Annotated in this window: 42 protein-coding genes, 2 pseudogenes and 1 riboswitch (1 of these 45 running past the window's edge); of the genes and pseudogenes, 33 read left to right on the top strand and 11 right to left on the bottom strand. The window is 38.1% G+C overall.

Annotation, left to right across the window (positions count from 1 at the left end; all coding sequences use genetic code 11):
* Together BLL40_RS00205 and fabF are read right to left on the bottom strand one after the other, a co-directional pair.
* Positions 1–394, bottom strand: the 5' portion of a protein-coding gene (locus BLL40_RS00205; protein ID WP_245797866.1) for a hypothetical protein. The gene continues 239 nt to the left of window position 1, outside the view; only the first 394 of its 633 coding nucleotides appear in the window; its start codon is at positions 392–394; its stop codon lies beyond the left edge, outside the window.
* Between the two features lie 100 nt (positions 395–494).
* The gene (gene fabF / locus BLL40_RS00200; RefSeq protein ID WP_073709903.1) at positions 495–1,730 is read right to left on the bottom strand and encodes a beta-ketoacyl-ACP synthase II; all 1,236 of its coding nucleotides are present in this window, start codon (positions 1,728–1,730) and stop codon (positions 495–497) included.
* Positions 1,731–2,045: 315 nt separating this feature from the next.
* Here fabF and BLL40_RS17270 point away from each other — a divergent pair, with 315 nt between their 5' ends.
* The 4 genes from BLL40_RS17270 (at position 2,046) to BLL40_RS00185 (ending at position 6,981) form a co-directional block, all read left to right on the top strand.
* Entirely contained in the window at positions 2,046–2,192 is a 147-nt protein-coding gene (locus tag BLL40_RS17270; RefSeq protein WP_159434161.1) for a hypothetical protein, read from the top strand.
* Between the two features lie 62 nt (positions 2,193–2,254).
* Entirely contained in the window at positions 2,255–2,581 is a 327-nt protein-coding gene (locus tag BLL40_RS00195; RefSeq protein ID WP_073709902.1) for a nucleoside triphosphate pyrophosphohydrolase, read from the top strand.
* Positions 2,574–4,994, top strand: coding sequence for a DEAD/DEAH box helicase family protein (locus BLL40_RS00190; protein WP_073709901.1), 2,421 nt, complete (start codon positions 2,574–2,576; stop codon positions 4,992–4,994). Before BLL40_RS00195 ends, BLL40_RS00190 begins: the two co-directional genes overlap by 8 nt.
* 154 nt (positions 4,995–5,148) lie before the next feature.
* Positions 5,149–6,981 (top strand): DUF262 domain-containing protein, encoded by a 1,833-nt coding sequence (locus tag BLL40_RS00185; protein WP_073709900.1) that lies wholly within the window; start codon positions 5,149–5,151, stop codon positions 6,979–6,981.
* Positions 6,982–7,127: 146 nt separating this feature from the next.
* Here the strand turns inward: BLL40_RS00185 and BLL40_RS00180 are convergent, their stop codons facing one another.
* Positions 7,128–8,276, bottom strand: coding sequence for a hypothetical protein (locus BLL40_RS00180; RefSeq protein ID WP_073709899.1), 1,149 nt, complete (start codon positions 8,274–8,276; stop codon positions 7,128–7,130).
* A 330-nt stretch (positions 8,277–8,606) separates the two neighbouring features.
* Here BLL40_RS00180 and BLL40_RS00175 point away from each other — a divergent pair, with 330 nt between their 5' ends.
* From BLL40_RS00175 to BLL40_RS00160, 4 genes are read left to right on the top strand one after another with little or no spacing between them, the layout of a single operon-like run.
* On the top strand, positions 8,607–9,653 hold the full coding sequence (locus BLL40_RS00175) for a hypothetical protein (RefSeq protein WP_073709898.1): 1,047 nt from the start codon (positions 8,607–8,609) through the stop codon (positions 9,651–9,653).
* 12 nt (positions 9,654–9,665) lie between these two features.
* Positions 9,666–10,226: a hypothetical protein gene (locus BLL40_RS00170; protein WP_073709897.1), complete on the top strand. Its 561-nt coding sequence runs from the start codon at positions 9,666–9,668 to the stop codon at positions 10,224–10,226.
* A gap of 12 nt (positions 10,227–10,238) precedes the next feature.
* The gene (locus tag BLL40_RS00165; protein WP_073709896.1) at positions 10,239–10,859 is read left to right on the top strand and encodes a hypothetical protein; all 621 of its coding nucleotides are present in this window, start codon (positions 10,239–10,241) and stop codon (positions 10,857–10,859) included.
* A gap of 12 nt (positions 10,860–10,871) precedes the next feature.
* Positions 10,872–14,180 (top strand): AAA domain-containing protein, encoded by a 3,309-nt coding sequence (locus tag BLL40_RS00160; protein ID WP_073709895.1) that lies wholly within the window; start codon positions 10,872–10,874, stop codon positions 14,178–14,180.
* Positions 14,181–14,676: 496 nt separating this feature from the next.
* Here BLL40_RS00160 and BLL40_RS00155 read toward each other — a convergent pair whose 3' ends face one another.
* Positions 14,677–15,159, bottom strand: a complete 483-nt coding sequence (locus BLL40_RS00155; protein WP_073710357.1) for a ribonuclease H-like YkuK family protein — start codon at positions 15,157–15,159, stop codon at positions 14,677–14,679.
* Between the two features lie 27 nt (positions 15,160–15,186).
* Between BLL40_RS00155 and BLL40_RS17610 the strand changes: the two genes are divergently transcribed.
* The 6 genes and pseudogenes from BLL40_RS17610 (at position 15,187) to BLL40_RS16720 (ending at position 22,891) form a co-directional block, all read left to right on the top strand.
* The gene (locus BLL40_RS17610; RefSeq protein WP_073709894.1) at positions 15,187–15,390 is read left to right on the top strand and encodes a hypothetical protein; all 204 of its coding nucleotides are present in this window, start codon (positions 15,187–15,189) and stop codon (positions 15,388–15,390) included.
* A gap of 460 nt (positions 15,391–15,850) precedes the next feature.
* A complete protein-coding gene (locus BLL40_RS00145; protein ID WP_073709893.1) occupies positions 15,851–16,381 on the top strand; it encodes a hypothetical protein in 531 nt (176 codons plus the stop codon).
* Positions 16,382–16,658: 277 nt separating this feature from the next.
* Positions 16,659–16,979, top strand: coding sequence for a hypothetical protein (locus BLL40_RS00140; RefSeq protein WP_073709892.1), 321 nt, complete (start codon positions 16,659–16,661; stop codon positions 16,977–16,979).
* A gap of 828 nt (positions 16,980–17,807) precedes the next feature.
* The gene (locus BLL40_RS00135; protein ID WP_073710356.1) at positions 17,808–20,111 is read left to right on the top strand and encodes a family 10 glycosylhydrolase; all 2,304 of its coding nucleotides are present in this window, start codon (positions 17,808–17,810) and stop codon (positions 20,109–20,111) included.
* Between the two features lie 1,230 nt (positions 20,112–21,341).
* Positions 21,342–21,449, top strand: a pseudogene (locus BLL40_RS18175) (amino acid transporter); the annotation flags it as partial.
* Between the two features lie 1,209 nt (positions 21,450–22,658).
* A riboswitch (cyclic di-GMP riboswitch) is annotated at positions 22,659–22,744 on the top strand.
* Between the two features lie 21 nt (positions 22,745–22,765).
* A complete protein-coding gene (locus BLL40_RS16720; RefSeq protein ID WP_083566140.1) occupies positions 22,766–22,891 on the top strand; it encodes an anti-repressor SinI family protein in 126 nt (41 codons plus the stop codon).
* 258 nt (positions 22,892–23,149) lie between these two features.
* Here BLL40_RS16720 and BLL40_RS00120 read toward each other — a convergent pair whose 3' ends face one another.
* Complete coding sequence (locus BLL40_RS00120; protein WP_073709890.1) at positions 23,150–23,491, bottom strand: helix-turn-helix domain-containing protein; 342 nt, start codon at positions 23,489–23,491, stop codon at positions 23,150–23,152.
* A gap of 613 nt (positions 23,492–24,104) precedes the next feature.
* The gene (locus BLL40_RS00115; protein ID WP_073709889.1) at positions 24,105–24,410 is read right to left on the bottom strand and encodes a hypothetical protein; all 306 of its coding nucleotides are present in this window, start codon (positions 24,408–24,410) and stop codon (positions 24,105–24,107) included.
* A gap of 241 nt (positions 24,411–24,651) precedes the next feature.
* Here BLL40_RS00115 and BLL40_RS00110 point away from each other — a divergent pair, with 241 nt between their 5' ends.
* Complete coding sequence (locus tag BLL40_RS00110) at positions 24,652–25,065, top strand: hypothetical protein (protein WP_073709888.1); 414 nt, start codon at positions 24,652–24,654, stop codon at positions 25,063–25,065.
* Positions 25,066–25,187: 122 nt separating this feature from the next.
* On the opposite strand, the gene BLL40_RS00105 is transcribed toward BLL40_RS00110, so the two are convergent.
* Positions 25,188–26,105: a LysR family transcriptional regulator gene (locus tag BLL40_RS00105; RefSeq protein ID WP_073709887.1), complete on the bottom strand. Its 918-nt coding sequence runs from the start codon at positions 26,103–26,105 to the stop codon at positions 25,188–25,190.
* Between the two features lie 221 nt (positions 26,106–26,326).
* On the opposite strand from BLL40_RS00105, the gene BLL40_RS00100 reads away from it, so the two are divergent.
* The 9 genes from BLL40_RS00100 to BLL40_RS00060 all read left to right on the top strand — a co-directional run bounded on the left by BLL40_RS00100 (position 26,327) and on the right by BLL40_RS00060 (position 36,446).
* Positions 26,327–27,328: a tripartite tricarboxylate transporter substrate binding protein gene (locus BLL40_RS00100; protein WP_083566137.1), complete on the top strand. Its 1,002-nt coding sequence runs from the start codon at positions 26,327–26,329 to the stop codon at positions 27,326–27,328.
* Positions 27,329–27,356: 28 nt separating this feature from the next.
* On the top strand, positions 27,357–27,806 hold the full coding sequence (locus tag BLL40_RS00095) for a tripartite tricarboxylate transporter TctB family protein (protein WP_073709885.1): 450 nt from the start codon (positions 27,357–27,359) through the stop codon (positions 27,804–27,806).
* A 22-nt stretch (positions 27,807–27,828) separates the two neighbouring features.
* Positions 27,829–29,319 (top strand): tripartite tricarboxylate transporter permease, encoded by a 1,491-nt coding sequence (locus BLL40_RS00090; protein ID WP_073709884.1) that lies wholly within the window; start codon positions 27,829–27,831, stop codon positions 29,317–29,319.
* Between the two features lie 19 nt (positions 29,320–29,338).
* Positions 29,339–30,523 (top strand): M20 family metallopeptidase, encoded by a 1,185-nt coding sequence (locus BLL40_RS00085; protein ID WP_073709883.1) that lies wholly within the window; start codon positions 29,339–29,341, stop codon positions 30,521–30,523.
* Between the two features lie 118 nt (positions 30,524–30,641).
* Positions 30,642–31,580 carry an AEC family transporter gene (locus BLL40_RS00080; RefSeq protein WP_073709882.1) on the top strand — a complete coding sequence of 313 codons (939 nt, stop codon included), beginning with the start codon at positions 30,642–30,644 and terminating at the stop codon, positions 31,578–31,580.
* 644 nt (positions 31,581–32,224) lie between these two features.
* Entirely contained in the window at positions 32,225–33,673 is a 1,449-nt protein-coding gene (locus BLL40_RS00075; protein WP_073709881.1) for a sensor histidine kinase, read from the top strand.
* Complete coding sequence (locus tag BLL40_RS00070; protein ID WP_073709880.1) at positions 33,670–34,356, top strand: response regulator transcription factor; 687 nt, start codon at positions 33,670–33,672, stop codon at positions 34,354–34,356. The genes BLL40_RS00075 and BLL40_RS00070 overlap by 4 nt, the downstream gene beginning before the upstream one ends.
* A gap of 239 nt (positions 34,357–34,595) precedes the next feature.
* The gene (locus BLL40_RS00065) at positions 34,596–35,297 is read left to right on the top strand and encodes an ankyrin repeat domain-containing protein (RefSeq protein ID WP_073709879.1); all 702 of its coding nucleotides are present in this window, start codon (positions 34,596–34,598) and stop codon (positions 35,295–35,297) included.
* Between the two features lie 66 nt (positions 35,298–35,363).
* On the top strand, positions 35,364–36,446 hold the full coding sequence (locus BLL40_RS00060; RefSeq protein ID WP_073709878.1) for a hypothetical protein: 1,083 nt from the start codon (positions 35,364–35,366) through the stop codon (positions 36,444–36,446).
* A 551-nt stretch (positions 36,447–36,997) separates the two neighbouring features.
* On the opposite strand, the gene BLL40_RS00055 is transcribed toward BLL40_RS00060, so the two are convergent.
* A complete protein-coding gene (locus BLL40_RS00055; RefSeq protein ID WP_073709877.1) occupies positions 36,998–37,264 on the bottom strand; it encodes a hypothetical protein in 267 nt (88 codons plus the stop codon).
* 333 nt (positions 37,265–37,597) lie between these two features.
* Here BLL40_RS00055 and BLL40_RS00050 point away from each other — a divergent pair, with 333 nt between their 5' ends.
* Both BLL40_RS00050 and BLL40_RS17265 read left to right on the top strand, forming a co-directional pair.
* A complete protein-coding gene (locus BLL40_RS00050; RefSeq protein ID WP_159434160.1) occupies positions 37,598–38,785 on the top strand; it encodes a DUF2325 domain-containing protein in 1,188 nt (395 codons plus the stop codon).
* Positions 38,786–38,803: 18 nt separating this feature from the next.
* Complete coding sequence (locus BLL40_RS17265) at positions 38,804–38,959, top strand: hypothetical protein (RefSeq protein WP_159434159.1); 156 nt, start codon at positions 38,804–38,806, stop codon at positions 38,957–38,959.
* Between the two features lie 419 nt (positions 38,960–39,378).
* Here BLL40_RS17265 and BLL40_RS00045 read toward each other — a convergent pair whose 3' ends face one another.
* On the bottom strand, positions 39,379–40,944 hold the full coding sequence (locus tag BLL40_RS00045) for an alkaline phosphatase family protein (RefSeq protein ID WP_083566135.1): 1,566 nt from the start codon (positions 40,942–40,944) through the stop codon (positions 39,379–39,381).
* Between the two features lie 731 nt (positions 40,945–41,675).
* Positions 41,676–44,729 (bottom strand): ATP-binding protein, encoded by a 3,054-nt coding sequence (locus tag BLL40_RS00040; RefSeq protein WP_159434158.1) that lies wholly within the window; start codon positions 44,727–44,729, stop codon positions 41,676–41,678.
* Positions 44,730–44,978: 249 nt separating this feature from the next.
* On the opposite strand from BLL40_RS00040, the gene BLL40_RS00035 reads away from it, so the two are divergent.
* Entirely contained in the window at positions 44,979–45,893 is a 915-nt protein-coding gene (locus BLL40_RS00035) for a sensor domain-containing diguanylate cyclase (protein WP_073709875.1), read from the top strand.
* Positions 45,894–45,978: 85 nt separating this feature from the next.
* On the opposite strand, the gene BLL40_RS00030 is transcribed toward BLL40_RS00035, so the two are convergent.
* Positions 45,979–47,109 (bottom strand): response regulator, encoded by a 1,131-nt coding sequence (locus BLL40_RS00030; RefSeq protein WP_073709874.1) that lies wholly within the window; start codon positions 47,107–47,109, stop codon positions 45,979–45,981.
* A 322-nt stretch (positions 47,110–47,431) separates the two neighbouring features.
* On the opposite strand from BLL40_RS00030, the gene BLL40_RS00025 reads away from it, so the two are divergent.
* The 6 genes and pseudogenes from BLL40_RS00025 to BLL40_RS16910 form a co-directional block, all read left to right on the top strand.
* Positions 47,432–48,370, top strand: coding sequence for a response regulator (locus BLL40_RS00025; protein ID WP_073709873.1), 939 nt, complete (start codon positions 47,432–47,434; stop codon positions 48,368–48,370).
* Complete coding sequence (locus tag BLL40_RS00020; RefSeq protein WP_073709872.1) at positions 48,367–49,410, top strand: HEAT repeat domain-containing protein; 1,044 nt, start codon at positions 48,367–48,369, stop codon at positions 49,408–49,410. Before BLL40_RS00025 ends, BLL40_RS00020 begins: the two co-directional genes overlap by 4 nt.
* Positions 49,411–49,420: 10 nt before the next feature.
* The gene (locus tag BLL40_RS00015) at positions 49,421–50,845 is read left to right on the top strand and encodes a glycosyltransferase family 2 protein (protein ID WP_073710352.1); all 1,425 of its coding nucleotides are present in this window, start codon (positions 49,421–49,423) and stop codon (positions 50,843–50,845) included.
* A complete protein-coding gene (locus BLL40_RS00010; RefSeq protein ID WP_073709871.1) occupies positions 50,842–54,057 on the top strand; it encodes a hypothetical protein in 3,216 nt (1,071 codons plus the stop codon). The genes BLL40_RS00015 and BLL40_RS00010 overlap by 4 nt, the downstream gene beginning before the upstream one ends.
* A 1,475-nt stretch (positions 54,058–55,532) precedes the next feature.
* Positions 55,533–57,386 carry a PAS domain-containing protein gene (locus BLL40_RS00005; RefSeq protein ID WP_073709870.1) on the top strand — a complete coding sequence of 618 codons (1,854 nt, stop codon included), beginning with the start codon at positions 55,533–55,535 and terminating at the stop codon, positions 57,384–57,386.
* A gap of 205 nt (positions 57,387–57,591) precedes the next feature.
* Positions 57,592–57,671: pseudogene (locus tag BLL40_RS16910) on the top strand (3-hexulose-6-phosphate synthase); the annotation flags it as partial.

Here is a 57,671-nt window from a genome sequence, read left to right as displayed (position 1 = left end):
GCAAGTACGTATAAAGTGGCTTAAGGCTTTCAAGCTCTCCATCTGACGGTACATAGTTCTCATATTGCTCGCCTTCCTCGCGCACGACGACAATCCGTTCATCCTCCACACGAAACGTCCGCGCCATCACCGTCCCGCCATTATCTTCATACACCGATACATGACGATCATCATGCCATACCGTCCGCGCCTTATACGACGCAAACTCATTTCCTTCGCCCACAAAATGCGCTATTTGACCATCTTTCAAGAAATAAGACGAAAGATCCACTTTTGACGGAACATCCGCTACCTCTTCGATCACCGGCTCTTCCACCGGCGGAACACCTTTATCCCCACAGCCAGCCGCAAGCACAACACCCGCAAACAAAAACGGTCTCCATTTCACCAGCATCCACTCCTTTTAAAAAGGATTCAGTCTTATTTGAAACAAAGCGCCCGCTTCAAATGTCATCTGTCTTTCTCTATACCCCAATCAAAAGAAAAAGAACAAATTATTGTTGAATCTTTTTAAATGCTAAAACAGCATTATGACCGCCAAAACCAAACCCATTTGAAAGAGCATATGTGATCGGTGCTGAAACCGCATGATTCGGAACATAATCAAGATCGCATTCCGCATCCGGATTGTCCAAATTGATTGTCGGCGGGAGGATGCCATCCATTAAACTATTCAGTGTAATAATCGCTTCAATGCCGCCAGCTGCGCCAAATAGGTGACCAGTCATCGATTTGGTTGAACTCACTTTCAACTTATAAGCGTGCGCGCCAAACGTATGTTTAATTGCATTCGTCTCCGATTTATCTCCTTCAGGTGTGCTCGTTCCATGTGCATTAATATACCCAACGGAAGCAGGGTCAACCTGTCCCATTTCAAGCGCTAATTTCATCGCATGAGCGGCCCCTGTATGATCAGGAGACGTAATATGGTAGGCATCTGTCGTCGATCCATATCCAACAATCTCCCCTAAAATCGTCGCGCCTCTTTCTTTCGCATGTTCGTACTCTTCTAAAAATAAAATGCCGGACCCTTCCGACATGACGAAACCATCTCTCTTTTCATCGAACGGACGACTCGCTTGCTCTGGCGTTTCATTTTGCGTCGACATTGCTCTCATCCGTGAAAAACCGGCAAACGCGAGCGGATTAATCGGTGCCTCCGCACCACCGGCTAAAATCGCATCCGAATAGCCATGCTTAATATTCAAAAACGCTTCGCCAATCGCCTGATTTCCAGTCGCACAGGCAGAAACAGGGGAGAAGCTCGGTCCACGAAACCCGTACTTAATGGCAATGATCCCGCCTGCCATATTGCTGATCATCATCGGAATCATAAAAGGAGAAACCCGTCTCGGTCCACTGTCCCGCAGGCGCGTATGGTTTTCTAAAATCGTATCAATTCCGCCAATCCCAGAGCCAATGTACACGCCGACCCGGTCTTTATTGATCGTTTCAATGTCAATATTCGCTTGATCAAGCGCTTGTTTAGCCGCCGCATACGCATATTGAGTAAACAAATCGTACCTTCCTGCATCCTTTTTATCGATATACTGTTCAACAGGAAAATCCGTCATATACCCGCCAATCCGGGTCGCCATCTTACTGTATTCTTCTGACTCCAACTGCCGGATACCTGACTTACCGTTTTTAATGTTCTCCCAAAACGTATTCACATCATGTCCTAACGAAGAAATGACCCCCGTACCAGTGACAACAACTCTGCGTTCCATTTAAAAAACTCCTTTTTCCTTCAATTTTACCATAACGTTCATATAATTTAAAAAAGCACAGCTCCTTAAAAGATGCTTTGGCTTGCTTGAATACTAACTTTCTAGTCCGTCACTGTCAATGGCACTGTGCTGTTAAAAGGACAAAACGACAAAACAAGACAAGCGTGCGATTCAAACACGGTCTGTCATGTGGAAAATGGGGAATAAACGATCCCGTTAGAAAGTGACCATCATGTTTTAAACAAAGCATGATGGGGATCAATCATCATACATATAAAAGGAATGAAGTAGAAGGAGGAAGGGAAATGGAAAAAGATGAACGAATCGATTGAATCAAGATTTTTCATGGGGTGTGGAGGCCAAAATTGGCTCTTTTTTTCTGCCTTCAACAAAGGGACGAAGCGAACGACTGAAACAAAGCAGGTGGTTCAAATGCAGTCTGTTTTAGTAAAAGGGGAATAACCAGACAAAATTACTTACAATTCTGGTAAAATAGTAGGATAAAGGAAGAAGGAGCGATCACGATGCCAGTCCATAACAAACTTGTCCGGGATCGGATTTTAGAGGTTATTGAAAAAACAGGGAAAAATTATACGTCACGCATATTATCGGAAGAAGAATATAAGCAGGAAGTACGGAAAAAAATGCATGAAGAACTAGCTGAATATGAAGAAGCGGCAACGAACGAAGAAGCCGTTGAAGAACTGGCAGATCTGCTTGAACTCATTCACGCAGCGGCATCGATCCATGGCGCAAGTGTTGAACAACTAGAAGACATCCGCCAACAAAAAGCGGAAAAACGCGGTGGATTTAACGAGCGTATTTATTTAATTGAGGTGGAAGATGAGTAAGCTGCAACTCATTACAACTAACTTGATAGACACGATTGAACGGGTGGCAGAAGAAGCGAGCGAGATTTATATATTGACGTCATTTGTCATGAAATCTGGTGTCAAAAAACTGTTACCGGCTTTGCAAAAAGCAGCGATTCGAGGGGCAGATATTTACATTGGTACTGGCGATTACTTACATATTACGCAGCCAGATGCTCTCCAACTTTTAGTTGATGAATTGCCGGAAGCAAACGTACGCATGTGGCAAAGCGGCGGGCGCTCATTTCACCCGAAAGCATATTTGTTCCGGCTAAACGATGGAGGCCACATCATTGTTGGTTCGTCCAACATGTCAGCATCCGCTTTGACCAGCGGCATTGAATGGAACGTGTCAGCTGGTGACAGGGAGTTGTTTGAAATCGCACTAGCTGAATTTGAAGCGATTTTTTATCATGATCACACGATTCCGATGAATATGGAAACGGTGAAAAAATATCGTGAACGATATGATGAGTTTCACCGGAGTCATTCCATTGCCGCCCAATGGACAGAAGCGGAAGAAGAATCGATGATGCTGGAAGGGCCGTCCGATCAGGCAGAACTCATCGTCGAAATGAAAGAACTGTATACATATAAATTAACACCACGTCCGGCACAGGAAGAAGCATTGGCCGCATTGCATGCGACGATGGATGAACAATATGAACGAGCACTTGTCGTTATGGCAACAGGACTTGGCAAAACATATCTTGCTGCTTTTTTTACGAAGCGATTTAAACGTGTTTTATTTATCGCTCATCGAGAAGAAATTCTTGAACAGGCGAAAAAATCATTTTTACACGTTCATCGAGACCGGACAGCGGGTATATTAAATGGCACTTATAAAGAAAAAGACGCGGATATGATTTTCGCTTCCATTTTTACATTGAACTCAAACCATCATTTACATAGTTTTCAACCGGACGATTTTGATCTTATCGTCGTTGATGAATTTCACCATGCTGCAAGCAAGTCCTATGAAAAAATCCGTCACTATTTTACACCACAATTCTTTCTTGGCATTACGGCAACACCGGACCGGATGGATAACAAAGATGTATACAGTATTTGCGATGGCAATGTTGCGTATCGTATTCATTTTCTTGAAGCTATCCAAAAGCAGTGGCTTGCGCCATTTCATTATTATGGCGTGTATGATGATACCGATTATTCCAGTGTTACATGGCTTGGCACGCGCTACGATGAAGAGGAATTGCTCGCTGTTCAAATGCGGACGGAAATGGCGGATAACATTCTCCAAGCGTGGCTCGAACATAAGCAAACAAGAACAATTGGTTTTTGCTCATCTATTAAACAAGCCGACTTTTTAACCCGTTATTTCAATGGAAAAGGCTATAAAACGGTCGCACTTCATTCACAAGCGACGGCGATGACACGACCAACAGCGATTGAAGCACTTGATAAAGGACAACTGGACATTATTTTCACGGTTGATTTGTTTAATGAAGGCGTCGATATTCCATCTGTTGACACGATTCTTTTCGTGCGGCCAACTGAATCATTGACCGTATTCACCCAGCAAATCGGCCGTGGACTGCGCATCGCTGATGGGAAAACACATTGCGTGATGATCGACTTGATTGGGAACTACCGGAACGCCGATGTGAAAATGAGTGTATTTGATACAGATCCAAGCCAAAAGAAAAAAGGCACCATCCCGACTGTTCCAGAAAACTGTCTTATCAACTTTGAACTAAAAGCCATTGAACTATTAACTGAAATGAGCCGGAAACGAAACCCGAGAAAAGAACAACTTCACTTTGCATACGAAGACTTAAAACTTGAACTAGGAAGAAGACCAACGTATCTCGAATTTCATTTGAAAGCAAATGCCGACAGCAAAGCGATCAAAGAATTTCATCAATCATACCCGGAATTTCTACACAACATTGGTGAACTGAATGAGCAGGAAGAAGAGGTATTCAAGAAGCACGCAAATTGGTTCAACGAAGTCGAAAAAACCGCTATGAATAAAAGCTATAAAATGGTCGTTCTGAAATACATGCTTGAACGAGGATTTGATCACTGGACGAAACCTATCACACCGATCGAAACCGCCCCATTTTTTCACGACTATTTAACGTCAAAAGAATACCGGAAACGGATCGATTTTTCCGATAAGCAAGGAAAGAAGCTGTGGCAGTATGATGAGAAAGCTGTTACCAAGCTGATTGTCGATATGCCGATGACGAAGTGGAGCGGCAGCGGCAATGGGCTTGTTACGTTTGACGGTGAGAGGTTTAAAGTGGGGGTGAATATTGAAGAAAAGGAAAAAGAGATTATATTTAAATGGACGAAGGAGATTTGCATGTATAGGCTGCATCGATATTTTGAGAGAAAAGTGGAGAAAACAGAGCAGTCAAACGAATGAAAATTCTTTTTTAGCTGTTTAACGGCTACACGAGACCACATTGAATAGATATGCGTCAGACCTGTGCAGTCTATTATAAATCACGATTAAATTAGACTGTTATGAAAAAAGACTTATATAATGTTTTCATGTTTAAGAGAGGAGCCAGTACGAAGTGAGCAAAATTGATGCACGAGCGAAAAGCATTCAAGAAACACTTCACAACGCCAAATATGGCATTGACTATTATCAGAGAGAATACAAATGGGAAACGAAAAATATTAAAGAGCTGCTGGAAGATCTTGAAACAAAGTTCAGCGATAATTACGATGTTGGCCATGAACCAAGGGAAGTTGAAAATTACGATAATTATTTTTTAGGTTCCGTCGTTATCAGTAACAAAGAAGGGAAGAAATCAATCATCGATGGTCAACAAAGGCTAACATCTCTCACTTTATTACTCATTTATCTTCACAATATACAAAAGGATAGAATGGGGAGAACAGTGAACGTAAGTGAGTTGATTTTCTCGGAAAAGTATGGGAACAAGGACTTCAATCTGTTTGTAGAAGAAAGAATGGAAGGGATGGAAGTACTTTTTAATGAAATTCCATTTGAATTTGAAAATCATGAAGTAGAGTCTGTTCGAAACATAGGCGCACGATTTGAAGATATTAAAGCTTATTTTCCAGAAGAGTTAAAAGGAGATGCTCTCCCTTATTTTATCGATTGGCTGCTACATAAAGTGACGTTGGTTCATATTGAAGCGAACAATCAAGACGACGCTTACACGATATTTGAAACAATGAATGACCGTGGATTAAGTTTAAGTCCTACTGATATGTTAAAAGGCTATCTTCTTGCCAATATTAAAAATGACGATCAAAAATTGAAAGCGAACGATCTTTGGAAAAAAAGAATTCTGGAGCTCGTTGAATTTGATAAAGCGGAAGAGATTGATTTCTTTAAGCATTGGTTCCGGGCTAAATATGCTGAAACTTTGAGAGAAAGAAGTAAAGGAAAAGAGAATAAAGATTTCGAGAAAGTCGCCACCTCGTTCCATAAGTGGGTTAGGGATAATAAGAAAAATCTCCAATTGAACACGAGCAACGATTATTATGAATTCGTTGCTAAGCATTTTGATTTCTATGCGAAACAGTATGGCCGTATTTTAGACGCTACATGGGATTATACCGAGGGTTTGGAACACATTTATTACAATGCCCACAATAATTTTACGCACCAATATCACCTGCTGCTGTCTCCTTTGAAAGTAACGGATTCAGAAGAGATTGTTGATCGTAAAATGAATATGGTTGCCTATTTTATTGATATGTGGATCGTGAACCGTTTTATTTCTTATAGCACGTTGAATTACTCAGCCATTTCTTATACGATGTACAATTTGACAAAAGAAATACGAAACAAAGACTTAGACGAGTTGATCGATATTTTGAAAAAGCATTTAAAGAGCAGTAACATCGATGCTATTAAGGACTTCAAAATGCATCAACAAAACAAGAAATACGTGCATTATTTATTAGCCCGCCTCACGCACCATATCGAGGTCGAGAGCGGAATTGATTCAAAATTTGAAACGTATGTAACGAAAGAGTCAAAGAATCCATTCCAGATCGAACATATTTGGGCAAATAAATACGAGCGGTACAGCGAACTATTTGATCATGAAAGTGAGTTTACGGAATACCGCAACCGAGTCGGTGGCCTATTGCTGCTGCCTAAACGAATCAATCAGAGTTATGGAGATGCCGAGTATCAGGTAAAGCTCAAACAATACTTCGGTCAAAACCTTTTGGCTAAATCACTCCACAAAGACTGTTATGAAAGCAATCCGAGTTTCAATCGTTATAGAAGAGAGAAAAATTTGTCATTCAAACCACACAGCGAATTTGGTAAAGAGGATTTGGACGAACGGCAAAAATTATACGCGGACATTGCGAAAGATATTTGGAACTTAGATAAATTAGATGTTTTAAAAACAAATTAATTTCTGTTAATTGTGTCATTTTTCATTTGTTTTGTCACAATTGTTCATTAAAAAAGACGTGTAAACGCACGCCACACCGTCCAATTATTTGGACGGTGTTTAACTATCATTACGGATAATTTTAATGCGAATGTTTATTCCGCATTTCACTCCTCTAACATGATACACATCTCCCCATTCTTTTTAATCCATACTCGCCGATGAGCATCCGTGTATTTGAACATCCACATTTGCCGATACCATTGCATTTCTTTTGCCTGCACAGGCAATCCGATTTTCACGCGGTTAAAGCCAGTACCCATTTGAATGTTTTGATAAGGTGATTGGTTCGCCCAGTGGAATAAAAGATCAAGGATATCTTCCGGTTTTCGGCAATCTGCTAGTTCGATGTTATCCATCACAAGACATGTCAGGTCTTCAGTAAGCCAGATCCATGATTGTGCCAAAACTTTAGGCCCTCTTTCAAATACGAGAAATCCGCTGTCAGGATTGATAAGTCCTTCAATCATGCAAGCTTCCCCCATACCGTCCAGCCGCTGGCAGCAAGCGGTCAATACACCGAGCATTATTTGCCGTTCATCATTCGCGTCGAGAATTCGGACTTGTTCATTTTCATTTTTATAGGGATTGTCTTGAATTCTGCATTTAAATGGCCGAATGAATATTTCCGGGTATTTTCGTTTAGCCAGTTCCCATTCGGTGACGGCTCTGTGATCGAGAATATAAGCTTTCATTTCAGCTAATGACTTGCCTCTTGGGAAGTTAGGATGGCTCCATAAGCGGGCGACCGAATGAATAGCCAGGTTATCCGTCGCCCCTGCATGACGAACAATCCATTGCTTTAAAGCTTCATCTTGAAACGGAATCGCTGGCAGGCCTCCGACAAAATTATAAAGATCTTTCCCATGTTTTCTTAATTTAGCTTCTACATCGTAAATTTGAGTGCCAAAAGCCAGGCTGATGAAGACCTGGTATTGAGGATCCAGCTCTTTTATCGTCAAAGCATATTTCATGCTTTTCACATTGAAATTTGAAACAACAAGATCTGTGTTCAATGCTTCTGTTGCTGAGATAATGATCGGGAACACTTTAGGGACTCTGCTAAAACGGCTAATAAATTGCTTATATAATTTCTTTACTTTTTTCATCGTCTCAACGTCCGTTATTTTTGCGGTATCCATTTTATTCTCTTTAATCAAATTATCCAGTATATGGATGAGTTCGAAAGGGACGTTATGGTTAAATAGAGATTGCAGAACGAACCAATCATTACCTGACCCTTTTTTGTTCCTCACGAATAAACCACTCCTTGCATCGTTGTATTTTTGTTCATATGTATTGTTTTCCAGCATATCTACCTTATTTGTTTCATCTTATGTGCTGCCATTTTGGTCGCAACGGCACTTGTCTATTACCAGGTATAAATTTATAAAGCTTTCGAAATCTAATTTAAACTAATTGGGATAATTTCAATTACTCAAAGTATGTCGCGCAAAGGTAACTGTTTGGACAATGCAGTGATTGAGAATTTCTTTAGGCTATTAAAATCAGTTTATGAGCATCTTCTGGGTAAAATAGTCTGTTAAAATAAAGGGGATAGTGTATAAAGAGCTAGAGGTGACAACGTGGATTACATACAAACAGTTGAAAAGTTTCCGGTGTTTTTTCCTGTATTTGAAGCAACAATGCGGATTACATCAGAAAGATTGGTCGATTTTGAGCCGTTTACACGATTCGTTTTTCAAATGATTGGGAACGGTGAACAGCTTGCGGCGATTGAACAAATAACAGAGTTAAAGCAGCACGTCATTTTAGAAGAAATACATAGACTACAAGGATGGAGCTTTTTTGAAGAACGAGACGGTAATTATTATTTAACAGCGCTTGGGCAGCGTTATTTAAAACTTATGGCGATTGTAGATGAGCTAAATGAAGAAGCACCGAAAGTACTTGTCAATGCATTTAACGGTAAAATTATGAAAACGCGCCCGCGCTTATTTAAAGCAAATGAATGCATGCCGAAACTGAAAGTAAATGTCGTAAAAGAACTTTTACAAAATAAAAATTTTAGTAATAGCCAATCGTTTTTTATGGAACATATTTGCTTTACTCATCCATATAGTCATGACTTATTGAAAGAAGAACTTGAGAGCATACAAGTATGGCTTGACTGCGATCCACGCACACAGTATTATCGTGCGTTTATAAAAGAAATACCAGCTGAGACGCTTGAAAAAGGGTTTGCGGAGCCATTCGATTTAGCGATTCAAACAGGGGTAGTGCCGATTATGATTGAGCTTCATCATTCATTGTTAGAGGAATACCGCCATGTGTTGCCAACATTAAAGCAATTGAAACAATTCGACCCGTCGCTTCTGTCTGCAAAAGCAGAAGAAATAATCCAATTACAAAAACGGCAAGCTGAGGCTAAAGCGAAGCTGCCAACGTTTTATTATGAGCAGTTGACAGGGAAATTCGTGTTATCGTACGCGGATTATGATGTGCGCGGTCCAGTATATAAGCTGAAATTAGAGCAAACGAACAGGCCGGATCAGCTAGCAATTCAACAATTATTCGAGCATGTTGATATTCCATATGAATTCGATATTGAGCTAAAGCTAGGGGATATAGTGATGCGTACAACGCCATTATCCTCATGGTTGCTTGCGTAAGGAGGACTGAAAATGAGTGATATAGCGTTTCGATTTTTAGGACATATGGCAACACGAAGCGTGAGAATTGTGCAAGCAGCAGGACAAAAAAACATACGAAAGCTCGCTTTAGAAACGGGACTCAATGTCATAGAACTGATTGGTAGCATTGTTTCTTATAGTGAGGCTAAACAACAAACGGGTTATTTACATCAGAAAACGGAAACCGTTAAGTCGCATAATGAGGAAGTAACTGCCATTCATGAGCAAATGTATGCACAAAAACTCACGCTCCTGCAACAGCAATTAGAGGACGAGCTGCGTGTTGAACAAAAGCAATTGAAGTTCGAATTACAAGCGTATGCAGAACAGCTCGAAACACAATACGCAGGCGATGCATCATCTTATGAACAAAATAAAAAGTTACACGGAATCGTTGCGGAAAACTTGTGCAACTTCCAACGTATTTTAGAGAAAGCAGAGCAATATTTAGACACATTGACAGATGAAGATAATGTGAAGAAACAAGCATTATTTGAAGAGTATCGCAAGATTCAACGGCAAGTGAATCAGCTTGTGAAAACATTATATTAAGGAGACAAAACAATGGGCTTAAATATGAAAAAGATGAAAAAAGTGGTTGAACAAACGTCGAAACAGGCGACAAAAAAAGGAACGAGTAAAAAAGAGCATACACAGCGCATGGATTATATTCATTCAGGTATTCGTGTCATCGAAAGTACATCCGGCTTAATTAATACTATTGTGACAGCACGGAAAGATACGCGCTTAGCGAAAATCGAGCTAGACAGTAAACAAATTCAGCTTGAGCGGGACTTATGGGAATTCCAAACGACGCTTGAAAAAGAGATGAAGAACATGGAAGTGGAAGTCAAAAAGTATAAAGCAGATACAGAAGTAAAGTTAAAAGAATTAGATGTACGTATGCATGAGTTAAGTGAATCGGAGGAAACGAAGCGTCTGCAAATTCGCAATGAGCACGAATCCAAAATGCGTATGTTGGATATGCAGCAGTCCATGCTTGAAACCGTTATGGGGATGTACAAAAAATATTACGATGCCATGTTTGCGGGCGTTGTGCTGCCAGTTACACCTGCGAATATAACGAATGATATGCAAAATTGTATTCAATCGTTAAACACGTCAATTCAATATTTAAATCAATCTCAGCCGCAAATTAACATGGAAAAGCCACTAGACGATTAATGAGGTGAAAATATGTTACCACTCATTCCAGTTGCCGTAGGTGTACTTGCTACGATCGGTATAGGATCAGCCGTTGCATCATTCGTATACGGTGAATTAACAGCAGAGCAAAAAAAGCTACAAGAGGAAATGCACAATGATTTGGCGCGACTTAAGCGAGCACAACAAAACAAGCTGCAAAAGCTACTGGAGCAATTTCAAATTGATGAAGCGACATTTATGGCATCAAGGGACGAGCGTATTGCGGCAACGCGCAAGCAATACTTTGCTGACCGTCAAGCACAATCTGACAAGCATATTACGCGCTATATTGCGCTAGCACGTGAGCAAATAAGCGTGACAGAAAACATTCGCAAAGAAATCGAAGACGGCATTATGCGCCTGCGCACGCTGACAAAAATACAAAAAACGATGTTGCGCAAAGAAGCGATGGAACATTTAGAGCGCGAATTAAACGAAGCAAAAAATAAAGCGTATGCGTACGTGCAATATTTAAAGCAATATGAAAAGCAGCTAAAATATCGACGCCATCAAATTGAAGCAGAGCAGTTATTGTTTTCCTTAAAGCTGCCGGAAGATTATCCGTATGTTGGAAAACTATTGTTTTTCAAAAAATCGATGTTAGACGAGCCGCTCTTTCAGCAGCAATCGATGCATCAAATCACGCTAAAATACGATGCGACTGATAAGGAACTTTTGCAGTCGCTTGATGATGAGGCGATGATACCAGTCATTGTCACAAACTTTAATTTGACAACGTATTCGTATGACCTTAGCATCGGCAAAGGTTTTTTAAAACATATTGCGATCAATCAGTCGAAAATTGGCATTGAAGCGACGGTTGTACAGCATACGGAGAAGAAGCTCATTCTGCTCGATTATAATGGTGTAGCGCTAAAGCTGCATCGTAAAAATTTAGAAAACCCCCGCAAAGTACCACCAATTGGCGCAAAACTACGTGTTTATCCTACAGGATGGGATTTTGCGCTGTATCACCCCGTCTTTGTGAGCGAAAAATATCAAGATAGCTTAAAGTCATTTCAATTTGAAACATTGCCAGTCGTATTCTCATCTCAAGGAGCCGAGGAGTTTATTACGTATCTTGAAGAAAACGGCTGTACGAATGAAGCGGATGAATGGAAAATTGGACCGCTCGATGCATCGTCAACACTCATTAAATTACAGCTAGGAGAAAAGCTCGTATTTGCGGTGCGCTTTATGGACGGCGTGCAAAGCTATTTTTATTTTGAATGCATATTGCCTCTAGAGGAGAGTTTTCAGCCTGAAGATATTTTCGTTGTCATGGATGCAGAATTTGAAATGGTGGAAGAACAGGATTTCGAGCTGCTATCAGAAAAAACGTATGAGCACATGCTTGACTTAAGTGTCATGCTGTTTAAAGAATTTAAAATTCAGCAGCAGCTCAATGCAAGTATGGAAGGGCTTAGCTTTTTTACGAAATGGACGGAAGTAACAGAAAAGCTGATCCAATATTTATATAAAGGGAAAGAAGTGATATGTGATTTAAGTGAAACAGCACGTGTTTATAAATTGCCAAATGCGATGCTGTATGCGCACGAATATGAATTGTTAAACGCAGAAGATGTACGCCAGCGATTAGTGCAGCTTGAATTAACTGGTATTGTGGAGTTTATTATAGAGGTGGAAAAGGAGCAATATGTGCTGGCCGATTTTGATGAAGTCGTACATCATCTGCGCGTTTATAGTGAATCACCGATGCTTTCAATACCAATATTTCAGCTAAAAGTGTATGTGAAAAATTTTTGCTATCCAGAAATACAGCAGCGCAATGCATTGAATGCGTTTCGCAGCGGACAGCTCGTCAATGGGCAGCTTCAGTCATATATTTTGAACAGTAAAAATATCGAGCCACAAACAGTGTCACTTGGAGAGCTCATGTTTCAAAATAAGCAGCTTGCTGAAAACCGGGCGCAAAAGGAAGCAGTTGAGCAAGCGTTAGCGGAGGAAAATATTTATTTAGTACAAGGACCACCGGGAACAGGTAAAACGACAGTGATTCGCGAGATAATGGCGCAATATTTGCAAAGGCATCCGTCTGCGCGCATTTTAATTGTATCGCAGGCGAATGTCGCGATTGATAATGTACTAAAAGGATTTGGGGCACAATACGAGGACCAAATGATCCGCTGCGGTAATATAGACAAAATTGACAACCAGCTCACACCAATTAGCTTCGACACAAAATATAAAGCCTACGTGGAAAAAATTGCGCAAAAAGAGGAACACGGCGCTCAAGCACTGTTTTTAACACGCTGGAAATCTTTAATCGGATGTGGACAAGACCGAGCGAACCCGATTATGGGGGAGCTACTCGTTAAAAATCATCAAATTATCGGTGCGACCTGCTTAGGGCTCATGCAACGACAAATTGGGCTAGACCGTGTTGAATTTGATTTAGTAATAATTGATGAAGCGGGAAAAGCATTGCCTGCTGAGCTGCTTATCCCGCTGAATAAAGCGAAAAAGGTTGTACTAATTGGGGATCATAAGCAGCTGCCGCCTGTCGTAAATCCATCTCTTTATGATACAGAAAAAATCGAGCTCGAAAACCATTCATATTGTGTGAACGATTTATTCGTCACGAGCTTATTTAAACGTTTATATGAAAATTGTCCGGATACGAATAAGCAAATGCTTCATACACAATACCGTATGCCGGCAGTCATTGGCTCGATGATTAGTCAATTTTTCTATGAAGGGAAGCTGTTAAACGGACGAGGAACAGCAGAGCGCCCAACGAAATATTTTGATCACCATTTAAATTTATTAGATTTATCGGATGAGGTGCAATACCGTGAAAGCACAAAAAATGCAACAGTAACGAATGAATATGAGGCTCGGCTCGTGGCAAAGCTCGTAAAACGGATTCGTGCGAAACGTCCAGTAGAGGAAAAAATTGCGGTTATTTGCCCGTATCGTGGCCAAATGCGTTGTATTCGTGAAGCTCTGCGCAAAGAAGGGATTCATTGGACGGAGGATCACATTGCGGTGAATACGATTGATGCTTATCAAGGAGATGAGGCGGAACTTGTGATTTACTGCATGACGAGATCGCGGCGTAAAACGCTTTATTTTTCAGATGAAGCGCGATTAAACGTTGCTTTCTCTCGTGTGAAGAATGATTTGCTGATCATCGGTTCGCTACGTTATTTACAGTCATATGGCGAATCGCATATTTTATATAAAATTGCGCAATACATCGCTGCTCACGGAGCCATTTTAAAAGAAGAAGATGTACTTGAACGTAAGCCGGTATTAGTACAAGCATATACGAAATAAAAAAAGGTACTAGCTGTTATGAATGACTAAGCTAGCGCCTTCCATAGTTTATTATTTTTATTAAATATTTACTATATTTAACTACTAAACGCATTTAAAGGATCAAAGCGTCTCATATACTTGTGTTACAAAAGATTAACGCTGTTAAAATCCTCAGAACTTTCAAAAGGAAAAATCTTAATAATGGATAGGCTCGTTACAGATGATATGGAAGGCGACCTGTAACAGCCGTGAGCCACTATAAGCCGGTATAGTTTTACAGATCCAAAAAAGATCTGTAACGCTCTTCATCCCTTGTCCTATATAGGTTTATTCTTTTTTATATAAGAAGGTTACAGATAAAAGAATACATATCTATAGAAAAAATAAACTCATGTAGAAAATGAAAACGGAAAAAGTGTCGGCGGGGGACATGTGTAACGGTGATGAAGAGATTTTATCTTGGGTAGAGATTAAGAAATGAATCATATCCTGTAAACAGAGGACATGGCTTCTCTTATTTTGTATACCGATTGGCATAGCTTGAAGCAACGAACGCATTTGGTTTAATCTTGGGTTCAACCCCCATGGATTCCATCCTAGCGACCATTTCTTTGACAAACTCACTTGTTTTGTTCCGTTTACCGGCTCCGATATCAATATGGCCTTCCATCGTGAAAGTTGCCCCTTCGTATACGGCAGGAAGAACGATATTGATTAACTGATTTTTTCGGTCTTCCGTAAACATGGAAACAATCTCCTCTGTTAAAGATAATTCATAGGAAATCCGTTCGTGTAATTGCGTCATTCTTCTTGGGATGATCACTTTACTTATACATGCCCATACACCATGTCCTTCTTGTTGAATCACAATACCCGTAATAAAAACGGTATGTGCAGTATGAATTTGGGAATCTGTCCCGATCATTAATCGATACTTGCCCCTTGGATGGATGGTCATGAACTTGACAATATGATTGAAAACCTCTTCAAATGACATATTATTTTTCTGGAGGTTTTGAAAGGAATGAGTATAAATTGGATAATCGTTCACCTTGTAGCACCACAGCTTTCCTTGCTTATTGAGAATATATTAAAATATATATGCGCTATCTATACATCATATGGCAATTGTTTTGCTGGCGTGCAGAGAAAAGGAAGACCATTGATTCTTTTTTGTCTAGTTCAATACGGATTGTTGCATGGGGAAGTGAAAAAACGATTCGAATGATAGGAATCATATTTGCGCTAGTCACGGTGATCATCGCTCTCCGTGAACACAGAATCCATAACAAGGCGCTTACCTCTTACGTCATGGATGATGGTATCTATGTGTCTGCTTCTACTATTCAATGATTTTTATTTTCATCTCGAGAAAAACAAGAAAGGGAGGGATTAATAACGCTTTTCGTGATAGGATTCATAATTCTTTCGCTCGTTTTAATGGCTGTTTATCGTGTACTCTCATACGGGTTCAGTATGTTTTTGGTTTTGTAAAGGTAAAGTTGGTCATAGGCTATGACTGCTTTATAGACAAGGAAAAGTTTTTCATCAGTTGATTAAAAAGCAAGTTTGCTTGAAGAATTTATCAAGATCATAATCTATTTGCACTAGAACTCTTTCTTTACTACTTCATATCTTAGTAATAAGAGAAAATATCTCTCATTATTATGATAGGAAGGTGTGTTACAGTGGGGAAATATTGTTATAAATGTAAAAAAAAGAATATTCATCGCAATCATTGTGATTGTAAATGTAAGTGCCCTAATGGAAAACCAAAGTGTGAACCGAAAGAATGCGAGGCGCTTCGAGAGTCATTATCTCAAGGGCCCATATTTGACGGTCAGTCAGAAATTTTTTTCTGGTACATGCAAAACAATGCGGACTTCGATGAAGCGGTAGCAGCGTGTAATGAACAGGGCATGAGGATCGCAACTGTTGAAGAAGCAGCACGCCTTGCTCATGTATTCACTTTTCAAGACAACGCTGACTTAACTGCTAGATGTCCTACGTTAGTATGGGTAACAGATCAAGGGTTTCCTAGTATGGCTCGAATGGTTCCATGTAAAGGAGGAGCACTGCGTAAATTTAGATTTCCAGGAATTGAAAATTGTAAAGCTGATACCCTATGTGTTTTAGATTTTAGCCTTGCATCAGAAAATGAAGTCGTTAAGTTTAAAGAAAAAGTAGCACATATTGAAAAGTTGAAAGAGAACTTTTGATCAGATGTAATCCTATATTCTACTTTACTTACTGTACAGGAAGCATTTGTTTTTTCTTCAATAAAATAAGGGCATTCCCCCGTATGAAAAAAGCCAACGGGGTAACCGTTTTATCCTTGTGAAGACACCTCCGAATCCTACACGTATCTTCCTTATAATGAATCGAATAACAACTAAATCCCCATACAAAAACCCGATCTGCTTCTTGTTTCGTATAAACCTTTACTTTTTCTCATATATGAACATAAGAGAGGAAATTGGAGGTGCTTGCTGGAGTATGGTATCAAGAAGTTTAAAATGGATAACAGGCGGACTTGAGGCTCTTTTAGGCATACCTTACATCAGTCTTGCGTTTGTCGTATCATGGGATTGGCGTCCGCTTGTGATCATGTTATTTTTACACATGTTCGCCTTGTTTTACAGCGCAAAAGAAAAAACGAATAAAACAGCTTCTATCTTAGGGATTGTCATATCCATCGTCGGATGGATTCCTGTTGTTGGCGTGGGTATGCATCTTGTCACCGCGTTCTTGTTGCTAAAAAGTGCTGCCAAACATCAATCGGTCACAGAAAAAGAGACATCGACAACGTCTATTTGACATGCATAAAATGCAACAGCACGTAACTTGAATGAAAATAATTCTCTTGACGAGTTCACCTCACTGAATTCAATGATCCGCAGCTGAAGAGTACAGGGAAACATTAAAAACGGAGATGCCTCAAAAAAATAATTTGAGGCATCTCCGTTTTATAGTTAAAAAGGAACATTTAGTGGCAGGTTTACGCCTTATTTTTATAGGCCCTAATAAATTACAAATTAATCCATTCGCTCTTCTTTTCGGACAACCACGCTATACAATATTATAGTAGATTAGTTGATAAAGAAGAAACTGTAACGGGCAAAAAGAAGCGTTTCCCGTCCGGATCATGTGTGAGGTGCTGGACATGCTTAAGAGGCACTGATTATCAGTCTTTGATGAAAAAAGAATCGGCATGCGGCCGGCAAAATCACTCGTTTCTGGAACAGGAGAATAAGAAGATAGACCTAATTTATACTAATGGGTTCAGGTGAATCAGAAAGATAATAATAACAAATATGGGTATATTTCTCGACTAATCCTTCTCTTTGCCCTATAATAGGCATAGGTAGCATTTCTGTAGCCTGTTAATTATGTGCCTAAATACTCATTATACAAGAATTGGGGAGGAGCTTTATTTTCTTGTTGTTTTACGCTTGGGGACGAAAGGGCTCATAATGATGAAAGTGATTCTAGTAAAAATAAAGTGAAACTTCATTCAGTGGTGGGAGGGGGGCTTCATCCCCTACCTACCCTTCTTTTCTTTTCGAAGTCTTGAAGCAGGGGTCTTACTGCCCGTTAATGCGGGATAAATGAATCCATTTTAAAGCAAGGAGTGTATATTTGCATATGAAGAAAGAAGATACATATAGATTGATGATATCTGCAGTTATGACACTCGTTTTATTTATTTCTATCTTTCCTTTGCCGACGAAAGGAGCAAGCAATCCGTCTCCTAAACATGAAATGCGGGCAGCTTGGATTGCGACCGTTCAAAACATTGATATGAAAGCCGGAATGAATAAAGTTCAATATACAACGTGGGTACGTCAAACATTGGATCAATTGAAGGCCAATAAATTCAATGCGGTCATTTATCAAGTGAAACCAACAAATGATGCTTTGTATCCTTCACAGCTGGCTCCATGGTCATCGTATATAACAGGGGGAAAACAAGGAACAAACCCAGGGTACGATCCTTTATTCATCATGACGGAAGAAGCGCATAATCGCGGCATGGAGCTGCATGCATGGGTTAACCCTTACCGAGTAACAATGCCAGGGCAAACATTAACAAGTCTTGCACTTGATAATGTGGCTCGTACAAATCCTAACTGGGTAGTGAAATACGGGCAACAATATTATTTGAATCCGGGTCTTCCTGAAGTGCAAAACTATTTAATTTCTACAGTCAAAGAGTTAGTTTCGAATTATGATATTGATGCTGTTCATATGGATGATTACTTTTATCCTTATAAAATAAAGAATGAGGTTTTCCCAGATCAAGCGGCATTCAAAACATACGGAACGTCTTTTAAAAAAATTGAAGATTGGCGTCGAAATAATGTAAATCAACTTGTTGAAAATTTGTATTCAACGATTAAAACGACTAAATCGCATGTTCAATTTGGAATTTCACCATTCGGTGTTTGGCGCAATAAATCGCTTGATCCGACTGGAAGTGATACACAAGCAGGTGTAAATAATTACGATGATTTATATGCAGATACAAGACAATGGATAAAAGACGGGAACATAGATTACATTACTCCACAAATTTACTGGTCTAAAAATTTGTCGGCTGCGAAGTATCATACTCTATTAAACTGGTGGAGCTATGAAGTACAAACGTATGCGAAGGTACATCCTGTCAATCTTTATATTGGTTTAGCAGATTACAAAGTCGGTAATGACTCAGATGCAACATGGAATAATAAAATGGAGCTGCCGAATCAAGTAATCGCTAACAGGACGGACAAAACAGCGAAAGGTCAAATGCACTTTTCCTTAAAAAGCATCCAACATAATTCACTAGGATATGCAACGATTTTGAAGCAACAACTGTATCATTATACAGCTGTAACTCCAGCGATTTCTTGGAAAAACGATGCTCAGCCTTTAAAGCCAACATCCGTACAGGTGAATAAGGGTGCGGCTGGTATGAAGCTCGAAATCAAAGATCAAAATAGTAAACAGCCAAGAAAATATGTAATTTATCGTTTTGAAGGAAACAAAGAAGGATCGTATCAAGATCCGGAAAACATCGTGGATGTTGTCTATAATACGAAAGGAAATACGGTATTTTTAGACAAGACAGTAAATTCAAACAACGTATATACGTATGGCATTACATCTGTGTCAGCAACGGGTGTTGAAAGTAAAGATGCATATGTTGTGAAAGAAGGAAGTCATTCAGGAGAAGGAAGCAACCTGGGAGAAGCAATTATATTTAATGATATTAGTTCCTCCTATCGTGCGTATAAGGAAATCACATACTTAGCGCAAGGAGCGATTACGAACGGTGATCTCAAAGGTAATTTTAATCCAAGTCAACAAGTAACACGTGCTGAAGCTGCAGCCATGATTGGCCGTGCTTTAAACCTTGATGGCACAAAACGAGAGAACTCTTTTAATGATGTCAGTGCTAGCATGTTTGCATCAGGGTATATTCAAGCTGCTGCAGACAAGAAGATTCTATCGGGCTATAAAGACGGGACATTTAAGCCTTATGAAAATGTAACACGCGGCGAAATGGCTCTTATGATCAGCAGAGCGTTTGACTATAGTTATGGAAATACAACGTCGGGGGCTGAAAAAGCGCTGACCTCAAGAGGGATTGCCCAAGGTATAGGCAATGGTACTTTTGGAACGAATTTAAGTATTATCCGAGCAGACTTTGCGATATTCTTAGCAAGAGCGATTGACTATACTCTTCGGATCAACAATCCAGCGATTTCGTTTAGCGAAGAGATGTATGTAAATACGGAATCTCTCCCCATAAGGAAGGGACCGTCTGAAGCGTATGCTCAAGCAGGTATCCTTAAAAGTAATGAGAAAGTAATAATTGGTTATAAAGTTGGAAGCTGGACGCTTATTCAATCTAGTTCTAACGTCATTGGCTTTGTTCTTAATTCTGATTTAAAAACAATTTAAAAGAGTTGTCACTAGAAGCTGAGTCAAAAGGTCGTTAAATAACGATACTTTTGACTCGGCTTTTCTGTTACGTGATAATAAAGTTGTTTAAATATAAATTTGACATTCCGCATGTAAAAATAATCAAGCTTGTATTTTGTAACAAATCGGTTGTTTCAGTGAGTAAAACACAGCGATGAAGCCCTTTAAAAGAGGGGTTTTAGATAGTCAGGCAAAATAAAAGAATAATGAAAACATGATTGCTTAGTATTAGTGTTATAACAACCTGAGAGTGAAGCGCTCCAATTCAAAATTTACAACCTTGTTACTCCTATCTTAGATATTGGTACTCATTATAACGTATATTTTTAGAAATAAGTCTATTTAATTCTATAAAAAGAAAAATATGGATATAAATGCCCATTATTTTATCATTGAATACATGCTATACTCTCCGTAGGAATTAAACTTTATAAAGAACAAAAATTATCTGATTGTACATTATAAAGAATATTAGAGTGATCTAATGAAAAGAAAGCTTACTGATTTTGAGTGAATTTTTTAATTGAAAAAAGTGCTCGAAGCCTGTTTCAAACACAATGTGAAAAACTGATTTTAACTTCATGGAATCAACGCGATCTCTTTTTACGGAACATAAAAGCCTGGGGCGGATCGGCTTTTTCGATTCTGCAAACATCAGCCAAATAAAGTGAAGCTTCATTCAGTAGGAGTTAGGTTCACAGGATGTGAATCATGCAGACGTTGTCGCAAGACGTGACGATCTTAGTCTGTGCTCCGCTCATCCCTCATTAAATAAAAAGGAACTCAGGTAAAGGGCACCGCGTCCTACGGCAATACGTGAGTGACCGGCTTCAGCCGGCCCGAACCAATCGGGCTTTTACGGGTAGTTGATCCCCCGTTTATCTTTCTTTTTTTTCGAAGTCTTGAAGCAGGGGTCTTACTGCCCGTTAATGCCAGATAAAAGAACAGGTGGCCGCGCAAATAGAGAAAAACCAGCTTAAAAACTTTCTCTCTTTTTACCCTTTCTATTTTAGCGAAAGGGGGAACGACATCATATCAGAAGATTTTTTGATATGAAATAGTGAAATAGAACCGTAGCCTTTTTGATTTCCTTTCTTTCTTTACTCACATGTTTATGTTATATTATTTTTTAATAATATAAACATCGACAAGATTAAGCCTATTATGTTAAAAGGTTCGTTACATATTTTTTAGAAATGAAAATAATCTGTGTCTATCGGACCTGTCAATATTGCACAATTGGATAACGGAATAAAAAATAGATTTTTTCATGCCTGGATTTTTGGCATCGGTGCTATGGCAACAGATACGGCGTATTTTGATGTATCCTAGTTAATTAAATCGTCTTTCCTGAAAGTTATTGTAAAGTCACTTTGATGTTTTGTTCTTATTCTTACTTATTCAGGCACCGAAAGTTTGCTTAAAGCGAATAAAATTGCAATCGAAATACAGGAGGAAGAAGTAACCTTTGAACGGCCCTTACTTGTTTTAAAGAAGAGGCATCCTTCATTGTATGTTCACATTTCTTTACCTTTTTTATAGTCTAGCCGTGTGTATTCGTCACCATCAAATGTTTCATGTTACATTGCTTCTTTGCCAGACTTGGCAGGATTTTTATAATTGAAAAACATGTTCTCTGGAATATAGGAGTAGTGGCACTTAGGCTAAGTGATATAATTTCTTTCCTCGAAGAAAAAGGACTTCTTATCTAGTATGAGGAATTATATAATACCAAAAAATCATTTGATGATGAAGTACTAGAGAAGATACGAAAGATAGTAGCTCTTCCATACGACGAATATGAGGAATACTTGGTAAACGGGAACATGCTCACAGAAGAGATGGTTACACATTAAAAATGGAATAGTTAACAATGATTCTACCATACTCACCTTGTTTAATGAACTTGGTATTCTGATTATAGTCAAGGGTGTGAATAATGTTATAGTCGCTGCCAGCCCAGATGGCATTTTAGTATCAAATAAAAATGAGAGTTCAAGAATTAAAGCGTTTACTTGATGGAATACAGCTCAGAAGAATGAGGTGGTGGTAGAAGAAGACTTTTTAATATCGGCAAAAGGCTCACTGAAAGATTTTTCAGAAGGTTCATAACATAACATAAGTTTTGTGAATTTTGAAAATATAACGTTAGAAGACTTTGTTCAATGCATTAAAATAATAGGTTCAATGAACATCCCAAATGAATATTCAGGCCATCTTTTTATAGGTCTACAAGTACAGTTGATTGAAAATACGAAACAGTTATTACTGGTTGAATGGTCACATAATCAATTTGAAAGCATGGTATGGGATGTACAGCGTATCCAAACTCATGATCCACTCATTGTATTCACATCCAAACAGAGAAAACCTAATTAGTTACGAACTTAGATGCTCAATATATCAAAGATAATGAACAAAAAAATGAGTACTAAGTTAGGCTTATACAGTTGGAATGCTATATAATACCGTAGAATAATCAACCTTTACATTTCTTGTTTTTAAAAGCCAATTTGTATATAAAAATTAAAGAAAAGGCAAACTTATTGAAAAATAAGGACGCAAAGTTACAGGTCTAAGGGGGAAGATGCTATGATGGCTGGGCTGCCTATATAATTAGGGGGATTCTTTTTATGGACAAAGAACAAAGTACAGTTGAAAAAGAGTGGGTTCTGTTGATGAAGGAGGCTAAAAGTTTAGGGGTATCCATTCAAGAAGTGAAGCAGTTTTTAAAAAGTGAATGCGGGAAACATAAATAAGGAAAAAATAGTACATGAATTGTGATCCCGATTAGATCGGTTAAGGAAATAAAGCGGGGGAATATTTAACTGAATGTTCGAAAAATGACTGACTGATAGAAGAAACAGTCAATCGTTATTAGTCAGAGCATTTATAACAAGAGCTGAATGAAATGGGTTTGACATGACACAGTGTCCGGATGAATTTTGATGTTTATTTAGGACTTCCCTAATAGAGTATGCACAATGTAAACAAGAGAAGTCCTAATAAAAGCTGTATTAATTATTGGAACTATTGGATTTCTGCCATTTTTGAAATTCAAGAAATTGTTTGAATTGCTCTTTACTAATACCGGACTCCATGGCTTCTTTAGCAAGTTCAAGCCACTCAATATCAATATCGGTCTCTTCATTTTCATTGTTATTTTCATGAATTAATTTTTCAACAGTCACATCCAACACCCTAGATATTTTATTTAGAAATTGGATGGATGGATTTAATTGTAGTTGGCGTTCAACTGAAGAAATATACGATTTTGCTACGCCTGCTCGATTAGCTAACTCAGTCAATGACAATCCTTTTTTTATCCTAAGTTCGCGGATCCGTTCCCCTATAGCCATTATAATCACCCTTAAAACATACTGAAATTTAATATATATTAGTTTATACTAACATGACAAGCATAAAAAGATAAAGCTATGTGAGTAAATAATGTGCTAAATATATGATATATAGCGAGTGATCCGTTCTTGTTAACACTTGTTACGAAAAATATATGTGTTCATCATTGTTTTTGTATTGGCATTTGGATAATCGGTTTACTTGTGATTATGCAAATAGGTACTAATTTACTATTCGTTCAAAGGTGCAAGCTACTTAATACATCTGACACTATTTATACGTAATAACGAACAATTTTAAATAAAAGTAGAAGAATCATTCCTCCAACCTTACATCTTTTCGAATACAAAAAAGAAAACACAACGTTTTTAAAGGGATGATCACCATTTGAAAGCGTTGCGCTTTTTAAATAAAAGTTTCTTGGGCAATTTTTTGATAAAACGTCAAATAGCCTTATTTATCGCAGATTAACGGGCAGTAAGACCCCCACTTCAAAACTTAGAGAAATTGAAAAAGGATAAGTGGGGGGACAAACAGCCCGTAAAGGCCCGATTGGTTCATCTAACTATCAGCGGGGGATGAAAGAAAACCCCCGTTGATGGAAGATTCACTTTATTGCTTCTTATCCCCTTCTGGAGAATTGATATCTGGATCGAGCTGATCATCGATTTCACCATCACCAATCCCGTTATTTTGATCAAGTCCATCATCTGGATTGTTGTTTTCATTATCAACGCCATCGTTTACATCATTATCTTCATCGACAGGGTTGTTTTCTGGATCTAACTGATCATCGACTTCACCGTCATCTATTCCATTATCCTGATCTTTTCCATCTCCACACCCGGCTAGTCCACCAAGTGTTAATGTAGCAGCCATTCCCCCGACGATTAATTTATTTTTCCACTTAAAATCCATTTTTATGTCCTCCTTTGGCAGAATCTGAATTATTATGTAGAATACCCATTGATTTAAAAATTAAACAGGTCAGTAAACATACAAGCTATGTAAATGTAAAAAAAGAGCTCGTTACTTGAAAAAAGATAAAGGTTCCATAATAAGCCAACAATTAAGAAAGTAATCTAACAGAGCCTTTGAATAAATAAAAATATAAATGGCAAGTCTTTTAGTGAGAATACTTACTAAAGGGGATGAAAACATGTTTTCATTACGCGGGGATGTTCACAAAATATATCTTCGACTAAAAAAGGTCTATGGTGAGGATCAATCTTTTGACGAGATGAAGGAATTGATGGAAATTGATGAAATTCAGCGTCTTTATCAAGCGATCGATAGCAGTACATTAAAAAAAATTCTTTACCGCATGATTAAAGAGAAAACGGGTTCGGGAACGATACCTATTTATGTCTCTGCTGTCCCATGGCTTTGTTTTCTGTTTGCTAAACAGTTGCAGCAATTTCTTTTCGATGAAGGGAGCTTGCTCTGGGTTTTTTTTGTTTTCATTTATATTACGATCCTTTTTATCAGTGTTATTCTTCACTTTCATGAAAAATCATGGGCGGCTGTTCATATAGAAATCATTCAAGATATTTTAAAGAAAAGAAATGAATAAACTTTTTTTCTTTATGCTTATGAAAGAATTAAAGCCTAATTTCTTCCTGTTCCAAGAGAGAAATTAGACTTTTTAACATGTGTATTAAAAACCCTCTTTTGAAAGGCAGCTGTATCTGCATTTCACCAATTTTTCGCAACAGAACTTCTCATCTCTTCAATTACTTCTTTTGTAATCTCTAAAAATTGCTCGGTTGCTGCTTTTTTCACACTGTTTTTTGACGTAACCAAATTTAATTTTGCATGAAGATGAGGTTCGGACAGCTCCAGCAATGGGGGTAAGTTAAAGTCAGCAAGGTTAGCGAAGGCTACCGGACAAAAGGCAACCCCTAATCCTTTTTTCACCATACTGAGCATTGGTAATGTTTCTGTTCCCCAGTAGATAACATTTGGTGTGAAGCCCCGGATTTCACACGCTTCTATAATGTCATCAGATATGCCATGGCCGAAAGTCGTATGTTGCATGAAAAAGCTTTCGTCTTTTAGATCCTCTAGTTTAATGGACTTTTCCTTCGCAAGGGGATGAGCGGGTGGTAATGCGACCAACAGCCGTTCTGTCAGCAACGCTGTCGTATGCAAGTCATCTTTGTTAAACGTATTCCTGACAATGCCAATATCCATTTTATGATGTCTAAGCTGATCTAAAATGTAAGCCGCATTTCCCTCTTTGACATGAATCGTGATCTGAATGGATCGTTCGGTTAACCGCCGTACGACTTCAGGAATAATCGTGAGATTGGCTACCGTAGAACATCCAATCGTCACGCGTCCCCGTTTCCCGGATTGGTGTTCATGAACCTCTTGGACAACGACTTCCATAGAGGTGAGTAATTCTTTTCCACGCTCATACATCAACTTCCCAGTGTCCGTTAAATGCAACCGTTTTCCAACACGATTAAATAGCCGCAGACCAAGCTCTTCCTCAAAACTTTTTATGGCCATGCTTAATGGGGGCTGGGTCATATTAAGAGCAAGGGCCGCCTTGGAAATCGTTCCATGTTCAACAATGACAATAAAGTACTTTAACTTTTGTATATCCACATAATCATTCCTTCGTAATAGAATAATATATATATAGAAAGTATATAGAATACACTTATTATATATTTTACATTTATACAAAATCAATATATTATCAGATTAATCTTTATTCTTCAGAAGATTCACTCGCTGATCAATTGAATGTATTGAGCAGTTGGACGATACGAGATAGTTCAGGAAGAAAGAAGAAATTAACAAAACAGAACGCCAAAGGAGGAAGAATGATGTTATTTAAGAAAAAGGTATTATTATCATTATGTTTAAGCTTAGTTCTCGCAGTACTTGCAGGGTGCAACAATGGAGCAAAGAATGAAAGCGCTTCAAATGGTGGGGTGGATTATCCTAAACGCCCGATCACTTTAGTTATTCCATATGCAGCTGGAGGAAGTGCAGATATTCAAGCAAGACTCGTTGGAGAATCCCTTCAAAAGCAGCTTGGACAAGCAGTAAACGTTGTAGCTATGCCAGGAGGAGCAGGGGCAACAGGAATGAACTCAGTAAAAGGATCAAAAGCGGACGGATACACGATTATTATGACCGCTGTTGGGCCATCAACGTTAACACCTAATGCAAACAACGTTGGATATGATGTAACGAAAGACTTCTATCCGATTGCTCAAGTTTCCGAAGCACCATATGGACTTGCTGTTAATTCAGATTCAAAAATTGAAACGTTGGAAGAACTATTGGAATTTGCAAAGAAAAATCCAGGGAAAGCAACGTATGGAACGACAGGAGCAGGGTTACACCAGCATGTTGTAATGTCAGATTTCTTAAACAAAATCGAAGGTACCAATATGGAACACATCCCATTTGGCGGTGGAGCAGAAGCGGTCAGCGCATTACTGGGAAATCACGTTACAGCATCAGCCAATACGATTTCAGAGATCACACCTCATGAGGAAAGCGGTTCATTAAATATTCTTGCCGTAACGACGGATGAGCGCTTAGCTGATTTGCCAGATGTTCCTACTTTTAAAGAGTTAGGCTATGATCTGATCGGACAAGGTGCATGGTTTGGTTTCATGGCACCAAAAGATACACCTGAAGAAATTGTAAATATATTAGATGAAAGTATTAAGAATGCATTAGAAGATGACACCGTTAAAAAACAATTTGAAAATGCAGGACTTCCCATCAAGTATCTTAATTCAGAGGATTTTACTGAAAAAGTGAAAGAAGAAAATGAAAAAAATGCTAAGGTCATTCAGTCGCTGAAATAAAACAATACGATAAGGGGAGATATTAAAAATGATGAAAAAAGAAGTAAGTGATATTTCCACAGGCATCGTTCTGCTGCTGTTATCCATTATCGGTTATGTGTTTTCCATGGATTTAGCGGATCCAAATTCTACAATCAAGTATGGGCCTGATTTCTTTCCGAAGCTGATTCTCTCATTACTTGCTATTTCATCACTTTTCTTAATTGTGAATGCAATCAGAAGATATAAAAAGAGTACAGAAACGCTAGACGTGGATAAAAAAGTCGTTTTAAGTGTATTGGCGTTCATTGTAATACTAATTGGGTATATCACCCTGTTTTTTATGACAGGATTTATTATTTCTACAATTGTGTTTCTGCTGATCGGACAGTGGGTATTTAACATTCGAAAAATCCCGTTACTGATCGCAACGACTGTTGTGATACCTGTTGCTTTATACTTTCTATTTTCGACCTTTTTTAAAATTCCATTACCGTAAACTTTAAATAGGAGTGGTGTATATGTCCCCAGATATCATTGCAGGATTACTTTTCGCCCTTGCTCCAGCCGCTCTTCTTGCTAATTTAGCAGGAGTTGCATTAGGGATTGTCTTTGGAGCATTACCTGGATTAACAGCAACGATGGGCCTTGCTTTGCTCATCCCGCTTACGTTCGGTATTCCGCCGGTTATTGCGTTTAGTGCTCTATTGGGGGTTTACGTCGGTGCGGTGTATGCAGGTTCTATCACTGCTATTCTAGTTGGTACTCCGGGAACAGCGGCAGCGGCAGCAGCATTGCTTGAAGGCCCGGCATTAACAAAGAAAGGGGAAGCGAAGAAAGCATTAACGATGACGACCGTTGCTTCTGTATTAGGCGGAATCTTCAGTTGTGCCATCTTAATTCTTGTTTCTCCCCAATTAGCGAAAGTGGCTTTGTCTTTTGGCCCACCTGAATATTTCGCTTTAGCGGTTTTTGGGTTGTCAATCGTTGCCGGTGTTTCAGGAAAGTCTTTATTAAAAGGAATTATTGCCGGTCTAATAGGATTATTTATTGCAACGATCGGGATGGATCCAATTATAGGGACGAATCGATTCACGTTTGGAAATCCAAATTTACTGAATGGAATTAATGTTGTACCAGCACTTGTAGGTTTGTTTGCGATCTCTGAAGTATTGACAAGGATTGAAGGGAAAAGTGAACAGTTAAAAAGTAAAGTAAGTACGAGTTCCATCGGCTTAAAGGCGTCAGAGTTGAAAAAGAACTGGTTTAATATTATACGGTCATCTGCTATAGGCACCTTTATCGGGATTATTCCCGCAACAGGATCAGGTGTTGCATCTTTTGTTGCCTACAATGAAGCAAAACGTGCATCGAAAGATAAAGAACAATTTGGTAAAGGCAATATTGATGGGATCGCTGCAACGGAATCGGCTAACAGTGCGGTTACTGGCGGTGCGTTAGTTCCACTGCTGACGTTGGGGATCCCTGGGGATGTTATCACGGCTGTTATGCTTGGGGCCTTAATGATTCAAGGATTAACCCCTGGTCCAATGCTATTTACGACGAACGGTGACGTTGTTTATGGAATCTTTGCAGCACTCATTCTAGCAAATATATTTACCTTATTTTTAGGGTTAGGCGCCACGAAAATATTTCCAAAACTACTTCGTATTCCAGAGGGCATTCTGATGCCAGTTATAGTCGTGCTTTGTGTATTAGGCTCTTATTCTATCGCCAATTCTATGTTTGACGTCTTAATCATGCTATCTTTCGGGTTGTTAGGATATATCATGCTGAAGGCGGATTTACCGTTAGCTCCATTATTACTGTCAATGATCTTAGCGCCGATCGCAGAAACGAATTTCAGAAGAGCGATGCTGCTATCGGAGCAAGACTTAACCATTTTCTTAACAAGACCGGTTAGTTTAGTCATTTTGTCCGTTACGTTCATTGTGATCGGCAAAATTGGATTCAATGAATATAAGAAGTTTAGAAATGAGCGGACAATTTAAAGGGGGAAGTAAGTAGACGATGGGAAATGAAGTTCTCAAAAACATCAATGAGTATTTGGAAAATAAAGAAGGGGATGCCTACTCGTTACTAAAAGAAATTGTCAATATTGATAGTTTTTCATACGATAAAGAGGGTGTCAATCAAGTTGGTGCGGTCATTATGGAAGAACTTGCTGCAAAAGGGGTTCCATATGAAGTGTTAAACAATGAAGAATATGGCAACCATATTATCGCTTTCATTAAAGGACAAAAAAAGGGGAAGATCTTATTAATGGGGCATATGGATACGCCTCATCCGCCGGGAACGACAGCAGAACGCCCATTTTCAGTTGAAGGCAATCATTTGAAGGGACCAGGTGTATCGGATATGAAGGCGGGGCTTGTGACAATGATCAATGCCGCTGTCGCTTTGAGAGAATTCGCAAATGGTGAAATGTGTGATATTGAATTATTGTTTACACCCGATGAAGAAATTGGTTCCCCTATATCAAGAGATGTAATCAAAGAGCGTTCTAAAAATGCTCTTGCTGTATTCAATTTAGAGGCGGGCCGGCCAGATGGTTCGGTTGTGACGGCAAGAAAAGGATCTGCTCATATGAAGATCGAAATTGAAGGGAAAGCAGCGCATTCTGGGGCATTTATCGAAGACGGCATCAGTGCAAATGATGAACTTGCTTTGAAAATGATTAAAATTAAACAACTGATGGACGTTGAAAAAGGAATAACCGTTAATATTGGCAAAGTAGAAGGCGGTATTAGTAATAACGTCGTATCACCTCATGCTTCCGCGACGATCCATTCCGGATTTTGGACAGAGGAAGATTTTAACGAGCTTTACCGCGGGATTGAGTCGATTGTCAGCACATCTTATATAGAAGGAACAAAAAGCAAGTTGTCAGGCGGCATAAGCATGCTGCCGATGGAAAAACATGAAGGGGTTTCACGTATATACAAAATTGTTCAAACGGCTGCTAAAGAGCTGAATTTGCCTATAACCGAACAAAGAACAAAGGGAGCAGCTGATGCAGGATTTGCAGCCTCACTCGGCATTCCGACCATTTGCGGAATGGGCCCAGTAGGCGGGAAATGGCATGCTGTTGACGAGTATTTAGAACAAGATACGTTTCTTCCAAGAATGAAGCTATTAGCGAATTCAATCTTGTTATTTGTTCGGGAGTCGTTAGGCAGTGACAAAGAGAAATAAGCAGTTCAGACGTATGGAAGTACCATGTAAATAAAATTGCATGGTACTTTTTTAAGATAAATGGACTAATCGTTATGATCGATTTTTCGTTAAGTTATTGGAATAGGCAGGTATCAATATGGAACTAAACGTAGTTATTCAATCAATTGTCATTATCTCATTGATGATTATGATCGGGGCTATTCTGTCGAGAACGTATCATTTCAATGAGGACACAAGAAGTGTTTTCATTAGTATAATCGTGAATGTGGCGATGCCTTGTATTATATTGTCGAGTATTTTTCACGTTGAAATGAATGAGAATACATTTAAGATGATCGTCTTTGTTTTTTGTTTATCGATCTTGATCAATGCGGCTGGTATTGGTTTAGGCTGGCTGCTTTCGGCTGTTTTTTATCGCCATTCCACTAATAATAGAGAATTGGCCTTGTTATCAGGTCTTGGCAATACAGGGTTTATCGGCATTCCGTTATGCGCCGTGCTTTTTGGCCCTGAAGGTGCACTTTATGCCGCTATTTTTGATGCAGGAGTTGATTTTACGATATGGACGCTCGGAGCATTGATGCTTCAGCGGAATAAACTTTTTGACTTCCGAACAGTTAAATCGATGATCAACATGCCGATTATCGCGATTATAGGAGGATTGGTCATTGCTTATTTTCATATTAAACCTCCGTTTCTGATTATTAATCTTGTTGACCAATTAGCCGCATTAGCTGCACCGTTAGCGATGTTTTATATAGGTATGCTCGTCATGACGCTAAAGGGAACAAAAGTGAAAGAATGCGGATCGAAAGTATGGCTGCCTTTAACAACTAAACTGTTCATTCTTCCTGCTTTAGTTGCTTTACTTATGATCTTCTTAAAACCAGAACAGACCATCGCCCAAACCATTCTCGTTCAATCGATGATGCCGACGCTTACATTAGCATCCATCCTCTTTGCGAAATACTCAGCGGATGAAGATATCGGTGCTATCACAACGGTCTTATCTACATTATTCGCTTTACTCACGATCCCAATTATGATCTATTTAGTAAATATATATGTATTGTAGGGGAATCTATATACACCCGAACGATTAGAAATAAATCAGCAGCCGAGCGCTTTTTTGATAAAGCTTTGGCTGCTTTTTATTATTCATCCATTATGGGCTGCAATTGCGGTAATCGCTCCTTATTTTGATTTAGCTGATCTTGAAGTCTCCAGATGTTCATTGTTTTGGAGAAAGCATTATTGACCGCATCACCTGCCCGTACGATGTGTTCGAGTTATTGAATGACAAACAATTAAGTGATTTATTGTAAGCTGTTTAGGGATTTTTCATAAATATTTTAGAAAGTTTTAATATTTATGTGATATGGTTCTTTTAGTTTATCCCGCATTAACGGGCAGTAAGACCCCCGCTTCAAGCCGTCGAAAAGAAAAGGAGGATAAGCGGGGGATCAACTGCCCGTAAAAGCCCGATTGGTTCGGGCCGGCCGAAGCCGGTCACTCAGGTATTGCCGCAGAACGCGGCGCTCTTTACCTGAGTTCCTTTTTATTCAGTGGGGGATGAAGAGAACCCCCACTGAATGAAGTTTCACTTTATTAATAAATGATCTCCAAATGTGAATATGTAGTTTATGCACGTTAAGAACAAGCTAATGATCAAGAACAGTTTTCTAACAGAGTGAAAGGCGGATAAGGGGGTGATTCATCATATCGATTAAAACGAGATTTCTGTTGTCTTACGTTGGCGTGATACTTATCGCTGTCGCTTTACTGTTGGTAGCTGGGTTTTTAATTATATTTACAATTACAGGCGATATAAAATCAATAGAGCATTTTTACAAAAAATCGTATGTCCAAAAGCCATTAACGACAGTAGAAGAAAGCGCGTTTCTCGATTTAAAGCTGTTGGCTAAAAATAATCCTGAGCAGCTTCTAAACGAAGAGCAGCTGAAGAAAATTGAAAAGAAGGATATTAAAATTGTTGTCAGAAAAGATACGAACGTGGTGTATGCTTCCCAAACACTTGACAAGCAGTCGTTGCTTAAGTCTCTTCCAGGATTTGAAGAAACGAACATTAACACGCGTGATACGATAAAAATGGAAAACCTTTTTTTCACGTATGTGAAGTTTGACTTTTATTTTTCAGATAAAAGCAAAGGAAGCATTTTTATATTGACAAAGGTAAGTTCCTATGCAGAGTTGACCCGAGAGTTGTTTCCCATTTTATCGGGTCTGTTGCTTTTTCTGTTTATCGTGATTATTGGCCTTTTGAACTATTTAGTTTCAAGAAGCATTATTAGGCCTATTTCGATACTTAAAGAAGGTGCAGAACGAATCAAATCAGGCGATTTAAATTTTGAAATCAAGGCTACTTCAAATGATGAAATTGGACAATTAAATCAAACGTTTGAAGAGATGAGAATAAAATTAAAAGAGTCTGTAAATCTCCAACTTCAGTACGAGGAAAATCGAAAAGAGCTTCTGTCCAATATTTCACATGATTTAAAGACACCCATTACTTCGATTATTGGGTATGTGGAGGGGATTAAAGATGGCGTAGCAAATACTCCACAGAAAATGGACAAGTATTTGTCAACTGTATACTTAAAAGCAAGAGATATGGATTCATTAATTGATGAACTATTTTTATTTTCCAAGCTGGATTTAAAAAAAGAGCCCTTTACTTTTGAAAAGGTCGAACTAAATCACTATATGAGCGACTTTGTTGAAGAGCTTTATCTCGATTTGCTCCAACAGGGAATTCAGATTGACCTTCATCTTATGGATCAGCCTATTTATGTGACAGCAGACAGAGAAAAATTAAAAAGAGTAATGGCTAACGTAATCAGTAATTGTGTGAAATATATGAATAAAGATCAAAAGAACATTATCATTTCTCTACACGAAGGAATGGAGAATGTCACGGTACAGACAACAGATAATGGTCATGGAATAGAGCCCTCCGCTTTACCTTATATTTTTGACCGTTTTTACCGTGCGGAACAATCTAGAAATTCTCAGACAGGAGGAAGTGGCTTAGGTCTTGCAATTACAAAACAAATTATCGGGGAGCATGAAGGGGATATTTGGGCTACTAGTGAGATTGGAAAAGGCACAAGTATCTTCTTTACCTTAAAGAAAGGGGAGAAAATGTGAAAAAAATATTACTTATTGAAGACGAAGTAAGTATTGCTGAATTGCAAAGAGATTATTTAGAAATTAATGATTTTTATGTCGATATTCAACATACAGGTGATGGTGGGCTTAGGCAGGGTCTTCAAGGAAATTATGATTTAATTATTCTAGATATTATGCGTCCAGGGGTAAATGGATTTGAGATATGCAAACAAATACGTGCTGTTAAAAACATTCCGCTTTTGCTTGTATCCGCCAAAAAGGAAGATATCGATAAAGTTCGAGGTCTCGGTTTAGGGGCAGACGATTATATTACGAAGCCATTTAGTCCAAGTGAACTAGTAGCAAGAGTGAAAGCGCATTTAGCGCGCTATGAACGTTTAGCAGGAAGTCAAGTGGTGACAAATACCATTTTTGTCCATGGGATTTCAATTGATAAGTTAGCCCGTAAAGTTCATATTAACGGAGAGGAAATTCCATTTACTACAAAGGAATTCGATTTGTTAGTGTTTTTTGTGAAGCACCCAAATCAAGTGTTGAGTAAAGAGCAGCTTTATGAACGTATTTGGGAGTTGGAGTTAGCTGCAGATGTTTCAACTGTGACTGTCCATATTAGAAAATTACGTGAAAAAATCGAAAGAGATCCTGCCCATCCAAAATTTTTGGAAACCGTTTGGGGTGCAGGATATCGTTTTAATGTTTAAATAGTGTGTTTCATGTCCTGTCACAAAGGTGACGGGATTTTTTTCTCCCGCATTAACGGAGAACCCGGCTTCAAGAATTTGAACAGAAAGATAAGTGGGGATGAAGAACTTCCTTGAATGAAGTTTCACTTTATAAACATTAAGAAATTTTATTAATAAGTTTATCTTTTTTTAAGAAATTGTTTAGAGGGAGTTTAAGATTACGTATTAACATAATTTTAGATAGGGGGGTGTATTTCATGTGGAAGTGGCTGACAGTAATTATAGGTTGTATTTTCATCCTTCAGGGGTGTGTCTCAAATATAGAGAAAGACCCAATTAAACAGGAACAGGAGGCAGGAAATGAAGTGGATGAACAACTTATTCAAGCAGCTGAGCGTAAAGAAACGGAAACGATAAGTAAATTGATTACGGAAGGTGCCGATATCAATATACAGGACTCAAAAGGGAGAACTGCCACTATGATAGCGACTTATAACAATGATGCTGCGACCGCAAAAGTTCTAATCGACGCAGGTGCAGACGTGAACATCCAGGATAACATGAAAAACAATCCCTTCCTGTATGCGGGTGCGGAAGGATACCATGAAATCTTGAAGCTTACGATCGATGCAGGTGCCGATCCAGCGATGACGAACCGCTATGGGGGAACGGCTTTGATCCCTGCTTCGGAACATGGATATGTGAAGATCGTCAAAGAACTTCTTACGAACACGGATACCGATGTTAATCATGTAAATGATCTAGGTTGGACGGCTTTATTAGAAGCCGTTATTTTGAATGATGGAAATGAAAAACAGCAGCAAACGATACAATTGCTTATAGATCATGGGGCGGATGTGAACATATCTGATCAGAATAATGTGACCCCTTTACAGCATGCACGTGAGAAAGGCTTTAAAGAGATTGAACAAATTTTGTTAAAAGCAGGAGCCAAATAACCATCATATAAACCTTCATCCGTAAAATGACGTTGTTTTATTATGAACTAATGAGGAGATGACAACATGAACAAAAAAGCAAAAACAGTATTACCATTACTACTCGGATTAACATTCGTTATCGCAGGGTGTAATACGAACACACAAGACGCCCAAAGTGAGCAGAAGCAGGAACAAGCTCAAAAAGAAACACAAAATGAAGTGAAAATGACGGAGTTACAGCCGTTAAATACGATGACATTACAAATCACATTTTCTGAGCCACTACCGGAGGAGGATGTGAATGCGGATGATTTGGAAAATATTAAGAAAAACTTTGAATTTGATCATGATATGAGTATTGTCAACGTTCCACGGTTAAAGACGGGTGCAGAAAGTACATATATTGTGCCGGTGACAATCCAAAAACCAGGAACCACTTACACAGTTACTTACAAAGGTGAAGGAAAACAGTCCTTTGAAGCAAGTGAGGAGAAAATCAATATACGTCAAACGAAACAGGTTACAAATGATACATTTGAAATTGAATCCTTTAAAGAAGATGGTGTAACCGATTATGCGAATATTATTGAAGCGTATCGGGCTGGTAGAGGGGATCTGGCTTTTCATATAGATGACGAAAATAAAGATGGAAATGGAAAACAATATCAAGTGATCTCCTCTTTACGAGATCGTGTCGTCACCATTACATCAGATGATGGAGAAAAAATCATAACAAATTATGTTCCGTTTACCCAAGCGGCAGATGGCAGACAAGCACCAAAATTCCGTTTACCAGAAGGTCAAACATTAACTCCTGGTACAGAATATACGGTTACATCTGATTGGACAACAATCAAAAACCCAACCTTTATTGCTGAAAAGCTTGTCCCACTTACAATTAAGTCAGCAAAAGCAATCGACAGCAAGTCGTTCCAAATAACAGTAGATAAAGATCCAGGCATGGAGTTATTTGCGGGTCGTAAAGTACAATTAAAAGGTGATGACGGCAGCAATATAGAAGCCCAATACCGCTTCTCCTCTCGCAAAGGATCTGACGGAATTTTTGATGTGTTAAATGACGAAACATTGCAACCAGGCATCAAATACTCAGTAGTACCAATGAACAATTGGGCAGCTACAGATCATGCATCTTTCATAGCTAAGTGAAAATAGAAGTAAAAGGAAGAGAGACGAATTATATCGTTTCTCTTCCTAACTTCAACGGCAGGGGTATCAAAACCAGAGCCACAAGCCTAACCTAAATAGATCGTTTTATATAAATAAAATGTTTGTAGGTGAAAGTGATTCATCTATGTGATGGAATAGGTCTCGTCCCATTTTATTACATAGAGGCCATCAAGCGATAGTGTGGTGGAAGTGTAAGCAGCTGAATAAAGAATCATCAATCAGAAATTCATTTTGAGGATTATTTATCCCGCATTAACGGGCAGTAAGACCCCCGCTTCAAGCCGTCGAAAAGAAAAGGAGGATAAGCGGGGGATCAACTGCCCGTAAAAGCCCGATTGGTTCGGGCCGGCCGAAGCCGGTCACTCAGGTATTGCCGCAGGATGCGGTGCTCTTTACCTGAGTTCTTTTTTTATTCAATTCATTCAGTGGGGCTAAGAGGAAGGCAGACTAAGATCGTCACGTCCTGTGACAACGTCTGCCTGATTCACATCCTGTGAACCTAACCCCCACTGAATGAAGTTTCACTTTATTCAGTGTTCATTCTTTAGCCGTTGCAATTGTTCTTTATTTTGCTGTAATTGCTCTTGAAGTCTGTTAATCGGTTCTAGGTGTTCACCGTTTTGGAGAGCGTTACTGAGCGCATTATCTGCCCGCTCCATCGTATTTTGCGCTTGTTGGATTAACTGCGGAGCAGGATGCGACTGCGCTTGTTCTACAGCTGTTGTTACATTGTCTACAGAATTACGTAACTGAGAGATGACATTTTCGTTTTTCCAGCTCATTTTCGTATGGTCCATCGTAGCGGAATCCTCCATATCATTATTTGATAATCGTACGCCCTTACTATGCAAAAACAATCCCGTTTTTATTCATAACGTGACAGCGATTTTCTGGGGGGGGGTTCAAGAGAGGATAGGTCATGCAGAAATATGCAGATGATTCGTTTTACTTCTGATCACGAAGAGCATCGTTTGTAGAATACGTATCCAACATGTTACAATACTCCTGTACAGATTGCTTTTTGAAAACAGAAGATAATTTATGAGACAACTATGGTACAAAGAATTATACAAATAAACTTACGCAAGTAATATATGTGAACGCTTCCGGACAAAGTCCGGGGCGTTTTTTTGAAAGGAAGTAAAAAAATGGTGAACGACGAAAAATTTTTAACGTTGAAACAAACAGTGAGTGCGCTTGTTACCTATAAAGAGCAGGGGGTGGATGTCAGTGGAGCGGATTATCCCATATATATAAAGGAAATAAAGAGTCATTGGCAGCTGTTTCGGATGGAAGAAATCGACGCAGTAAAGCTATTTATATTTAGGCAGAGTCTTTTCGAAATGACGCCGAGTGAACGGTCTGGTGTATTGAGCTCGTTCGGTATTCAATTGACAGATAAAGATAAAAGGAAAGGGGTCACAGGTGTGATGGAGCGGCTATACAGGCATTATCATAAGCCGACTGTACGGGCACGCCTTGAACAAATCGTTGAATTGTCTGTACGTGAAGCGGCGGTTGCGTTACGGAAAGAGGAGACAGTGACAGAGGCATTAGCGGAACTGTCTCCTGTATCTATTTTGTTTACGGCATTAAACGACGAGCGCTCAGATTGGATCGACTCTTTTATTAAACACGCCCCGCTCGAGTATGTGAAAGTACAGATGGATCTGTTGACCTTTGCTAGTGATATTCCAAATGATGTATTTTCTTTTAAAAGGGCGCAAGAAGCGGCTCCATCCGATCTTATAGATGATGAACGAAAGGATGGCGAGAAAGTCCGTGAAATAGCCAAATTGACTGAACAGATTCACTTGCTACAAAAGGAAAAAGAGGACATACAGCGGGAATTCGATTCTTTTTTGGCAGAGGCAATGAAGGAAGTGACAAAGCTACAAGAAGAGTGCGCTATCTGTCATGATGTCGTGATGCAACTGAATGACAAAATGGAACAGCAGGCGTTCATGATTCGCACATTGAAGAGTGAAGCAAATGGACAGAAAGAGGAACCAATTCCTGATTTACGTGGTGCAGTTGTCGCATTTATCGGTGGGGAAAAAGTGCGCCATTTCAAAAAAGTTGTTCATAAATACAACGGGAAAATGGACTTTGTATCGGAAGCCGATTCAGCACTCGTTGACGGTGCAGTGAGTCGGGCAGATGTCGTTTTTTTTATGCATGGTTTTGCGGGCCATTCGCTTTATTATAAAACGAAAGAAGCGGCAGCCAAATACGGTGTCCCGTTTGAATATGTAAATACAACGGGCGTTAGCGGATTTGAACGGCAATTGAAAACGTTTATCGTCCAAACTAATTGAAAAAAGGAGGGGGATAAGGTGCTGGAACTGCTCATGATAACGCGAACAGTGCTCATTGTCCTGCTTGTTGTGCTGATCGTGATATGGCTTCTGAAGAAATTATTCGGATTGGCTTTTTTTGCAGCGGTGATTTTGGGGATTTGGTATGTATATATGCATTATTTTGGGCTCTGATGAGGGGGCTCTTTTTTGTTTTGATTTTGGGGAGAATAGATAAAATCCACTTTCCATCTGATTAGTGAAGGTAATAGCCAATGCGAAAATAAAGATGGAACAAAATAATCTTCGCTTTTATCCCGTATTAACGGGCAGTAAGACCCCCGCTTCAAGATGTCGAAAAGAAAAGAAGGATAAGCGGGGGATCAACTGTCCGTAAAAGCCTGATTGGTTCGGGCCAGGCAGAGCCGGTCACTCACGTATTGCCGCAGGACGCGGTGCTCTTTACCTGAGTTCCTATTCATTCAGTGGGGGATGAGCGGAACGTAGACTAAGATCGTCACGTCCTGTGACAACATCTGCATGATTCACATCCTGTGAACCTAGCCCCACTGAATGAATTTTAACATTATTCCATTTTATAAAAAATATAGGAGTTATTTTGTCAGTTTTACTAGCCAGTCTTTAAAATCGATCAATCGATGATTCTTAGGTTTTTGATCTGTTCCTGCGATAATAAGGGGTACCTCAGAATCTAATTTGTGTAAGGACCCGTGCGCTGCTCCCCCTACGTGATCTGGACTATGTGTTCCGATAAATTCATACCCAGGTTTTGCATCAACAATTATATACTGACCTTCGTGTGAATGAAGTGCTCCATATAGTCTCGAAAGGGCATCCGGATAGTCGCCATAGTTAATTTTATTTTGTTCATTTATCGACAAATCCAAGATGGAAAGATCTCCATTTAAATCCCAGGATTGTCCGTACCAGTCTCTGTAAGGACCGTTTGGTGAAAATGTAAACGGTTTATCAGAATCTGCCGCTATTACATGGCTGATATTGTCCTTTTTCCAAGCAATGAAACCAATTCGGGCCTCCTTTTTTAATTTCGATGAAATGTCGGATAGATTAATCCTTTCATCTTCTAGATAAATGTATGCCATCCTTTCATTGACAGCTAAAGCCAGTTCCTTGTCAGAAGGTTGATCAGGGTTCCAAAAGGTATACTCGTCCAGTAACGTATTTAAATCAATTAGCGCCTTTTTGCGATCATTGATAACAGCGGATTGTCCGCTGTCGCCGTGCACAATCCAAATGGCTTTTTGAATCGCTTCATCCCAGGATGAATAGGCATTCAAAATGGTCTGAAGCTGTTTATCCACTTCTTCAATCCCTTTCTGTTCCTTTGGTCCATGATCATGAACTTGCTGATCGAAATCCGGGAAATAGGCGAGAGTGAAGGCAGGTAATTTATCTTTTTGAATGAAGTATATTAACTCATTTGCTGTAAATTGATTATTGATGCCCATTGATTGCCATACATGATTATACTGGTTATTTTCTGGATTGAATTGTGACAGGCTGCCCATGGATAGAAGGACCGGTCCATTTATTTCTACCTCGTGTGGCAAAAGGTTCATCTTTGAAACAAGTGTTGGAATATGTAAACGATGGGCATGATTCCCACGATGGATCAGACCGTTTATAGAAGCGGATTGAATATGACTTTTCTCCAGCTCTTCATAAATGGTAGGGATATTCTTGTTTAAATGCGTTTTGTTTAACTGGATTAGGCCATCATTTAACACATTTTTTCCGCCAAGGTTCCACATTTCTCTTTTTCCGCCTCCATAACTAATAAGGCGGTTTTCATCTTGCTTAAACCAGCTAAGCCCTGGGATCTTATGCTGATCAGCATAAGTACCCGTTAAAAGAGTGCTATCAATGGTCACAGACATCGTGGGATAAGAACTGACTACCTCAGGAAGATACTGTCCATGTGTCATTAAAAACTCGAGTGCGGGCGCTTTACCTTCATCTATTGCTTTTCTCAACGGCTGATCCATGAGGGAATCAATCACTAATACGATTACTGGATGATCCGTTGTCTTAATGGACACGTTATGTATATCTTTTGTAGGCGTAAGGAGAAAATACCAGCATAAACCAGCGACCATGAATAAGAACAGAATCACCGATAGGACAATTTTGCGTATCATGACATCACCCTTCTTTTTGCAGTATGATTAGTATGGATAAAAAGAGGAAGTTGAATACCTAAAGGGAAAAAGGAACGACAATAATAAACTGCTTTTATAAATTTAAAATTTCCGCTTTATGCAGCTACATAGGGCTTATGCCGCTTCGGAAGCTGCCTTATTGTATACACTACAATATGGGTCAGAGATGGCCCCCTCACATATACTGCATCCGTCAGGCGACGGGTGCAGATTTTTTATGTTTGTTGGCTCCCATTTCTTTATTCGCTATTGTTAGTTTAGAAAATCTAGGAACCGGAAATCCAAGGGAATAACTAATTTTCATTTTGAACACTTAGGTATATATAGTTGTGTCAAGAAATTATCTCGCTTTTTAAAACAAGATTTTTTAAAACAATAGGCGGCAAGAAAATACAAGGAGTTGTTTCGTTTGAATAAATTAACATTTAAGGTGGAAAAAAATAAATGGAGCTGTACGTATTACATAGAACACATGACGGAAGAACTGTTGTATTTGGAGGCAGTCTTCCTTTAGCTGTGAATAAAAAGGTCATTGTTGCTGTAAGTGTTAGCGGGAGCTCCGTTGATTTTACTGAAAATAAAAGGATTATAGTTAATTCCTAATAGGAGTTATAATGTAAAAATCAAAAACAGTGCGGGTTTCCGTTTATGGAAACCCGCACTGTTTTGATCTGCTTTTACAAACAAGTGTAGGAGTGGAATCTTTTCATCTATTTCAAAGTCTTCGGAACGTTAAACATGATTTGTGTTCCTTCGTTCGGAACACTACTAATCTGTAAGCCTTGGCCATAAATTCGCTTCAGACGTCGATCTGTGTTGCGTAAACCAATGCCTCTCCTAGTATCGTTGCTGTCACTCAACAAATCCTTCACTATTGCTTCATCCATCCCGACACCATCGTCTGTAATGGAAATTTCTACATGTTCAGCATGATTTTTCACGCGAATACAAACAGTGCCTCCATTCTTCTTTTCCAAAATTCCGTGACGAACCGCGTTTTCTGCTAAAGGTTGAATGGAGATGGGGGGAATATCTACATCTATAGATTTATCTACTTCCCACTTCACGTGTAAAAGCTCTTCAAAACGCTCCTGTTCGATATAGAGATAAGAACGGACGAGTTCCAATTCGTGGTGAAGTGGGACGACCCGCTGTAAATTCTTCACATCAAAGCTTCCACGTAAATATTCGCCAAAGTGATTTAACAGATTCACCATTCGTTCTGAGTCAATGGAACTAAGCGATGCGATTGTATTTAAAGTGTTGAACAGAAAATGCGGCTGAATTTGGGCTTGCAGCCAAGCCGCTTCCATATGAAGACGTTGATTTATACTATATTTTAAATCAATTAGTGCACGACTCCTAATTTTTAACTCTAGCGAATTGATGGGTTTCGTTACATAATCATTTGCACCGAGAGCAAGACCAGTATAGACATCCTCCGGGTAATTTCGTGCGGTCAATAACAAAATCGGAACTTCTAAAATGGAATAATGATCGCGAATGGAACGAACCAATGCATAACCCGAAGTATAAGGCACCATCGCATCTAAAATGATCAAGTCCCATTCCGTTTTATCCAATAATTTGAGCGCATCCTCGCCGCTTGTGACGGTTACAACTTCATATTCTTCAGATGAGAAGATATTGCTAATCAATTTCAAGTTTATTGGGTCATCGTCTACGGCTAAGATCATAAATTGTTTTCTGAAAGATTCAAATTTCAGATCATTTGTCGCGTTTACGGAAGACTTAATCGTAGACTCGAACTTCGTTTGTAACGTAGGTTCTTCGTCTGGATTTATTTGCTCTGGAGCTAAAGGCAATGTAAAGAAGAAATTTGAGCCCTGGTTTGGGACAGATTGCATTTGTAATGTTCCACCATGTAGTTCAATCAATTTCTTACAGACATTTAAACCAAGGCCAATGCCATTGTCACTTGCAATACCTTGTTCATAAGGTGAAAAGATTCGTTTTTGTGTTTCCTCATCGATCCCTAGACCTGTATCTTGAATATGAATTGTTGCCATTCCGTTTTCTATTTTTGCATGGACAACAATGAATCCCACATTTGTATACTTAATCGCATTGTGCAATAAATTAAATAAAATTTGAATGAGTCGCTTTTCATCTGCAAGAACGTTCGGAAATGATTTTGGAATCGTAGAAATCATTTGAATTTGTATTCCATCCGTGATAAACCGCAGCATATCGAATACACCGAAGACGGTCCCTTGAACACTCGTGCTTTTAGGGTGAAGATGTAGGGTGCCTTCCTTTAAACGAGTGAAATCGAGAAGATCATTCAGTGCAAACGACATACCTCGGCCGATATCAATAAGGTATTTCAAATTATTTTTGTCTTGGATCGTAATGGAACTATTCTCTCCATCATAGATTGATTGTGCAATGGTGATCATCTCATTCATTGGATTCCACAGCTTTTGAGAGCTGCTCATGAGAAAGTCATCTTTTAATTGATCCGCTTTTTTAAGATCGTCCACTAGTTCATTGACTAGGGTCGTTTTTTGATAAAAGCGTTTGAACCAAAAACCTGCAAAACCTAGAAAGGCAAACAAATAATCAAAGGGATAGAAGGGTATTTCCATGGCGGTAAATGCTTTGATTAGTCCCCATAAAAGGCCTGAAGTTGTACTTAGAGCAGTGAATGCCAGAAATATAGATTCTTCTTTTTCTTGAATGTATTCCTTTAAAGCGAGAATGACAACCGAAAAAAATGAAACGAAATAAAGCGTAAAAAACAATGTATTCGCTGAAAGTAAAAAATGAGTGGGAATCACGATTATTGCTAATGCGCAAATGCCGTATAAAATAGTGAACCAACGAAACCTCTTCGCGTCTTGATATTTTGATAACAATACGCGCATAAAGTGTACGAAGAAAAAGGAAGCGCCGAGATAGACTAAATTTGAAATTTTTAACGACCACTCATAATCGAGAAGGAGCCACCCAAATATAGATTTATTGTAAGTAATTAATTCATCTGCAGCCGGAAAAAGGAATCCGGCTGTAAAAAATAAAACAATTTTTTTACGATAAATAAATAGATAGACAAGGATGGTATACAGGCTATGAATGAGAAGCACAACAACAATTGTGAATAGTAACATTTTTATATTATTTTGTTCGTTAAGAACTGCTTGTTCAGAACCAAATGTAACATGTTTATTAATTAATGCACCTTCTGGCGTATCGAAATTCGATAAATGAACAGTGATGTCAATTTCTTGTTGATACGCTGTAAAATAGGCTGTGTATGGTACGTTTTGACCTCGATGAAGACTGCTACTCGCCGCAACCTCTCCTGAATTACCTTCCAGTTGTCCATTCACAAATAAAGCTGAAGCAGTTTTTGCTGCAGGAATCTGAATGCCATATGGAAAGTTTGAAACTTGCTTTTTATCAAGCAGGATCTTCAATCGATAGGTACCGAATTGATGAGAGGAATCGTCTCCTTCCTTCGAAGGAATGGACAGGATTATTGGTTCTGATTTAGAAGCAGTACTTGTTAGATTATCAGGATCAATTAATGTTTCAGGGTAAAATAGCCATTCTCCGTCTAAATGAATCGTTTGATTTTCTTTCCATTCATAGTTGCGTAAGTCCAAAATGCCATTACGAGCAATTGGTTGTTCCGGGGGCAGATAATAAGCTAGCCATAGGAAACGTAAGCCTGTGAGAACAAAGAAAATCAAGACAATAATTAGTATATGTTGTCGTTTATAGTTTTTGATTGCTGACACTAAAAACTCACCCTTTCCAAATGAATACTTCGTAAACACTGTGTCCATCGCTGTGGAATTTCTTTAACCATGTCATAAAGTGGAGTAAAAGGAAATACTTTATTCATGGAAAGGGGAATACCGGTCACAAAGATTGAGAATTCTCTTTTTTTATAACAATCGTTTAAGAAAACTGTAAGTGTTTGAAAAGTAGATTGTAAGTCACTAAATCTATTCTAAAAAGAAAAGAGAAGGGATGGAGAAAGAATAATGAATATGTGTGGCAATATAAATGGAAGAAAAGAGGAATCATTCATCGCCAAAGAGTACCAATTGTTACTAAATATTTTAAATGAATCGTTCATGATGATTAGGCTGAACTGTGCAGGAAAGATTATAGCGATTAATGATCATTTTATAAAAAAAATTGGATACACTTTAGATGATTTGTATATGCAGGATGCCCGAATTATAAGCTCTACTTATCACCATGTGGACTTTGGGAAGAGCATTTGGGAGCTTATTATGCAAGGAAAGCAATGGAGAGGTGAACTATGTAATCGGAAGAAAAATGGGGAAATGGTTTGGTTACAGTGTATAATTGTGCCAGTGCAGGACGAAGGGAATTATGTAACCCAAGTAATCGCTATCGCTACAGATATTACAAAAGAAAAAGAAGCCTCGAAATGGAAGTATCTTGCTTATCATCATGAACTAACGAACTTACCAAATAAAAGAATGCTGCAGCAATCCATTGATGCACAGTTATTAAGAAGAGAAAAAAAGCAAGAAAAGCTCGCAATTTTATTTATGGATATTAATCAGTTCAAGAAAATTAACACGAAGTACGGACATTTGAACGGTGATTTATTTTTAATGGAAGTAGCTAAACGACTTGCTAGTTTATCAATATTGGGAAATCATGTTTATCATGTAAGTGGTGATGAATTTATTATTTTACTCGAAGATGTTGAAATTATAGAAGTGGTTGTGAATACGTTATTTTCCGAGTTTAGGGAACCATTCGCGATTGAAAATTTTCAAATTGAGGCAAGTGTTAGTATTGGCATAAGCATCTATCCAGATCATAGTAAAGAAGCAAAAAGTTTACTAAACTGTGCTAACAGCGCAATGTTTGAAGCAAAGAAAGAATCAGGAAATAATTATCGACTGTACCAATTATGAATATTTCACGGTAGAGTCAAGAATAAGTATCAGAAAAAAAGCAGCTAAATCATCGTTTATCCGTTGACTTATAGGCTGCTTTTGGTCATTGTTCACGAATAATTTGTGCGTAGAGTTCCATTGTTATGCGATCTGGAAGAATACCGAGTTCGTCAAGTAAACGTTCTTTGAATTCACGAAAAACTTTAATGGCACTTCCACGGTTGCCAGTATCATAATAATGTTGCATAAGTTGTTGTAATGTTTTTTCTGAATAAGGGTTGTAGTGTAGCAACAAAATCAATGAATATTGTCGTTCTTTTAGTTGATGTGTTGCTGTGTAATAATCAATTAAACGTTGAAGTAAAAGAGTAAGCTTGTCGCGAAGCATGCGTGCTTTTACAATGGCCCATTGATAGTCTGTTTTCTCCATATAATCTCCATAATAGCTCTGAACTGCTGCTTGAAATCTTCCGATATTGTGATCTCCAATAAGTTCATTTTTATCAACCAATTGTTCCAATTCTAAGGAATCACAGTGAAAGTTATTTAACTGTAAAACATAGCATTCATTTGAAAAGAGCAATACATCTGAATACCCAATAGAAGCTAACGATTTTCGTAAATAGGAAATCGTAGTATGTAATTGAATCTTCGCTTTTGAATAATCAATATTAGGCCATAGATTGTCGATGATTGTATCACGATGTACAGGTAAATTGTAATGGGTGGTAAAGAAAGCAAACAGTTCCCGTACTTTCGAAGTTTTCCAAGTTATGGGCTGATTATTACAGTAGACCATAAACTCTCCAAGACATTGTATTTTTAAGGAAGAAGCAGTTTGTTGTTCAGGCTCTAATTGTTCACTCTTAAGTTGGAGTTGTTCTTCCAGTCTTTCGATTGTCTTCGCCAAGCGAGACTTTAAAATAGGTTTTAACAAGTAATCGACAGAATGTAATTCGAAGGCCTGAATGGCATAATCACGATGAGCTGTAACAAATACAATGTGAATATTTTTATGCCATACTCTTAAGAGTTCCGCCAACTCTAATCCACTTAATCTAGGCATTTCAATATCTAGAAAAGCTACTTGGAAGTCAAGATTTTTCACTGTATCAAACACTGTTTCTACATTTGAAAAGGTTTGAACTACTTCAATATTATCGAACTCATTCAACTTCTTTTCCATACTTCTTAAAGCTAAAGGTTCATCATCAACTAAGATGACACGTATCACAAAAATACACCAACTTTCATTTTTAAAACAATGGGAAAATATTTACTATTATATTATCGCAAGATTAAATATTATAATCAAAGGATAAGATGACATCACAATCAAATTTTAGTAGAAACATTCGGAAAGACAACTGAGTTACATCTCAATTTTGTTATATATAAAGCCTTAGGATAGCCCTTTTTATATTTTTAAGAGATTAATAAGAATGTTGAAAGAAATGTGTAAGTATCTATCAATATGATGTAGGCAATAGGAAAAAGAATCATTTTATAAAAAGTATGGCATTTTGAAGATAGTAAGAAGGAAGGTGCCCCATTTAATGAAGCAAGAAATGAAATCGATGTCACTCATATCTCGCCCGTTTTCTAATACGGACTCACATGATTTTGATTTATTGCACTGGATTTATGATTTACAAGCTGCTAATGTGGCTCGCTCCAAAACATCATTTGCCCTTGTATTTGTAGCGATTCACGCTTTTAATGAATTGTTGGAACAGTATGGTGAAGATAGTGCGAATCAGGCTTGCCAGCAAATAAGTGAATATCTTAATAATCAAATAAGAAATACAGATAAGATCTTCCAGCTCTCTCAGAAAAATAAATGGGCTATTCTAATGCTTCATTCCGGACAAGAAGAGGCAAAATATTTTCTAAAAAGAATCTTCCAATCTATTCCTTACATTGATTTTGAACAAGGGATGGGCATGCAAATGGGATTATCAGCCAGTATCGTTGAAATTGCAAATAGTACAACCAGTTACGCAGAAGCGCTTAGTGCTGGAGAAGAAGCACTTCAACTAGCAAACGTTAAAGGAGATAAAGAAATTTACATCGTTGAAATGTTTAATAAGCCTGAGTTAGAAAAAATTAAGGTAAGCATTATTGAAGACGATGAAGTAATGAAAAGTATTTTATTGACCATGCTACAACGAATAGCTATTGACTATTTTGAGCTGAGTATTCAAACATTTAATGATGGTAATCAATTTTTACAATCATCCTGGTCTCAATCTGGCCATACCCATATCGTTATTATGAATGATATTTTACCGAAGAAGAATGGTATAGCAGTGCTTCATGAACTTCGTCGCATGCCAAATAGCAAGAAATATATTGTTTTCATGTTTTCAAAATTAAAAACAGAAGAGGACATGATATACGCATTTGAAGCAGGGGTGGATGAATATATTATAAAACCGTATAATGTAAAGCTTGTCGCTGCACGATTAAAGAGGATGCTAGCGAGGTTGCGATGATGATAGAAAACAAATTGCTTTTATTATTGATTGGTATTTTGTTGTTAATGAGTCTTTTAATCGCGTTATTTATCTATATTATTATCCAGCGAATGCTAGAAACTAGTTCGTTAGCAAAAGTTGAGCAATATATGAAAAAACATAATGTTCAACTATACCTTTATTTAATAGAAGGGAAAGAACTATCTAAGGATTTAATTCCTCATACGGGATTAGACATAAGAGCGATCGAAGAAATGCTCGTCCGATATACGAAAAATATTAGTGGGGAGGATGTTTCCTTTCGAATAACGGCGTATATAGAGCGCTATTTGCAGGAGCATTACCGAAAACAATTGAAAAGTAGCAAATGGAGTATCCGTATAAATACTCTATATAAAATTTCTGATTTCCGTTTGTATTTTCTAGTGAACGATGTTTTCGAAATGCTGAATAGTCAAAAAAAATATTCGAAACAGGAATATTTTCAAATGTATAAAGTTTTAGCTACTTTTGAAAGCCCAATTTTAATTTCTTTCCTTTTACACCCAAAAGCTGACTTTGGTGAAATGGAATACAAAAAGCTGCTCTATTATTTAAATCAACAGCAGTTCGAAATACTTATTGATCAATACGAGTCTTTACCAAGTATACTGAAAAATATAATTATTGATATTGTAGGTATGAAAAATGTAGTTGAATTTGTTCCATTTTTAGAAAAAAGACTCAACGATGATTCGTTAGAAACACGTATTCGTGCATTGAAATCAATCGATCAAATCGGTCTTATCCGTGAAATAGATCTTTATTTGCCTTTCCTTCAATCCCCTTATTGGGAAGAGCGGATGATGGTTGCAAAATTGTTGGTACATGTACCAATGAGCGAATCACTACCATATTTACAAGATTTATTAAAGGATTCTTCATGGTGGGTTCGTTCACGGGCAGCACAGTCTATTCATTCAAACAAAAAGGGAAAAGAGATTCTTGAGTCTATTAAGGCAACGACAAATGATCGCTTTGTGTTTGATATGGTACAAGAGGTAATTGGAAAGGGGTGATTCGATTTATATGTCAACATTCACATCCTATTTGTTGCTTTTTTTTGGTGGCATCATTTTTGTTTACATGCTATTAGTCATTTTCTCATACAGTACGATGTTTCTCTATGCTCTTTTGCAGTTAAGGAAAGAATATAAATTGGATAAACATGAGTCAGATGAAGAGCTCTCAGACATTACATATGTGAAGCCGGTCTCGATCATTGTGCCTGCATACAATGAAGAGGCAGGCATTTTAGATAGTGTACATTCCTTACTCAGTCTAAGCTATCCACAAATGGAAGTAATCGTAGTAAATGATGGTTCTTCTGACAAAACACAAGATAAAATGATTGCCCATTTTCAAATGGAGCCCATTCAAAAAGTAATTCGTCAGCAATTGGATACAAAACCTGTAACCGCTGTGTATAGATCAACGATTCATCCAAATTTGCTATTCATAACTAAACAGAATGGTGGCAAAGCAGATGCGTTAAATGCCGGTATAAATCTATCTAAATATCCTTATTTTTGTTCCGTTGATGGAGATTCTATTTTAGAATCAACGTCATTATTAAAAGTGATGAAGCCGATCATTACATCTAATGAAGAAGTAATTGCCTCCGGTGGCAGCATTCGCATCGCCAATGGAACAGACATTCAAATGGGCAGCGTGATGAGCGTCTCACTTTCTGAAAAATCACTTGTCATCATGCAGGTGATTGAATATTTACGAGCTTTTCTTGTAGGGAGAGTTGCCCTTAGTAAACATAATATGGTGCTCATTATATCTGGCGCATTCAGTGTGTTTTCAAAAAAGTGGGTGATTGAAGCTGGTGGATACTTAAAAAGTACCGTTGGAGAAGATATGGAGTTGGTTGTACGACTTCATCGGATGATAAAGGAACAGAAGTCTAGTAATCGAATCGAGTTCGTTCCAGACCCTGTTTGCTGGACGGAAGCCCCCGAAAATATAAAAGGTTTGCGGCGTCAGCGGGCGAGATGGCACAGAGGCTTATTAGAAAGCTTATGGAAACATAGAAAGATGACGTTGAATCCGAAATATGGTGCTGTCGGGATGATATCTTTTCCTTATTTTTGGCTAATTGAGTGTTTAGGGCCACTTATTGAATTAGGTGGTTATATCTACATCGTGTACGCGTTTTTTACTGGTGGAATTTACTTTGAATTTGCTATTGTACTGGTCTTGCTTTTTATTTTGTATGGCTCCGTTTTCTCGATGATATCTGTGTTGTTTGAAGCATGGTCATTGAAAACATATCCTAAAATCACTGACCTCATCCGTCTGTTTATGTATTCGTTTACTGAAGTATTCTGGTATAGACCGTTAACTATTTTTTGGAGATGTGAAGGGATTTTACAGTTTTTCCTCAAACGTGATGAATGGGGTCATATGGAACGAAGAGGTTTATCAAGGAAAGGGTTAGAAGAATGAAACGTATACTCAGTATCACTGGTTTAATTATGATTGTCTTATTACTTCCTATATTGTTTTGGTTTTTGGATGATAAAGAAGAACTGCAAATAGCAATTATTGATAAAACGGTTCCGAACGAATCGTTTCGAGAACATTTAGGAATTACTTGGGTGCTCAATCATTTTGGTTATGTTAAACAAAATGGACAATCGTATAAAGCGGCTGTGGATTACAATGGATTTGTTCCGAATGAAGAAGGTCAATCGTATCAAATCAATCGGCTTCTTGATTCATACGATAAAATGGATGTTATTTATTTGGCTGATACGTATGGCGTTTATGAAGAAGATCTTCCCTGGATTGACAAGAAACGAGAAGGCGCAAGGTCATCTCTTATCTATGGAGGATTAGAAATGTCTGAATGGCAGGCGATTAATGATCGTTTGCAACAAGAAAAGAGAAGTACTTTTATCGCGGAATTCAATGCACTAGCCTCTCCCACAGATGAAAACGTGCAGCAAAGCATGAGTGATACTCTAGGATTAGAGTGGTCAGGATGGATGGGACGCTTCTTTGATGAACTCGACCTTGAACGTAATATCGAAATTCCACAATGGATTGTAGAAGATTATAAAGACAGTTGGAAATACAGAGGACCTGGCTTTATATTGGTTAATGATGTAAGCAATGAAGTGGTTGTTTTGGAAAAAGACAAACATTTTGATGGTAATGGAATTCAATTGAATTTCACTAAAAAAGGAACAACACGCTTTGGACTGAAGACAAGTGCTGATTATCACTACTGGTTTGATATCGTTACGGCTAAAAATAAAGCGGATGTGTTAGCGAATTATAACTGGAATTTAACTAAATCAGGGAAACAAGAACTAATGAAGGAAGGCATTCCATTAACATTTGCTGGTGTCATTGAAACACAACATAAGAATGCAAGAAGCTATTATTTTGCCGGGGATTTCAATGATATTTCGACCACACCTGTTTTTTACCAAATGAAAGGATATAGTCAACTTCAAAAAATGATGAACTTGTATTCAAATGAGTCATTCTATTGGAATACGTATGTACCGATGATGAAGACGATTTTGGAAGACCGCAATAAGGATTTCAAGGAAACAGAAAATGAAACAGAAAAAGTCATACTTAAGAAAGAAGGGGAGGCCTCTTACACGGCAAGAGTCATGAATGATTCATTTGAAGTGCTCGTCAATGATAAATGGGAAAAAATAAAAATAAAAGGTGTCAATATTGGGATGGCAAAACCCGAAACATTTCCTGGAGAGGCGGCGATAACAGAAGAAGAATATTATCGTTGGTTTAAATCAATTGGTGAAATGGGATCGAATTCTATTCGTATCTATACACTTCATCCACCTGGGTTTTATAACGCATTGAAGCGTTATAATGAAGAACATGATCAATCGATTTATGTTTTTCACGGTATCTGGATTGATGAAGGATCTCTTCTTGATACACTTGATGCGTTTCACGAGAAAAATACGGTGGAATTTCAAGAGGAGATGAAGCGGATCGTTGATGTTATACATGGAAATGCTGTTATTAGACCACGCGCTGGTCATGCCAATGGAACATATCAAGCAGATATTTCTCCATATGTAATTGGATGGATCATGGGTACTGAATGGGATCCATCTATGGTACAAAATACGAATGATAGTCACAAAAATAAAGGGGATTATGATGGAACATACTTTCAAACCGTTAAAGGAGATCCTTTTGAATATTGGCTCGCGGCACAGCTTGATGTGCTTGTCAGTTATGAAATCGATCAATATAACTGGATACGTCCCGTCAGCTTTACAAATTGGGTTACAACGGATTTATTGACCCATCCATCTGAACCAAATGAAGTGGAAGATCTTGTTAGTGTCAATCCGAATATGATTCAGACGAAAGGTGCGCTGCAAAAAACAAATCAATTTGCTTCATATCATGTGTATCCCTATTATCCTGACTTTTTAAATTATGAAGCAGATTATCAGAAATATGTTGACCATCGAGGTGAATTTAATAATTATGCTGCTTATTTAAAAGATCTGCATAAAGCACATAGTATGCCTGTTTTGATTGCTGAATTTGGAGTACCGGCATCAAGGGGATTGACACATGAAAATCCATTTGGCTGGAATCAAGGGTTTTTATCTGAAAAAGAACAGGGCGACATTATTGTGAGGCTGTATGAAGATATTATGCATGAAGGTCTACTAGGCGGATTAATCTTTACATGGCAGGATGAATGGTTCAAGAGAACGTGGAATACGATGGATTATGATAATCCAGATCGTCGTCCTTTTTGGTCTAATGCCCAGACGAATGAGCAGCAATTTGGCCTGCTTAGCTTTGATCGCAATAAAATTAAAGTTGACGGAAAGAGAAGTGATTGGAATCAAGTATCTCCTCTGTACACGAAAAAAAATGGAAATCTGCAAAAGTTGTATATGGAATATGACGAACGATACTTATATTTCCGAATCGATATGAATGATGTAAAAAATGGGTATCCTCTCATTGTACTTGACACGGTGCCAGATCAAGGAAACCATACATCCGATACGATAAAAGATGTAACCTTTCAAAATGGTATTGATTTCATGATTAACTTGAAAGGCTCTAATCAGTCACGTGTACTTGTTGATGCATACTATGATTCTTTTGCTTATCATTATGGGCATGAATTAAAGATGATTAAACCGCAGCCGTCTGAACCGGTGAATAACAGTGGTTCCTTTCATCAAATAAACTATGCATTGAATAGAGAGCAGTACATTCCGAAAGAAAACAAAACGATTCCGTTCAGCTATTATGAAACAGGTAAGCTACGGCTTGGTAATGCAAATCCTGCTTTATCAGAATACGATTCTCTTGCAGATTATTTTGTGAATGAAGAATCTGGAACAATCGAAGTACGTATTCCTTGGCTGCTGTTAAATGTGAAAGATCCGAGTCAAAGAGAAGTCATGGGGAATATTTACAAAAACGGATTGCATGCGAGTACAAAAATAAAGGGAATTAAAGCTGGTCTGCTCTTTGTACAATCTGATGGGAAAATAGTCGATTCATTGCCTGCGCTGAATAAAGGAAAACTGCCAAATATGGAGATCTATTCATGGGATACATGGGATCTACCAAAGTATGAAGAACGGTTAAAAGAATCTTACTATATTGTGAAAAAAGCATTCACTTCAAAATAAATTAAAAAGGATTTTGAAGAAAAATAGTAGTTATTGTCAGTTTATTTTTAATAATACTTATGAGTTTTCATTTTATATGAATTTATGTAAATTTTAAAAGAGAGTACCATGTGGAAAAAAAAGGTACTGGATTTGTGAGGTGTCCCGCTTTTAGATAATGAAACCCTCTCGCTTAATAGTGAATGAGCCTTTTTTCCTGAATAGCCATTCTTCCTGTTTAGATAAAACATGGACGATTGTTCAGAGAGGGGGGACGGACTAGGATGAAGCATTTGTAAACAGTTAATTGCTCTCTACCTATTGTAGAAAACGTTGTAAAGCATGGCATCTTGAAACGTTCTCAAGGTGGTATCGTACATATCCACATAAAAGAGCAGCCAGTGTTTGTTGAATTTACTATATCTAAAAGAGCCTAGTTCTAAACAAGCCAGACCTTGTGAAAAGGATCTGGCTTGTTTGTATGTCTAGGGTTTATGTAGTTTATACATGTTCAGAATACCGATTATATTTTAGTAAGATGTGCAGACATTGTCTTTTATTATCGAATTCATTGTGTTCTGTACAGTAATCGATCATTTCTTGAAGCTGTTGTAACCATTTATTCTTGAATGCCAGTGCTTTTCTATATATTCACCAACATACAAAGGTATAATCTTTTAAGCTTCAGCGATCTTTTCTTGATTTATTTTCAGGTTGTTATCTATAATTTGCTCCATCTTAATCGCAGCGCAAAAAATAACTTTTTATCCTGCATTAACGGGCAGTAAGACCCCCGCTTCAAGGCTTCGAAAAGAAAGGAAGGATAAGCGGGAGGTGAAGAAAACCCCCACTGAATGAAGTTTCACTTTATACCTGCCATTTCGATATCCAAAAAGCAACTTAAAAATCGAAATACTTCATCTCTTGTAAAACAGATTCTGCATTTGAAAATGCCACGATCAGTATTATCCCGTCGACACTCGTTAATTTTATTTTCATAAGTTGCAATGACAATAATAGATCATCAACTAAAATAGCTCGTATCAGGTTAAAATATTCTATCGATTGTAATCCAATTGATTTAAAATAATTATACTATATTCTCTCTCTTCAACCTTGAGAACGGGAAAATCGAATTCAGTTTGTTCTTGATAATATGTTCAAATTCACTTTAATTATAGCAGTAGATGTAATAGGAGAAAAGTGTGGTAAATGTTAAGAGTTTATGGCACTTACACTCTTTATTTTTCAAAAAACCTAAGAAGGAACGAGTGTTTGATATTTGTTGCTGATCATCATATAATGAAAAGAAAAGAAAAATGAGGTGGAAAATGATTCAAAAAAATTATCGGAATTTTAAAAAATGATAAAAATTATAGAAAAGTCTTCTACATTTTATTTACAGTATGCTGCATCTAATCATCAGTATTTCTTTCCTTGCTATATTGGAATGTATTTTAAATATAAAGGAATCATCTTTAGAGAGGAACATAAACATGGGTATTTTATCAAATGAGGGCAAGATGCAGAAGACAGCTCTGAAAGAAACGTTTTCGTGGTTTGCAGAAACATCGAAAGAACTACTGATCGTGCTTGATACCAAAGGAAGGATCAAATACATAAATGCTTCATTAGAAAAAGCGTTGCACTATGAATTGTCGGAAGTGGAAGGCATGAATTACTTAGAATTTGTTCATAAAGATGATCGGAATAAATCAAATGAGTTATTGTATGTTTTACAACATAATCAATTTTTCTTGCCTTACACAAATAGATATTGTCGGAAAGACGGTACATACATTACACTGCTTTGGCGCAATGCAAAAGTAACGAAGGAAGGATGGATTCAAGCGATTGCCCAGCGTGTTGAAGAGAGTTCGGATCCTCTTGGGGAAAGCATGATAAATAGTATTGGACTTAGTAACTTTTTTGAAATAACGGATGAGGCAGCAGTCATTTGTGACTTAGAAGGTCGTGTACTTCTTGGGAACTCTGTGTTTGAACGTTTGTATGAATGGAAAAGGCAGGAGATAGTGGGAGGGTTTTTGCCGATTATCCCGAAACATCTTCATCATGAAATCAACGATATCAATACAGAGCTATGGAAGGGGAAAAAAATCGTTCATCGTCAAACGTTTTGTATGAAAAAAAATGGATCGATTATTCCAGTCGCCCTCATTGTCGCTCCGATTATAGATGACAATGGAACGTTCATCGCTGTATCAGGTATAATAAAAGATCTTACGGAGCTAATGAAAAAAGCAACGATGATCCAACAACAAAATGATTCGATCGCAAGTCAAGAAAGACTTCTGCTTGATATAACAGAAAATATTAGTGACGTTATTACCTTGTTTGATATAACTCAATTTAAAATTTTATATGCAAGTCCTTCTATCGAACAGTTATGGGGGATCAGCAGTGAAGAAATTTGTAAAAATCCGCGTGTCATGAAGGGGAAATTTTATCGGGAAGATTTGAAAAAAATGATAAAGATGCTTGTATCCCAATCTGTCGTCCCGAGGGAATTAGAATATAAGCTGAAAGATGAGTCAAAAACAGAGGAGCGATGGATTCGAACAAAAATTACCCCGTTCGCTGATGAAAATGGACAGATTATTAAAAGTATTGGCATTTCTCGAGATATTACAGAGTGGAAAAAGCAGAATGACACGTTAAAAAAACAAGAAAAGTTGGGAGCATTGGGGCAATTAGCGGCTGGAATGGCCCATGAAATCAGAAATCCGTTAACTACTGTAAAAGGTCTCATTCAGTTGCTAGAGGAAGAGAGTGACAATGATTTCTATAACAAGATTATCTTTAAAGAAATTGAGCAGATTGAGTCGATTGTGACAGAGTATTTAATGCTCGCTAATCCATATGAGGAAATAAAGTATGCTCATCACAATATCAATGATATTTTAACAGAAATCATTCAAATCATGCGGCCTGAAGCCTTATTACATAAAGTTGAAATGAATAAGACGTTGGGAGATTCGTTGCCTTTTATTTACTGTGAGCCAAAGCAGATGAAACAGGCAATAATGAACATTTTTAAAAATGCGCTTCAGGCAATGCCATCCGGAGGAAACATGTATATTACAACATCTCTATTGCCGAACGGATCAGTAGCTGTTGAGGTAAGGGATGAAGGAAGCGGCATCTCAAAAGAAATGATTGATCGTTTAGGTGAACCTTTTTATTCTAATAAAGAAAGAGGTACGGGTCTTGGCCTTATGGTAAGCTATAAAATCATCGAAAATCATTGTGGAACGATTCAAATAGAAAGTGAAAATGAAAACGGCACGAATGTAAGGATCATATTACCTTCGGAACAATGTGATAAATAGGAACAGCAATCGCCATCTGTTTTAGGGCTAACTAGGCAATGAATAAAAATGATGGAAAGAAACTCCCTATTAAATCTCTATAGTATACTTTTATACACTATTTGATAATAAAGTGCGTACTTTATTTTCTGAACATTAACACATATAATGAGCGTAGCATTAAATTAGTAAAAAAAATAAACCACTTAGAAGGAGTGACATATCCATGAAATTACAATTAGCACTTGATCTTGTCAACATACCAGAAGGTATCGCAGTAGTGAAAGAAGTAGAACAATTCGTTGA

The sequence above is a fragment of the Domibacillus mangrovi genome (genome assembly GCF_001906925.1).
Taxonomy (GTDB): Bacteria; Bacillota; Bacilli; order Bacillales; family Domibacillaceae; genus Domibacillus; species Domibacillus mangrovi.
This window is presented reverse-complemented; position numbering and strand designations above follow the sequence as displayed.

Coding starts and splice junctions, on each gene's coding strand:
- BLL40_RS00110 (WP_073709888.1), top strand. CDS start 24,652: ATGTTTTCATTACGCGGGGATGTTCACAAAATATATCTTCGACTAAAA.
- BLL40_RS16720 (WP_083566140.1), top strand. CDS start 22,766: ATGGACAAAGAACAAAGTACAGTTGAAAAAGAGTGGGTTCTGTTGATG.
- BLL40_RS00035 (WP_073709875.1), top strand. CDS start 44,979: ATGAATATGTGTGGCAATATAAATGGAAGAAAAGAGGAATCATTCATC.
- BLL40_RS17610 (WP_073709894.1), top strand. CDS start 15,187: ATGAGTATAAATTGGATAATCGTTCACCTTGTAGCACCACAGCTTTCC.
- BLL40_RS00115 (WP_073709889.1), bottom strand. CDS start 24,410: ATGGATTTTAAGTGGAAAAATAAATTAATCGTCGGGGGAATGGCTGCT.
- BLL40_RS00025 (WP_073709873.1), top strand. CDS start 47,432: ATGAAGCAAGAAATGAAATCGATGTCACTCATATCTCGCCCGTTTTCT.
- BLL40_RS00005 (WP_073709870.1), top strand. CDS start 55,533: ATGGGTATTTTATCAAATGAGGGCAAGATGCAGAAGACAGCTCTGAAA.
- BLL40_RS00065 (WP_073709879.1), top strand. CDS start 34,596: ATGTGGAAGTGGCTGACAGTAATTATAGGTTGTATTTTCATCCTTCAG.
- BLL40_RS00190 (WP_073709901.1), top strand. CDS start 2,574: ATGAGTAAGCTGCAACTCATTACAACTAACTTGATAGACACGATTGAA.
- BLL40_RS00085 (WP_073709883.1), top strand. CDS start 29,339: ATGGGAAATGAAGTTCTCAAAAACATCAATGAGTATTTGGAAAATAAA.
- BLL40_RS00055 (WP_073709877.1), bottom strand. CDS start 37,264: ATGGACCATACGAAAATGAGCTGGAAAAACGAAAATGTCATCTCTCAG.
- BLL40_RS00160 (WP_073709895.1), top strand. CDS start 10,872: ATGTTACCACTCATTCCAGTTGCCGTAGGTGTACTTGCTACGATCGGT.
- BLL40_RS00020 (WP_073709872.1), top strand. CDS start 48,367: ATGATGATAGAAAACAAATTGCTTTTATTATTGATTGGTATTTTGTTG.
- BLL40_RS00060 (WP_073709878.1), top strand. CDS start 35,364: ATGAACAAAAAAGCAAAAACAGTATTACCATTACTACTCGGATTAACA.
- BLL40_RS00100 (WP_083566137.1), top strand. CDS start 26,327: ATGATGTTATTTAAGAAAAAGGTATTATTATCATTATGTTTAAGCTTA.
- BLL40_RS00120 (WP_073709890.1), bottom strand. CDS start 23,491: ATGGCTATAGGGGAACGGATCCGCGAACTTAGGATAAAAAAAGGATTG.
- BLL40_RS00165 (WP_073709896.1), top strand. CDS start 10,239: ATGGGCTTAAATATGAAAAAGATGAAAAAAGTGGTTGAACAAACGTCG.
- BLL40_RS17270 (WP_159434161.1), top strand. CDS start 2,046: ATGAACGAATCGATTGAATCAAGATTTTTCATGGGGTGTGGAGGCCAA.
- BLL40_RS00155 (WP_073710357.1), bottom strand. CDS start 15,159: ATGTCATTTGAAGAGGTTTTCAATCATATTGTCAAGTTCATGACCATC.
- BLL40_RS00195 (WP_073709902.1), top strand. CDS start 2,255: ATGCCAGTCCATAACAAACTTGTCCGGGATCGGATTTTAGAGGTTATT.
- BLL40_RS00170 (WP_073709897.1), top strand. CDS start 9,666: ATGAGTGATATAGCGTTTCGATTTTTAGGACATATGGCAACACGAAGC.
- BLL40_RS00095 (WP_073709885.1), top strand. CDS start 27,357: ATGATGAAAAAAGAAGTAAGTGATATTTCCACAGGCATCGTTCTGCTG.
- BLL40_RS00045 (WP_083566135.1), bottom strand. CDS start 40,944: ATGATACGCAAAATTGTCCTATCGGTGATTCTGTTCTTATTCATGGTC.
- BLL40_RS00010 (WP_073709871.1), top strand. CDS start 50,842: ATGAAACGTATACTCAGTATCACTGGTTTAATTATGATTGTCTTATTA.
- BLL40_RS00140 (WP_073709892.1), top strand. CDS start 16,659: ATGGTATCAAGAAGTTTAAAATGGATAACAGGCGGACTTGAGGCTCTT.
- fabF (WP_073709903.1), bottom strand. CDS start 1,730: ATGGAACGCAGAGTTGTTGTCACTGGTACGGGGGTCATTTCTTCGTTA.
- BLL40_RS00015 (WP_073710352.1), top strand. CDS start 49,421: ATGTCAACATTCACATCCTATTTGTTGCTTTTTTTTGGTGGCATCATT.
- BLL40_RS00080 (WP_073709882.1), top strand. CDS start 30,642: ATGGAACTAAACGTAGTTATTCAATCAATTGTCATTATCTCATTGATG.
- BLL40_RS00135 (WP_073710356.1), top strand. CDS start 17,808: ATGAAGAAAGAAGATACATATAGATTGATGATATCTGCAGTTATGACA.
- BLL40_RS00090 (WP_073709884.1), top strand. CDS start 27,829: ATGTCCCCAGATATCATTGCAGGATTACTTTTCGCCCTTGCTCCAGCC.